At 63.5% G+C, this 55318-nt stretch carries 51 protein-coding genes, 1 tRNA gene, 1 pseudogene and 3 riboswitches (1 of these 56 cut by a window edge); of the genes and pseudogenes, 13 read left to right on the forward strand and 40 right to left on the reverse strand.

Annotated elements, in window-relative coordinates; genetic code table 11:
• The 10 genes and pseudogenes from BLS08_RS14820 to BLS08_RS14865 all read right to left on the reverse strand — a co-directional run.
• A pseudogene (locus BLS08_RS14820) lies at positions 1-238 on the reverse strand (IS4 family transposase); the annotation flags it as partial.
• Positions 239-773: 535 nt separating this feature from the next.
• A tRNA-Gly gene (locus BLS08_RS14825) sits at positions 774-847 on the reverse strand.
• An 85-nt stretch (positions 848-932) separates the two neighbouring features.
• Positions 933-1820, reverse strand: coding sequence for an alpha/beta fold hydrolase (locus tag BLS08_RS14830; RefSeq protein WP_017677876.1), 888 nt, complete (start codon positions 1818-1820; stop codon positions 933-935).
• Positions 1821-2213: 393 nt separating this feature from the next.
• Complete coding sequence (locus BLS08_RS14835) at positions 2214-2906, reverse strand: pseudouridine synthase (protein WP_017677875.1); 693 nt, start codon at positions 2904-2906, stop codon at positions 2214-2216.
• A gap of 3 nt (positions 2907-2909) precedes the next feature.
• The gene (locus BLS08_RS14840) at positions 2910-3113 is read right to left on the reverse strand and encodes a cysteine-rich CWC family protein (protein ID WP_017677874.1); all 204 of its coding nucleotides are present in this window, start codon (positions 3111-3113) and stop codon (positions 2910-2912) included.
• Positions 3113-4579, reverse strand: a complete 1467-nt coding sequence (locus BLS08_RS14845; RefSeq protein ID WP_017677873.1) for a sensor domain-containing diguanylate cyclase — start codon at positions 4577-4579, stop codon at positions 3113-3115. The genes BLS08_RS14840 and BLS08_RS14845 overlap by 1 nt, the downstream gene beginning before the upstream one ends.
• Before the next feature lie 531 nt (positions 4580-5110).
• Positions 5111-8821, reverse strand: coding sequence for an urea carboxylase (uca, locus tag BLS08_RS14850; protein ID WP_090336878.1), 3711 nt, complete (start codon positions 8819-8821; stop codon positions 5111-5113).
• A 164-nt stretch (positions 8822-8985) separates the two neighbouring features.
• Positions 8986-9621 carry an urea amidolyase associated protein UAAP2 gene (locus tag BLS08_RS14855; protein ID WP_021488404.1) on the reverse strand — a complete coding sequence of 212 codons (636 nt, stop codon included), beginning with the start codon at positions 9619-9621 and terminating at the stop codon, positions 8986-8988.
• 11 nt (positions 9622-9632) lie between these two features.
• Positions 9633-10361, reverse strand: a complete 729-nt coding sequence (locus BLS08_RS14860) for an urea amidolyase associated protein UAAP1 (protein ID WP_090336880.1) — start codon at positions 10359-10361, stop codon at positions 9633-9635.
• A gap of 81 nt (positions 10362-10442) precedes the next feature.
• Entirely contained in the window at positions 10443-11510 is a 1068-nt protein-coding gene (locus BLS08_RS14865) for a putative urea ABC transporter substrate-binding protein (RefSeq protein WP_064494282.1), read from the reverse strand.
• 68 nt (positions 11511-11578) lie between these two features.
• A riboswitch (guanidine-I (ykkC/yxkD leader) is annotated at positions 11579-11676 on the reverse strand.
• Positions 11677-12009: 333 nt separating this feature from the next.
• Here BLS08_RS14865 and BLS08_RS14870 point away from each other — a divergent pair.
• Both BLS08_RS14870 and BLS08_RS14875 read left to right on the forward strand, forming a co-directional pair.
• Positions 12010-13035 carry an isopenicillin N synthase family dioxygenase gene (locus tag BLS08_RS14870; RefSeq protein WP_090336882.1) on the forward strand — a complete coding sequence of 342 codons (1026 nt, stop codon included), beginning with the start codon at positions 12010-12012 and terminating at the stop codon, positions 13033-13035.
• On the forward strand, positions 13032-13964 hold the full coding sequence (locus tag BLS08_RS14875) for a hypothetical protein (protein WP_090336884.1): 933 nt from the start codon (positions 13032-13034) through the stop codon (positions 13962-13964). Before BLS08_RS14870 ends, BLS08_RS14875 begins: the two co-directional genes overlap by 4 nt.
• A gap of 301 nt (positions 13965-14265) precedes the next feature.
• On the opposite strand, the gene BLS08_RS14880 is transcribed toward BLS08_RS14875, so the two are convergent.
• The 3 genes from BLS08_RS14880 to BLS08_RS14890 all read right to left on the reverse strand — a co-directional run bounded on the left by BLS08_RS14880 (position 14266) and on the right by BLS08_RS14890 (position 17457).
• Positions 14266-15081: an ABC transporter ATP-binding protein gene (locus tag BLS08_RS14880; protein ID WP_051037325.1), complete on the reverse strand. Its 816-nt coding sequence runs from the start codon at positions 15079-15081 to the stop codon at positions 14266-14268.
• A 41-nt stretch (positions 15082-15122) separates the two neighbouring features.
• Positions 15123-15938, reverse strand: coding sequence for an ABC transporter permease (locus tag BLS08_RS14885; RefSeq protein WP_017677865.1), 816 nt, complete (start codon positions 15936-15938; stop codon positions 15123-15125).
• Between the two features lie 185 nt (positions 15939-16123).
• Positions 16124-16224: riboswitch (guanidine-I (ykkC/yxkD leader) on the reverse strand.
• Positions 16225-16395: 171 nt separating this feature from the next.
• Complete coding sequence (locus BLS08_RS14890) at positions 16396-17457, reverse strand: putative urea ABC transporter substrate-binding protein (RefSeq protein ID WP_017677864.1); 1062 nt, start codon at positions 17455-17457, stop codon at positions 16396-16398.
• A gap of 52 nt (positions 17458-17509) precedes the next feature.
• Positions 17510-17627, reverse strand: a riboswitch (guanidine-I (ykkC/yxkD leader).
• Positions 17628-17860: 233 nt separating this feature from the next.
• On the opposite strand from BLS08_RS14890, the gene BLS08_RS14895 reads away from it, so the two are divergent.
• Positions 17861-18283 (forward strand): hypothetical protein, encoded by a 423-nt coding sequence (locus BLS08_RS14895; RefSeq protein ID WP_017677863.1) that lies wholly within the window; start codon positions 17861-17863, stop codon positions 18281-18283.
• 7 nt (positions 18284-18290) lie between these two features.
• On the opposite strand, the gene BLS08_RS14900 is transcribed toward BLS08_RS14895, so the two are convergent.
• On the reverse strand, positions 18291-19211 hold the full coding sequence (locus BLS08_RS14900) for a LysR family transcriptional regulator (protein WP_017677862.1): 921 nt from the start codon (positions 19209-19211) through the stop codon (positions 18291-18293).
• A gap of 97 nt (positions 19212-19308) precedes the next feature.
• Between BLS08_RS14900 and BLS08_RS14905 the strand changes: the two genes are divergently transcribed.
• Complete coding sequence (locus BLS08_RS14905; protein ID WP_017677861.1) at positions 19309-21096, forward strand: alkyl/aryl-sulfatase; 1788 nt, start codon at positions 19309-19311, stop codon at positions 21094-21096.
• 266 nt (positions 21097-21362) lie between these two features.
• Positions 21363-21608, forward strand: a complete 246-nt coding sequence (locus tag BLS08_RS14910) for a DUF1145 domain-containing protein (protein ID WP_017677860.1) — start codon at positions 21363-21365, stop codon at positions 21606-21608.
• A 99-nt stretch (positions 21609-21707) separates the two neighbouring features.
• Here the strand turns inward: BLS08_RS14910 and mmsB are convergent, their stop codons facing one another.
• From mmsB to BLS08_RS14940, 6 genes are all read right to left on the reverse strand, one after another.
• Positions 21708-22592, reverse strand: a complete 885-nt coding sequence (mmsB, locus tag BLS08_RS14915; RefSeq protein ID WP_017677859.1) for a 3-hydroxyisobutyrate dehydrogenase — start codon at positions 22590-22592, stop codon at positions 21708-21710.
• Between the two features lie 123 nt (positions 22593-22715).
• Positions 22716-23819 carry an enoyl-CoA hydratase/isomerase family protein gene (locus BLS08_RS14920; protein ID WP_017677858.1) on the reverse strand — a complete coding sequence of 368 codons (1104 nt, stop codon included), beginning with the start codon at positions 23817-23819 and terminating at the stop codon, positions 22716-22718.
• A 159-nt stretch (positions 23820-23978) separates the two neighbouring features.
• Positions 23979-24797: an enoyl-CoA hydratase gene (locus BLS08_RS14925; RefSeq protein WP_017677857.1), complete on the reverse strand. Its 819-nt coding sequence runs from the start codon at positions 24795-24797 to the stop codon at positions 23979-23981.
• A 60-nt stretch (positions 24798-24857) separates the two neighbouring features.
• Entirely contained in the window at positions 24858-26021 is a 1164-nt protein-coding gene (locus tag BLS08_RS14930) for an acyl-CoA dehydrogenase family protein (RefSeq protein ID WP_017677856.1), read from the reverse strand.
• Positions 26022-26027: 6 nt separating this feature from the next.
• On the reverse strand, positions 26028-27275 hold the full coding sequence (locus tag BLS08_RS14935; protein WP_017677855.1) for an ABC transporter substrate-binding protein: 1248 nt from the start codon (positions 27273-27275) through the stop codon (positions 26028-26030).
• A gap of 97 nt (positions 27276-27372) precedes the next feature.
• A complete protein-coding gene (locus BLS08_RS14940; RefSeq protein WP_017677854.1) occupies positions 27373-28869 on the reverse strand; it encodes a CoA-acylating methylmalonate-semialdehyde dehydrogenase in 1497 nt (498 codons plus the stop codon).
• Positions 28870-28998: 129 nt separating this feature from the next.
• Here BLS08_RS14940 and BLS08_RS14945 point away from each other — a divergent pair, with 129 nt between their 5' ends.
• The gene (locus BLS08_RS14945) at positions 28999-29874 is read left to right on the forward strand and encodes an AraC family transcriptional regulator (protein ID WP_017677853.1); all 876 of its coding nucleotides are present in this window, start codon (positions 28999-29001) and stop codon (positions 29872-29874) included.
• A gap of 214 nt (positions 29875-30088) precedes the next feature.
• Here BLS08_RS14945 and BLS08_RS14950 read toward each other — a convergent pair whose 3' ends face one another.
• Together BLS08_RS14950 and BLS08_RS14955 are read right to left on the reverse strand one after the other, a co-directional pair.
• On the reverse strand, positions 30089-30502 hold the full coding sequence (locus BLS08_RS14950) for a PaaI family thioesterase (RefSeq protein ID WP_017677852.1): 414 nt from the start codon (positions 30500-30502) through the stop codon (positions 30089-30091).
• A gap of 98 nt (positions 30503-30600) precedes the next feature.
• The gene (locus BLS08_RS14955) at positions 30601-31413 is read right to left on the reverse strand and encodes an HDOD domain-containing protein (protein WP_026088658.1); all 813 of its coding nucleotides are present in this window, start codon (positions 31411-31413) and stop codon (positions 30601-30603) included.
• A gap of 138 nt (positions 31414-31551) precedes the next feature.
• On the opposite strand from BLS08_RS14955, the gene ung reads away from it, so the two are divergent.
• Positions 31552-32241: a uracil-DNA glycosylase gene (ung, locus tag BLS08_RS14960; RefSeq protein ID WP_017677850.1), complete on the forward strand. Its 690-nt coding sequence runs from the start codon at positions 31552-31554 to the stop codon at positions 32239-32241.
• A gap of 94 nt (positions 32242-32335) precedes the next feature.
• On the opposite strand, the gene BLS08_RS14965 is transcribed toward ung, so the two are convergent.
• The 6 genes from BLS08_RS14965 to BLS08_RS14990 all read right to left on the reverse strand — a co-directional run bounded on the left by BLS08_RS14965 (position 32336) and on the right by BLS08_RS14990 (position 38326).
• Positions 32336-33196 carry a DUF6279 family lipoprotein gene (locus tag BLS08_RS14965; protein ID WP_017677849.1) on the reverse strand — a complete coding sequence of 287 codons (861 nt, stop codon included), beginning with the start codon at positions 33194-33196 and terminating at the stop codon, positions 32336-32338.
• Between the two features lie 243 nt (positions 33197-33439).
• Entirely contained in the window at positions 33440-34141 is a 702-nt protein-coding gene (locus BLS08_RS14970; protein WP_017677848.1) for an ABC transporter ATP-binding protein, read from the reverse strand.
• A 3-nt stretch (positions 34142-34144) separates the two neighbouring features.
• Positions 34145-34912 (reverse strand): high-affinity branched-chain amino acid ABC transporter ATP-binding protein LivG, encoded by a 768-nt coding sequence (livG, locus tag BLS08_RS14975; protein ID WP_017677847.1) that lies wholly within the window; start codon positions 34910-34912, stop codon positions 34145-34147.
• On the reverse strand, positions 34909-36168 hold the full coding sequence (locus BLS08_RS14980; protein ID WP_017677846.1) for a high-affinity branched-chain amino acid ABC transporter permease LivM: 1260 nt from the start codon (positions 36166-36168) through the stop codon (positions 34909-34911). The genes livG and BLS08_RS14980 overlap by 4 nt, the downstream gene beginning before the upstream one ends.
• A complete protein-coding gene (gene livH / locus BLS08_RS14985) occupies positions 36165-37088 on the reverse strand; it encodes a high-affinity branched-chain amino acid ABC transporter permease LivH (protein ID WP_004423699.1) in 924 nt (307 codons plus the stop codon). The genes BLS08_RS14980 and livH overlap by 4 nt, the downstream gene beginning before the upstream one ends.
• A gap of 116 nt (positions 37089-37204) precedes the next feature.
• Positions 37205-38326, reverse strand: a complete 1122-nt coding sequence (locus BLS08_RS14990) for a branched-chain amino acid ABC transporter substrate-binding protein (RefSeq protein WP_017677845.1) — start codon at positions 38324-38326, stop codon at positions 37205-37207.
• A gap of 295 nt (positions 38327-38621) precedes the next feature.
• Here BLS08_RS14990 and BLS08_RS14995 point away from each other — a divergent pair, with 295 nt between their 5' ends.
• Together BLS08_RS14995 and BLS08_RS15000 are read left to right on the forward strand one after the other, a co-directional pair.
• On the forward strand, positions 38622-38939 hold the full coding sequence (locus BLS08_RS14995) for a DUF2288 domain-containing protein (protein WP_017677844.1): 318 nt from the start codon (positions 38622-38624) through the stop codon (positions 38937-38939).
• 95 nt (positions 38940-39034) lie between these two features.
• Positions 39035-39406, forward strand: a complete 372-nt coding sequence (locus BLS08_RS15000; protein WP_017677843.1) for a DUF5064 family protein — start codon at positions 39035-39037, stop codon at positions 39404-39406.
• A gap of 68 nt (positions 39407-39474) precedes the next feature.
• Here BLS08_RS15000 and BLS08_RS15005 read toward each other — a convergent pair whose 3' ends face one another.
• The 3 genes from BLS08_RS15005 to pyrC form a co-directional block, all read right to left on the reverse strand.
• Positions 39475-39693: a bacterioferritin-associated ferredoxin gene (locus BLS08_RS15005; RefSeq protein WP_004423711.1), complete on the reverse strand. Its 219-nt coding sequence runs from the start codon at positions 39691-39693 to the stop codon at positions 39475-39477.
• A gap of 1091 nt (positions 39694-40784) precedes the next feature.
• Positions 40785-41459, reverse strand: a complete 675-nt coding sequence (gene rnt / locus BLS08_RS15010; RefSeq protein WP_004423716.1) for a ribonuclease T — start codon at positions 41457-41459, stop codon at positions 40785-40787.
• Positions 41456-42502 (reverse strand): dihydroorotase, encoded by a 1047-nt coding sequence (gene pyrC / locus BLS08_RS15015; RefSeq protein WP_017677842.1) that lies wholly within the window; start codon positions 42500-42502, stop codon positions 41456-41458. Before pyrC ends, rnt begins: the two co-directional genes overlap by 4 nt.
• A gap of 153 nt (positions 42503-42655) precedes the next feature.
• Between pyrC and BLS08_RS15020 the strand changes: the two genes are divergently transcribed.
• From BLS08_RS15020 to BLS08_RS15040, 4 genes are all read left to right on the forward strand, one after another.
• A complete protein-coding gene (locus BLS08_RS15020) occupies positions 42656-43603 on the forward strand; it encodes a flagellar protein MotY (protein WP_017677841.1) in 948 nt (315 codons plus the stop codon).
• Between the two features lie 116 nt (positions 43604-43719).
• Positions 43720-44937 (forward strand): argininosuccinate synthase, encoded by a 1218-nt coding sequence (locus BLS08_RS15025; RefSeq protein WP_017677840.1) that lies wholly within the window; start codon positions 43720-43722, stop codon positions 44935-44937.
• A gap of 214 nt (positions 44938-45151) precedes the next feature.
• Positions 45152-45544 (forward strand): lactoylglutathione lyase, encoded by a 393-nt coding sequence (gene gloA / locus BLS08_RS15035; RefSeq protein WP_017677839.1) that lies wholly within the window; start codon positions 45152-45154, stop codon positions 45542-45544.
• 71 nt (positions 45545-45615) lie between these two features.
• A complete protein-coding gene (locus BLS08_RS15040) occupies positions 45616-46683 on the forward strand; it encodes a GGDEF domain-containing protein (RefSeq protein WP_236699117.1) in 1068 nt (355 codons plus the stop codon).
• 45 nt (positions 46684-46728) lie between these two features.
• Here the strand turns inward: BLS08_RS15040 and BLS08_RS15045 are convergent, their stop codons facing one another.
• From BLS08_RS15045 to metG, 9 genes are all read right to left on the reverse strand, one after another.
• Positions 46729-46908: a PA3496 family putative envelope integrity protein gene (locus tag BLS08_RS15045; RefSeq protein WP_017677837.1), complete on the reverse strand. Its 180-nt coding sequence runs from the start codon at positions 46906-46908 to the stop codon at positions 46729-46731.
• 111 nt (positions 46909-47019) lie between these two features.
• Positions 47020-47658 (reverse strand): endonuclease III, encoded by a 639-nt coding sequence (gene nth / locus BLS08_RS15050; protein WP_013714588.1) that lies wholly within the window; start codon positions 47656-47658, stop codon positions 47020-47022.
• 99 nt (positions 47659-47757) lie between these two features.
• Complete coding sequence (locus BLS08_RS15055; RefSeq protein ID WP_017677836.1) at positions 47758-48465, reverse strand: electron transport complex subunit E; 708 nt, start codon at positions 48463-48465, stop codon at positions 47758-47760.
• A complete protein-coding gene (gene rsxG, locus BLS08_RS15060; RefSeq protein ID WP_026088657.1) occupies positions 48462-49097 on the reverse strand; it encodes an electron transport complex subunit RsxG in 636 nt (211 codons plus the stop codon). Before rsxG ends, BLS08_RS15055 begins: the two co-directional genes overlap by 4 nt.
• 2 nt (positions 49098-49099) lie before the next feature.
• Positions 49100-50131, reverse strand: coding sequence for an RnfABCDGE type electron transport complex subunit D (locus BLS08_RS15065; protein ID WP_021488427.1), 1032 nt, complete (start codon positions 50129-50131; stop codon positions 49100-49102).
• A 79-nt stretch (positions 50132-50210) separates the two neighbouring features.
• A complete protein-coding gene (gene rsxC / locus BLS08_RS15070; protein WP_021488428.1) occupies positions 50211-52655 on the reverse strand; it encodes an electron transport complex subunit RsxC in 2445 nt (814 codons plus the stop codon).
• Complete coding sequence (gene rsxB, locus BLS08_RS15075) at positions 52652-53227, reverse strand: electron transport complex subunit RsxB (protein ID WP_012017990.1); 576 nt, start codon at positions 53225-53227, stop codon at positions 52652-52654. The genes rsxC and rsxB overlap by 4 nt, the downstream gene beginning before the upstream one ends.
• Positions 53224-53808 carry an electron transport complex subunit RsxA gene (gene rsxA / locus BLS08_RS15080; protein WP_021488430.1) on the reverse strand — a complete coding sequence of 195 codons (585 nt, stop codon included), beginning with the start codon at positions 53806-53808 and terminating at the stop codon, positions 53224-53226. Before rsxA ends, rsxB begins: the two co-directional genes overlap by 4 nt.
• 119 nt (positions 53809-53927) lie before the next feature.
• Positions 53928-55318: the 3' portion of a methionine--tRNA ligase gene (gene metG, locus BLS08_RS15085; RefSeq protein ID WP_055987474.1), read on the reverse strand. Its footprint extends 646 nt past the window's final position; 1391 of the gene's 2037 nt are visible here — the last part of the coding sequence; the start codon falls outside the window, past its right edge; the stop codon is at positions 53928-53930.

A 55318-nucleotide genomic window follows, 5' to 3' on the forward strand; every position in this document is an offset into this window, starting at 1 on the left:
GCGCTTTGCAGAAGGCCTGCGCAGTGACCATTTGCGTCTCAGTCGACGCCTGATTGAGTACGCGATAGAACTGATCGAGTTCGGTTTGCAGGGCCGTGCGCGGCTGATTGAGCAGGAACAGGACGAGGTTCTTGAAGGTGAGCTGGCGTCGGCGGGTAAAGTCTTGAGGATTCTGGCGGTGGGCGGCGATGAAGGCGGGACAATCGAGCGGACTGGTTATTTTTTGTACAATTTTCAAACCAGGGCTTGGCTGGCGGTGTCAAGCGATGCGGTATAGGTAGTCAAAAGGGCTTCTCCCATGCACTGATTTGAGCGCTAATTATATGATATTTATGGATAATTTCCAAAGTTGATGACATTGGAACTATACCGGCTCCTCCAATCTATATAGGAAAGCCCTTATTCAGAAAGCCTTCTGCTGATTCAGAGCAAATCGGAGTGGTCGAAGAGAATTATTATTACGAGGTAGATAGCATCGTTTCTGGCTTCGATTCTTCTGTTAGGTATCTTTATGTGCATTTGTATCCCCAAGAAAAAGGTAAGTTTTCCCTTGAAGGACACATATGGGGCTACTTACTTATAGAGGAGCGCTGAAAAACCAACCAACTTTGCGCCTTAGTGGAAAAGGGGACAGATTTATTTTCCCGCCTAGCGTCTTTTCTATTTGATCGCAAAGCGCCATCTTTCCCGGCTCAAACCCTTGCGGTCAAGCCCTTCAAACGCCAGAAACGAAAAAGCCCCGTCAGTGATGACGGGGCTTTTGCTTGGCTGTCTGGAGCGGGTGATGGGAATCGAACCCACGGCTCTAGCTTGGGAAGCTAGGGTATTACCATTATACGACACCCGCAGCGGGTGCCTTTATACCGGAACTCGACCTGAGAATAAAGCGCGGAGCAGGGCAGTAGACGCATCCGCTCCGCGCTCGGTGCCCCTCATACCGCCATTGCCTGGAGGTCGCGCAGGTCGCCTTTGACTGGCAGTTGCAGGCGTTTGCTGGGGGCGTTGAAAAAGTCCAGCAGCACGCGTTGGCTCTGCAGCCAGGCGGCCTTGTGTTCCATGTCGAGGAAGTGGCCGGCATCGTCGATCACGGCGAACTGGGCGTGGTCGATGTGCTGGGCGAACAGGCAGGCGTCCTCCACCGAGGTGTATTCGTCACGGTCGCCGTTGACGAATAGTAGCGGGATGTCGATGGCCTGCAGGCATTCCTTGCCGCAGTTCGCTTCCATGCTCAGCACCTGCTTGATGTGCGCGTACATCTGCCGGTATTCGTGCTCATCCAGGGTGCTGATGTGCTTGTGGTTGAAGCGCTTGAACAGCGACGGCAGGTGCTTGCCGATGGTGCTGTTGACCAGCAGGGCGACGTTGTCGCGATCCACCGCGTTCAAGAAGCGCAGGCCCTTGTGCAGGTAGTCGAGCATCGGCACGTTGAGGATCGGCGAGAAGGAGCAGATGGCGGCCTTCTCCAGCGTCGCCGGGCGTTGGGCCAGGGCTAGCATGGAGGCGACACCGCCCCAGGAGAAGGACATCAGGTAGTTGGCGCCGTAGAGGTCGATCAGGTGCAGCAGGATCGCCGCTTCGTCTTCCTTGCTGATGGGCGTGAAGTCGCTGTTGTAGGGCTTCGACTGGCCGGCATAGGGCAGGTCGAAGGCCACTACGTTGAACTGCGGCTGCAGGTACTTGATCGTTTGCGCGAACGAGGCGGTGGTCGCCAGAGAGCCGTTGACCAGGATGATGGTCTTGCTTGCTGCCGGATTGCCGTAGAACTCCGTGTGTACGTTGTGCTTCCTGTTGATCTCGACGACTGCGGTTTCTGGCCTCATGTCGTTTCCTCCTGGCGCAAGTGAGCAAGGCGAGCGGGCGACCGTTCGCGCTGGAATGAGCAGTTAGAAAAGCGCCTGAGCGTGACAGCATGATGTCAGGCTGGAGATTTTTATAAGTATAGGAATTTCAATCAGTTAGGATCGAAACAGGCGAGCGCTCCAGGCTTTTTCAGGGCCTTGGAGAGGGCGGTGTTACCAGGCAGGAATCCAGTCGGCGCAGAGCGCCATCAACCGAAAAAATACTTTACTGTCTTTCTGTGACCGGCTGGTCACCTGAAGACTTATGGTTCGATTCAAGCAGTTACCTTGCAGCCACGCAAGGGTGAGTCACATCTTTGTAGCCGATTGGTGATGCCGTTGGTCGGGTAGTCAGATTCAGGCGTAGGGCGACGATCAAACGCTGGCGATTTCCGCATCCGTCAGTGCGCGGTATTGGCCGGGGGCGAGCTGTGGGTCGAGGACGATTTCGCCCATGCTTTCGCGGTGCAGGGCGACGACGCGATTGCGGAAGTAACCGAACATACGCTTGACCTGGTGGTAACGGCCTTCGAACAGGGTCAGCCGTGCTTGGTGGCTGCTCAGTACGTCGAGCTGGGCGGGCAGGGTGGTGAGGTCTTCGAAGGCGAAGTACAAACCTTGGGCGAAGACCTCGGCGTATTCGGCGGTGATCGGCTGTTCGGTGGTGACGTGGTAGACCTTGGGCTTGCGCTGCTGCGGCTGGGTGATGCGCCGCGACCAGCGCCCGTCGTTGGTGATCAGCAGCAGGCCGCTGGTGTTCAGGTCGAGGCGACCGGCCAGGTGCAGGTCGTGCTTGTCCGGCTCGGCGAGCAGGTCGAGGACGGTACGGTGTTCGTCGTGCTCGGTGGCGCTGACCACACCGACCGGTTTGTGCAGCATCCAGTAGCGCGCGCTACGCCCGGCTTGCAGCAGTTCGTCATCCAGCTCGACGCGCTGGAAGTCGCGCACCTCATGTCGCGGGTCGTGTACCACGGCGCCGTCCACACGCAGGCGGCCGGCGCTGATCAGCAGGCGGCTGTCCTGGCGGCTGAAGCGCGGGAAGTTGCTGAGGAAGCGATCCAGGCGCATGGCTCAATCGCGCTCGCGGGGTTCAGTGGCCTTCAGTGCACCAGCGCAGGCGGGGCACAGGCAGGCCTGGTTGCATTGCTCGGGCGTCAGGCGCTGCAGCGCGGCAGGGTCGATTTGCGCGTCGAAGCACCAGCAGGGCTCGTCACGCCCGGCGGCGACGCTGCACTGGTTGCTCTTGCCGCATAGCGGGCAGTGTTGAGTGTCCATCAGAGATCGAGGCAGACGCGGTCGCGCCCAGCTTGCTTGGCACGGTACAGCGCGCGGTCGGTGCGACCGAGCAGGGTGTGCAGGCTCTCGCCGGCATGCCACTGGCTGAGGCCAAGGCTGACGGTGACCTGCAGGCTCTGGCCTTCGACTTCATGGCGCTGTTCGGCGCATTGCTGGCGCAGTTTCTCGGCCAGGTCATGGGCAGCCTGGCGGTCGGTGTTCTTCAGCAGCAGGATGAACTCCTCGCCACCCCAGCGGCAGAGAATGTCGGACTGGCGCAGCGTGCCGCGTAGTTGCTGGGCGAAATCGTGCAACACCTGGTCGCCGGCAAGGTGGCCGTGCTGGTCGTTGATCAGCTTGAAGTTGTCGAGGTCCAGCAGTACGGCGCACAGCGGGCTGCTGTCGCGCTGCGCTTCCTGCAGCGCCTGTTCGGCGAGAATGTCGAAGCCACGGCGGTTGGGCAGGTCGGTGAGGCTGTCTGTGGTGGCCAGGGCGGCGATGCGACGCTGGTAGCGACGAATCGCCAGGCTCACCAGGGTCAGCACGATGACGGTGACCAGCAGGCACAACAGCAGGTTGATGTAGAGCCCCTGGCGGATGCCGGCCAGGGCCTTGTCCTGCTTGTCGACGAACAGATACCACTCCAGCTCGGGGATGTAGCGCACGTTGAGGAAGTGCTCGCGGCCCTGCTCCTGGTACTCGAACTGACCGCTTTGCGGCGTGGGCAGTTTTTCCATTAGGCCGTCGAGGCCGGGCACGTCGGCCAGTGAATCGCCGACCTGGGCGCCCATTGGTCCGCCTTGGGCGCCAGTGAGGGTGATGCGCCCGGTGGTGTCGACGAAGTAGACGCTGCGCTCATAGCGCGCCTGATATTCGTCGATCAGCTTGACCACGGCATCGACGGCCAGGCCGACGCCGGTGGCGCCAATGAAGCTGCCGTCGTAGTCGAGCACCTTGTAGTTGATGAAGATGGTCAGACGGTCGGCGTTGGCCATGTCGACGTCGACGTTGATCTCGTAGGGCTCCTTGAGGCCGCGTACGCGGTAGTACCAGACGTCACGCGGCTCTTCCGGCTTGACCTGCTTGAGCACGCCCTTGGCCTGGTAGTAGGTGCTGGTCCTGTCGGAGACGAAGAAGCTGGTAAAGGCGCCGTAGTGCTCCTGCACTTCACGCAGGTAGCGAGTCATCTGTCCGGTGTCCTGTTCGCCGGCCAGCACCCAGTCACGCAGGAAGGTGTCACGGGCCATCATCGAGGAGATGAGGATAGGGCGCACCAGGTCCTTCTGGATTTCCGAATAGACGGTGTCGGAGGTCAGTGGCAGTTCGGTGTTGATGATGCTGTCGCGAATCGAGTCGCGCGAGGCGTAATAGCTCAGCAGCGAGGTGGTGAGAAAGCCGCTACCGAGCAGGAACAGGAGCAGTAACACCAACGAGGTTTGCGTGTGCCGTTTGGGGCGCAGGGACATGGGTGAATCCGGGAGCGGGCTAATGGCGTGATGCTAGCTTGCCGGAAGGGGATAGCGCCAGTTGTGATCATGATCGGTGCTGTATGTGGGGCGGATGAAAGTTGGGGTTATGCCAATCCGGCAAGGCGAGCAAGGCAGCCTTGCGTAGGAGGCCCACCCTGGGGCGAAGCTTTGCGAGGCGTCGTTAGCCAGGTTCGCGGCGGGGCGCCGCTCCTACAGGTTGGGTGTATCGACATTTGACCGGGTGGCTGGTTTTCCCGGATTGCATCCGGGCTACGGACTGTAGGAGCGGATTTATCCGCGATTGGTTTGCGGGTATTGCGGTGGGTCATGAGGCGGTCGCGGCTAAAGCCCCTCCCACAGGGAATCGGTGGATTTGGGGAGTGTTGTGAAAATGCGGCCAACGCTTCTCCGGCAGGGAATCGGCGTTTGTGTGGATCGCGGCTGAAGCTGCTCCTTCGCGGTCGTGGCTGGGACGCCTCCTACAAGGGCTGGTAAGGCCCTGTGGGAGGCGCTTCAGCGGCTAGCTTTTCAGGCCTCTTCCAACACCACCACACGCTGCCCGGCGCGCACGGGCGAGCCCGGCTGTACGCGTACTTCGCGCACGGTGCCGGCCATCGGTGCGGTGAGCGGGATTTCCATCTTCATCGACTCGAGGATCACCAGTACGTCGCCAGCCTGCACCTGCGCGCCGGCTTCCACCTGCACCTGCCAGAGGTTGCCGGCGATATGGCTTTCGATGCCGTGTTGGCCGGCTGCCAGCGGGGCGTCATCGCCGAGTTCGGCGGCCACTTCCTCGACTTCGAAATGCGCCTGGCCGCTGTCGATCCAGCGCTGGCGTTCGGCGTCGAAGGCCGCTCGCTGCTGCTGGCGGAAGGCGGCGATGCCATCGGCTTCGTCGTCGAGAAACTGCTGGTAGTCGGCCAGAGCCAGTTCGCTGTGTTCGATGTGCAGCGGGTAGCGACCGAGCGGGAAGTCGCGGCGGATACGCAGCAGTTCGTCAGCCGATACCGGGTAGAAGCGGATCTGGTCGAAGAAACGCAGCAGCCAGGGCTTGCCGTCGAAGGCTTCGACCGCGCGGTAGCGGTTCCACATCTGCAGGGTGCGGCCGACGAACTGGTAGCCGCCGGGGCCTTCCATGCCGTACACGCACATGTAGGCGCCGCCGATGCCGACCGAGTTTTCCGCCGTCCAGGTGCGCGCCGGGTTGTACTTGGTGGTGACCAGGCGATGGCGCGGGTCGAGCGGGGTGGCCACCGGTGCGCCGAGGTAGACGTCACCCAGGCCCATGACCAGGTAGCTGGCGTCGAATACCGTGCGGTACACCTCGTCGAGGTTCGGCAGGTCGTTGATGCGGCGGATGAACTCCAGGTTGCTCGGGCACCAGGGGGCGTCCTTGCGTACGGTGGTCATGTACTTGTCGATGGCCAGCTGGCAGGCCGGGTCGTCCCAGGACAGCGGCAGATGGACGATACGCGACGGCACCTTGAGGTCGCGCGCGGCGCATACCGCGTCCCACTCGCCGGCAACGATATCGAGCAGCGTCTGCAACGGCAGGGTTTCCGGTTGGTAGTGCACCTGTAGCGAGCGGATGCCTGGCGTCAGGTCGATTACGCCGTCGAGCTGCTTGGCCTCCAGCGCCTGCATCAACGCATGGCCACGGAAACGCAGCACCAGGTCGAGTTCCGGCTGGCCGATTTCCAGCAGCAGGTGGGTGTCACCGGAAAGGCGCGCGACCAGGCGGGTGTCGGCGTGGCCCAGGTCGAGGAGGATTGGACTTTGTAGCCCGGATGCAATCCGGGACTCAGGTGCTGCGATTTCCCCGGATTGCATCCGGGCTACGGTCGCGTCTGTAGGAGCGGATTTATCCGTGATTTCGGTGCCGCCTGCATCGCGGCTGAAGCGGAGCGCCGCCCGGCCGCTCCCACAAAGGCTGGTGCATTCGCTGGCACTGGCTTTGGCCAACGCCCTTGCCATGGCGATATCCACCGGCACGAAGCGCACCTTGTCGCCGGCCTTGAGCTGGCCGAGCTGCCACAGGTCGGCCTCGATGATGGTCACCAGGCAGACGAAGCCGCCCAGGCTGGGGCCATCCGGGCCGAGGATCACCGGCATGTCGCCGGTAAAGTCCACTGCGCCGATGGCGTAGGGGTTGTCGTGGATGTTGGACGGGTGCAGGCCGGCTTCGCCACCGCTGTCGCGCACCCATTCCGGTTTCGGGCCGATCAGGCGTACGCCGGTGCGACTGGAGTTGAAGTGCACTTCCCAGTCGGTGGCGAGGAAGCTGTCGACATAGCCGGGCGTGAAGTATTCCGGCGCGCCGTGCGGGCCGTAGATCACGCGCAGTTCGCGCACGACTGGCAGGGCCGGGCAGAGTTCGACAGGCAACTGCGCGCCGCTACTGGTATCGCTCAACGGCAGCAGGTGCAGCACGTCGCCGGCGCGCAGCGCACGGCCGCCGTGGCCGCCGAACTGGCCGAGGGTGAAGGTGCTCTTGCTGCCCAGGTAGTCCGGCACCTGAATGCCGCCGCGAATGCTCAGGTAGCTACGTGCGCCGGACCCGGCAATGGTGCCGAGGGCCAGGGTGCTGCCGGCTTGGATCAGCAGGGCGGTGTTCATCGGCTGTTCCACGCCATCGACGGCCAGCGGGATCTCGGCGCCGGTGATGGCGACCACCGCGTCGGTATTGAAGCGCAGCAGCGGGCCGCTCATGGTGATTTCCAGCGCAGCGGCGCCTTCGTCGTTGCCGAGCAGACAGTTGCCCAGGCGCAGGGCGCGGCTGTCCATCGGCCCGGACGGCGGCACACCAACGGCCCAGTAGCCGAGGCGGCCGGGGCAGTCCTGCACGCTGGTCTGGGTGCCGGCGCTCAGTACCTCGAAGGTGCTGGCCTGATAGACGAGGTTTTCCAGGCAGCGCGTCCAGGGATGGCCGCTGGCGAAAGGCGCATCGCTGAGGATCTGGCGCAGGTAGTCGCGGTTGCATTCCACGCCGTACAGCACGGAATCGCCAAGGGCTTTGTCCAGAGCGGCGCTGGCTTGTTCGCGGGTTGGCTGCCAGGTGATCAGCTTGGCGATCATCGGGTCGAAGTAGGGCGGAATCTCGCAGCCGGCTTCGACCCAGGTGTCGACACGCAGGGCCTTGCCGTCGGCTTCGGGAAATTGCACGGCGGTCAGTAGGCCGGGGCTGGGCTGGAAATCCCGGCCTGGGTCTTCGGCGTACAGGCGCGCCTGGATGGCATGGCCGGACGGTTTGAGTGCTTTGGCCAGTTCGCTGAGTGGCGCCAGGTCGCCGGCCGCCAGCTCGATCATCCAACGCACCAGGTCGACGCCCCACACCTGTTCGGTGACGCCGTGTTCGACCTGCAGGCGGGTGTTCACTTCGAGGAAGTAGAAGCGCTCGGCCTCGCTGTCGTAGACGAATTCGACGGTGCCGGCGCTGCGATAATTCACCGCCTTGGCCAGCTTGATCGCCGCCGCGCACAGCTCATTCGCCATGCCGGCTGGCAGGTTCGGTGCCGGGGTTTCTTCCAGCACCTTCTGGTTGCGCCGTTGTACCGAGCAGTCGCGCACGCCGAGGGCGAGCACTTCACCCTGGCCGTCGCCGAACACCTGTACTTCCAGGTGGCGGGCGCGCTGGATGTACTTCTCGATAAATACGCCGCTGTCGCTGAAGTTGTTCTGCCCCAGACGTTTGACCGCCTCGAAGGCCTCGCTCAGCTCCGCCGCCGAACGGCACACACGCATGCCGATACCGCCACCGCCGGCGGTGCTTTTCAGCATCACCGGGTAGCCGACCTGCTCGCCGGCTACCAGAGCAGCGTCGAGGTTTTCCAGCAGCTCGGTACCTTCGAGCATCGGCACGCCGTGCTGTTTGGCCAGGGCACGAGCGGTGTGCTTGAGGCCGAACACGCGCAGTTGTTCGGGCGTCGGGCCGACGAAGGCAATGCCGGCGGCTTCGCAGGCTTCGGCGAAGGCGGCGTTTTCGGAGAGAAAGCCGTAGCCGGGGTGGATGGCTTTAGCGCCGCTACTTTTGGCGGCAGCGAGAATCTTGTCGACCGCCAGGTAGGTCTGCGCGGCCGGGCCGTCGCCGAGGGAGAAGGCCTCGTCGGCCTGCTGGATATGCAGGCTGGCGGCGTCGGCTTCGGAGTACACGGCCACGCCGCCGACGTTCAGTTCACGCAGGGTGCGCAGGATGCGGCAGGCGATGGCGCCACGGTTGGCGATCAGCAGTTTCTCAAACATCAGGGTGACCCTCTAAGGTCATGGCGGGCCGTCCCGCCGTCATTCGTCATGTGCCACGGTCGTCCGTGGTGAAAATCCGGGTGATGCGTGTTGCGCGTGCTGGGGACAAATTTTGTAGGGCGGGTGAAACCCGCCGGGCCTTGGCGGGTTTCACCCGCCCTACGTCAGTTCCACACCAGCACTTCGGCGGGGGTTGGGTTCCAGCCGTTGCACGGGTTGTTCAACTGCGGGCAGTTGGAGATCAGCACGATCACATCGGTCTCTGCTTTTAGCTCCACGTACTTGCCGGGTGCGGAGATGCCGTCCTCGAAGGTCAGGCCGCCCTCCGGCGTTACCGGAACGTTCATGAAAAAGTTGATGTTGGCGCCGATGTCGCGCTTGCTCAGGCGGCCGTCGTGCAGGCTGGCGCGCAGGAAGTTGTCGCGGCAGCTGTGCATATAGCGCTTGTCCAGCGCGTAGCGCACGGTGTTGCTCTCTTGAGCGCAGGCGCCGCCGAGGGTGTCGTGGCGACCACAGGTGTCGGCGACGATGGTCAGCAGCGGCTTGCCGAGGTTGGAGTAGAGCACCGTGCCGGTGGTCAGGTAGACGTTGTTCTGCTTGCGCAGGGTGCGCTGCGGGTCGAAGCGTTCGCGTGGGTTGCGTGCGGCGAAGAACAGGGTGTCGATCGCCTGATTGCCTTCGAGGTCGTGCAGGCGCAGGGTCTGCCCGGCCTTGACCTCGAACAGGTAAGGTTCGCCCGCCGGGATGGTGTGGCGGAACACGGCGGTTTCGGGATGCAGGTTGCTGGCGGTAAGGGTCATTTCGGCAGCCCTCAGATGTACTGGCGTTCGGTGTTGTGGAAGCCGCGGCCGTTCTCCGGGCGCGAGGTGCGGCAGAGCACGGTGATGCCGTCGCTGTCGACCTTGCTCCAGGTCAATTGCACTGGTTTGGGCGCGTACTGTGGGTTGGGATCCATCGGGTGTTGCAGGGCGGTGAGCACCACCAGGGTGTCCATCGGCGCGTACAGCTCGATGTAGTCGCCGGCCTTGCTGTTGTTGGGCTGGAAGTGGAAGGTGCCCTCGGCGTCGACATCCACGCGGCTGAACAGGTTGAGGTTCATCAGCAGGTCGAGCAGGTTCAGATCCCACTTGCCCATTTCCACCAGCAGGTTGTCCATGCCGTTGCGGAAGAAGCCGTTGCGCAGTTCCTGATAGCGGCCCTGGCCGTACTTCTCCAACACTTCGTCGGCGTTCAACACGCCGCCGAAGCTGTCGTGCCAACCGCAGGTATCGGCGGTGATGGCGGCCAGCACCTTGCCCATGTCCGAGTACAGGCAGTGGCCGGCGGTGAGCTTGGCGGTGTGCTGGCACTTGAGGGTGTCGGGAAGGTTCAGGCGCTCGCTTTTTTCGGCCGCGTTGAACAGCAGCACGCTGACGTTGGCGCCGCCTTCCATATCGGCGATGCGCAGCAGCTGGCCACGCTTGAGGATGAAAGAGGTATGGCCGCCGCCGGGTACGATTTCTTCGTACAGGCTCGGGCGCAGGGTAAGGGCAGTGTTCATGGGTACCTCGGGGTCAAAGCCGGATCGTCAGGCGCCGGCAGTGGCGCCTGATCATCATTGCGATGGTGTGGGGTGCGGCGGTCAGAGCTTGCCGTCGACGGCCATCTGTACGTAGCTCGGGTCGAAACGCAGCTTGATGTTGGCACTGTCGCCGGTAGTCACGTCGCCCGCGAAGGTCATGCCGATGGCGTCAGCGCTGCGCGCGCCTTCACCAAGGATGCCGTGCTCGAAGCTGAAGTTGGCGACCTTGGTCATGGTCTCCGGCAGGGCCGGGCTGGTGACGAAGTCCAGGGTTTCCTGCGGCGTGTAGAACAGCTTGGTGGTCGCCAGTTGCGCCTGGTAGCCGGCCAGGTCGGTGCCGGAGGCCTTGGCCATTTCGGTCAGGGCTTCGGTGGCTTCGGGCGTGCCGGATTGCATCAGTTCGAGAATCTCGAACCAGGCGCCGACCAGGGCTTTGCCGAAGTCTGGGTTGTCCTTCAGGGTCTGGGTATTGACCACCATCATGTCGAGGATTTCACCGGGGATCTTCGAGGAGTCGAACACCTGGGTGCTGCCGGGCTGGGCGATGATTTCGGCGAGCATCGGGTTCCAGGTGGCGGCGGCCTGCACGCTGGGGGTGGTATAGGCGGCGATGATGTCGGCGTCGGAGGTGTTCACCACCGTCACGTCACGCTCGCTCATGCCTGCCGACTCCAGCGCGCGGGCGAGGAAGTAGTGGGAGACCGACAGCTCCACCAGGTTGACCTGCATGCCTTTGATGTCGGCCAGGGTCTTGCCCTCGCCCTTGATCAGCAGGCCGTCGTTGCCGTTGGAGTAATCACCGACGATCAGCGCGGTGCTGTCCACACCACCGGCGGCGGGGATGGTCAGGGCATCCATGTTGGTCATGGTGCAGCCGTCGAACTGACCGACGCTGTACTGGTTGATGGATTCGACGTAGTCGTTGAGCTGCACGACATCGATGTCGATGCCGTATTTCTTCGCCCATTTGTCGATGATGCCGGAGGTACTGGCGTGGCCCCAGGGCATCCAGCCGGCGTAGAGCGTCCAGCAGACGCTGAAGCTGTCTTTCTTCTCGGCATGAGCGCTGAAGCTGAGCACCGCGGCCAGACCGGCAGCGGCGAAGGAGAGCAGACGGTACTTGCGCATTTGGAACCTCCAGTGTTGGTGAGTACGGGCAGGAGTCGCGGCACGTTTCGAATCGTTCGAAAGGCGCGTTCTCCCGGGCTTTTATCCCGCCGTGTAACCTCACTGGAGGTCGATGACTCTCGGACCAGCACTTGCCAGGCAAGTCGGAACCCTAGTCATCCATTTCGCAAATTGTGGTGCCGCGATTCCGGGAAACCCCGGTTAGAACCTGCACACCCAAGCTTTAGCGAATAGCGTGCCAGCTCGCCGATGCCCGTGGCTGGGCACTCTGGCAAGGCTGCTTGCGGTTTGCGTGCTGCCTGATGGGGCTTGAGTGGCGTTCATTGCACCGTTCGGGGGCAATTCGGCTCGTGGCATCGCGCCCTGGCGGCGTCAGGGCGGTGGCATGGAAATCGCTATCGACCCTGTTGCAGGGGCGGCCTTGCTGCCGCTCTCGGGACGACCCGACCCGCTGCTCGTCTGGACGACCAGGTAACTCACTTGTTCAAGGGAGATTGCCATGGCGCATACCCATTTCACCTCCATTCCCCTGATCGACGTCTCGGGCTTGTATAGCGAGCATTTTGCCGAGCGCCAGCGCGTAGCCGATGAGCTGGGCCGTGCCGCGCGCGAGGTCGGCTTCCTGCAGATTACCGGGCACGGCATTTCGCGTGAGCTGCGCGACGGTTTGGTCGACCAAGCGCGCCGCTTCTTCGCCCGCCCGCTGGAGGAGAAGATGCGTTTTTACATCGGTCAGTCGAGCAACCACAGCGGTTACGTGCCGGAGGGCGAGGAGCAGTTTGTCGGCGGCAGCAAGGATCTGAAAGAGGCCTACGACGTCAATTACGACTACACCGAGGCGGCCCAGGTCTATCCGCTGCTCGGCCCGACCCAGTGGCCGGACTCGGCGGACTTCAAGCGCGAGGTCAGCGCTTACTACCGCGCGGCGCTGGCGCTGGGCGACACGCTGTTTCGTGGCTTCGCCCTGGCGCTGGGGCTGGCCGAGGACACCTTCGCTGGCATCACCCGGCAGCCCACCAGCCAGTTGCGCATGATCCATTACCCGCTCGATCCCGATCCGGTGGCTGACCGCCCTGGTATCGGCGCGCACACCGACTACGAGTGCTTCACCATCCTCTTGCCTACCGCTGAAGGCTTGCAGGTGCTCAACGGCGATGGCCAGTGGATCGACGTGCCGCTGGTGGAGGACGCCTTCGTGATCAATATCGGCGACATGCTCGAGGTGCTCAGCAATGGCCATTTCGTCGCCACCTCGCACCGCGTGCGCAAGGTCAGCGAGGAGCGCTTCGCCTTCCCGCTGTTCTGCGCCTGCGACTACCCGACGCGCATCGCGCCGATTGCCGGTCTGCCGGCGCGTGGCGAGCGTGTGTACACGCCTGTGAGCTGTGGCGACCACCTGTTCGCGCAGACGGCGCAGACCTTCCGCTATCTGCGCGAGCGCCTGGAGGATGGTTCGCTGCAACTGCCGGATGGTGCGGCGGGTTTGTCCAGCTTTGGTCAAGGCCGCCGGGAGGTGACGGTATGAACCTGCTGGAGCTGGCTGCACGTTACCCACAACGCGCCGAAGGTGGTGTGCCGGACTGGATGCTCGGGCACTTTCGCCGGCGCACCATCAGTTTCGCCGATGGCCGCAGTGACGAGCGGACCCAGGTGCATTGGCTGCAAAGCCGCACCTTCACCATCGACCTGCGCCTGCCGGATGCGCCCGCGCTGCCTGTACGGGCCTGGCAGGACTACGACGCCGCCGAGTTGCGCCAGCTTGCCAATCACGAGGGTTGGGTGGCCGATAGCGTCTGGGAGAACGGTTATCTGAGCTGGCACGGCGGCGTGTCCCTGCAACTGCACAACCGCTGGCCGGAGCCGGCGCAGTTGCAGCGCATCGGCAACTGCATGATCGAGTTCGGCACCAGTGGCGCCTATGTCGAGGACTGGCGTTTGCAGGCCAGCAGCGGGCCATTGATCGGCCTGCGTTTGCTGGAGGAATGCGACGCTGAAACCGGCGAGGTGCTGCAGCGCGGTGGTGGCCTGATTCTCTGCGGCGACCGGCTTGGCTGGGTGCAGGGGCGGGCGGTCGAGCTGGGTGAGTCAGCGCTGCAACTGCGCGAGCGCGCGGAGCGGGCGCATGGTGATGGTGAAGCGTTGGCGCTGTTGTTCGACTGCGAAACCTCGCTGGCCTATGCCGATGGGCAGGGACGTTATCAGGTGGCGCTGTCCACATTGCCGGCACGGGTGGGGCAGAGCGTCTCGCTGGAGGGCTTTGAGTTGCCTGGAGCGGGGCGCGTCTGTCAGCACCTGCAACGCCCGGACGGGCGTGCGGTGGTACGCACCTTCATCATCGATACGCTGGAGCCGGATTGGCGGGCGGAACTCGCCACGCCGACTACCGGCGAGGCGCAGCGCTGGTTTGCCGCGGAGAGCGAAACGCTGTCGCGCTATCTCGAGGTGTTGAGCTAGCTATCGGTGCTTGCGTGATGCTCCGCTGAAAAGCTCGCCGCTGAAGCGCCTCCCACAGGGATTCGGAACCACTCGATTTGTGGGAGGGGCTTCAGCCGCGACGCTTTGGTTGGATCGAAACGACGGCTCCGTAGCTCGGCTGCAATCCGGGAAAACGGCCCCGATGATCCCCGGATTTCAGCCAAGCTACAGCTGCGCCTCTGTGACCGGAGGCGCAGTCGGTGCGCATGGCGCACCCTACGGGTTACCACGCCACTTGCGCTGCGTAGGGTGCGCCGTGCGCACCGAAATTGCCGCTTAATCAGCGGGTGGCAATACGCTCGGCCAGTTCGCTGGGCAATTGTGTCTGCGCCCGGCGCGCGGCGTTCAGCGGGATGTCGTAGGTGATCCGCGCGCCATAGGCGTTGGGCGCCTGCGGGTCGTGGCGCACCTTGTCGAACACCAGCAGGCGGGTGCCGAGGCTGAAGCCTTCGGACAGGTCGTGGGTGACCATGAACACGGTCAGGCGGGTCTCCTGCCACAGCTCCAGCAGCAGCGCGTGCATGTCCTTGCGGATACCGGGGTCGAGTGCGCCGAACGGCTCGTCGAGCAGCAGCATGCGCGGTTGCATCACCAGCGCCTGGGCGATGGCCAGGCGTTGCTGCATGCCACCGGAAAGCGCGCTGGGGTATTTGTTCAGGGCATGGCCGAGGCCGACCTTGGTGAGGATTTCGGCGGCGCGTTCGCGAGCTTCGCGCTTGGCCGCGCCGAACAGTCGGCCCAGCAGCTTCGACTTCGGCAGCTCCAGGCCCAGAGCGACGTTGTCCAGCACGCTCAGGTGGGGGAATACCGAGTAGCGCTGGAACACCACGCCACGGCTCGGATCGGGCTCGTTGGGCAGCGCCTGGCCGCCCAGCAGCAGTTCGCCACGGCTCGGACGTTCCTGGCCGAGCAGCATGCGCAGAAAGGTGGATTTGCCACAGCCGGAGGCGCCGACCAGGGTGCAGAACTCACCCTCGTCGACCTTGATGTTGAGGCGTTCGAGCACCACCAGGTCGCCGTATTCCTGCCACAGGTTGCGCGCTTCGATAAAGGCGGTTTTCCCTGTGCTTGCAGGGGCCGTACGGGAGTCGCTCATGGCAGGTTCACTTAGCGGGACGATATGTTGACTGAACAGGGTCATGCCTTGCCTCCTTCATGCCAGGGGAAGCACAGGCGCAGCACCTGGCGCAGGCCCAGATCCATCAGCCAGGCCAGCAGGGTGATCCACACGACGTAGGGCAGGATCACGTCCATGGCCATGTAGCGACGCACCAGGAAAATGCGGTAACCGAGGCCGTCGGTCGAGGCGATGGCCTCGGCGGCGATCAGAAACAGCCAGGCCGAGCCGAGCATCAGACGCAGCGAGATCAGCAGGCGTGGCATCAGTTGCGGCAGCACCAGGCGCAGGATCAGCGTCCAGGAGTTGGCACCGAGGGTCTGCGCCTTGATCAGCAGCTCGCCGGGAATCTCGCGTGCACGCTGTTCGATGTCACGAGCGATGCAGGGGGTGATGCCGATGACGATCAGCATCACCTTGGACAGCTCGCCGAGGCCGAAGACGATGAACAGAATCGGCAGGATCGCCAGCGGCGGAATCATCGATAGCACCGTGAGCAGCGGCGACAGCGGCGCGCCGAACAGCGGCACGCTACCGGCGGCGATGCCCAGCACCAGGCCCAGCAGCGCGGCGATGCCAAGGCCCAGACCCAGGCGTTGCAGGCTGGAGGCGGTGTCCTGCCAGAACAGGTACTGGCCGCTGCGTTTGTCTTCGGTGAAGGCCAGGCGGTCGATGGCATCGACCATCTGGCTGGCGCTGGGCAGCAGCTTGTCGTTGGGGTTCTCAGCCAGGCGGCTGGTCGAGGCGCTGAAATAGACGAACAGCAGCAGGGCGAAGGGCAGCAGGATCAGCAGCAGGCGGCTGCTGCGATCCGGGTGGCGGTTGATCAGGCGCATGGATAGTCCTCGTCGGGCCTGGAACGAAATGCGTGCGCAGCTAGCAAGCGCAAGAGCGCGCTGGTTTCGGGCCTTTGGGGGGGACGGCTGGTTGCCGCTGATGCGAGTGGGGCGTACCCATGATGAACCTCCAGTTTGACAGGGGCGGGCAGGAGTTCGCGGCGGTTCCCCACGGATGGGGCGCGTTCTCCCGGGCTTTTGTCCCGCCGTGTAACCTCGCTGGAGGTCGCTAGCTCTCGGACCAGTCGCTCGCCTGTGGCGAGCCGGAACCCTAGCCGGCTATTGGCAAATTGTGGTGCCGCGATCCCGGCGAGCCGGGTTGTTCCTGCACGCAGGGTCCGTAGCGAACATCGTGCCAGCTAGCCGAGGCGCCTAGCTGGCGGGTTTCGTCGTCGCTCATCGTTGTGAGTGCGCGTTATTGGTGCGGATCGTGGTGCGTCTGCTGTGCGATGGGGCGTTACAGCGCCCCATCGGCGGCCAGTTCCATATAGCGATGGTTGAAGCGCAGCAGAATGCGCTGCGGGTTGCCCAGCGTCTTCTCGCCACTGAATTCGATACCCAGATTGGTCAGACCCATGCCGCTCTTGCCCAGCAGGCCGTGAGCATCGGCAAAGTGCGCGACCCGTTGCATGAGGTCCGGCAGCTTGCCGGTGCGCGCGAAGTTCAGCGCGCTGCGCGGCGAATAGAACGAGCGCAGGGTGCCCAACTGGGCGTCGAAGTCTTCCGCGGTGGTGTCGGCGGCGGCTGCCATTCTGGCCCGGGCTTCACGACCGGCCGGGGTGGGCAGGCCGAGCAGGCGCTGGGTCTCGAACCAGGCGCCGGTCAGCGCGCGACCGAATTCCGGGTGCTGGGTAAGGGTCTGGCTGCTGACCACGGTGAGGTCGAGGATTTCACCGGGAATCAGATTGGAACTGAACACCTGGCTGACCTCGGCCTTGCGCCGAATCTCGGAGAGGATCGGGTTCCAGGTGATCACCGCGTCGCCCTTGCCGGCGAGGAAGGCATCAGCGATTTCGGTATCGGAGACGTTGATGATGGTCACGTCACTTTCATCGAGCAGGGCCCACTCCAGTGCGCGGCTGAGCAGGTAGTGCGAGACCGAGTTCTCCACCAGCAGCACGCTCTTGCCTTTCAGGTCCTGGATTCTCTTGCCGCTGCCACGCAGCAGTAGGGCGTCGGCGCCATTGGAGAAGTCGCCGATGATCAGCGCGGTGCTGTCCTTGCCGGCAGCAGCGGGAATGGTCAGGGCGTCCATGTTGGTCATGCTGCAGGCGTCGAACTGGCCGGCGCTGTAGCGCTCGATGGAAGCGACATAATCCGGCACTTCCTGCACCTGAATGTCAATGCCGTACTTGTCCGCCCACTTCTTCACGATGCCCTGTTCGGCGGCGTAGCCCCAGGGCATCCAGCCGGCGAATATCGACCAGCACAGCTTGAAGGTTTTAGGCGCGGCCTGGGCTGTCGGAGCGCCAAGCAGGCAGGCACAGAGCAGGACGGTGAGCAGTGAGCGAATGGACATGGAAACCTCGGGTCATGGACGAAAGCGGGAAAGCCGGCAGCCTGGCTGCGCGTTCTCCCGGGCTTTTGTCCCGCCGTGTAACCCCGCGGCATCCCGCCGCTGTATGAGGTCGCCCACTCTCGGACCAGCCACTCGCCTTCTGACGAGCCGGAACCCTAGTCGGCCATTACGATTCGCTACCACTGACGATCCTGTGCATGGATCGGCTTTCCGCGACGCTGGGCAAGCGAATGCCATGCCAGCGACAGGGCAATTGTCCTGTGCTCTTGTGGTTTTGCGCCGTCGGTCACAGCCGACGAAGTGAATCGCACCTGTTGCGGACGGCGCTGTCTGATGCCTCAGGGATCACCATCCCGGAGGCCGACATCGGTCGGCGTCGTCCCAGCGGTCACAGGAGGCCGCCATGCCCTACAAGATGCTGTTTTCCGCCTTGCTCTTGATGCTTTCCGGTTGCGCCGTTTATGGCGATGGCTACGACCGTGGTTATCACCACGGCCATGGCTACCGTTACTACGACGGTCACCGGCGCGATTACTACCCGCCGCCACGCTACTACTACGAGGAGCGTCGGCATAACTACTATCCGGCTCCTCCGCGCTACGTACCGGCGCCGCCGCCGCGTCATCATTACGGCCACGATCACCGGTATCGCGACGGCTACAAGCACCAGCAGCCGCGACATGACTATCGCCGCGACCAGCGTCGTCAGGAACATCGCAGCGGGCAGATTCAGCGCGGCTGGGAGGCAGGCCGCAACACGCAGCATCGTTTCTCCAACGGGCGCAGCAATAACGAACATCGCCGTAGCGGCGAGCGCCGCTGGTAAGCCTCTCTCAATCCGCCGCGTGCTTGGCGCGCGGCGTCTGTTCATCCACCTGGCGAATCGCTGTAACCATGGCCTGCGCCGCTGGCGACAGGCTGTGGCCGGCACGGCTGACCAGGCCATAGGCCGAATGCTGATGCAGACCCTGAGGCAACAGCGGCAGCAGGGCTAGCTGACCGCTATCGACTTCGTCGGCGATCACGTCCCAGGGCGCCATGCTCAACACATCGCTGTCGGCCACCAGGCGCTTGAGTACCAGGAAATTGTCGCATTGCACGCTCAACGGCTGCGCTCGCCCGCTGGCCTGCCCCAGGCTGCGTTCGACCACCTGTGGCAGCTGTGTGCCGGCGAGAGGGAAGTCGAGCAGGTCGCGCAGTTGCAGGTTGCGCCGCTGCAGCAGCGGATGAGCCGGGCGGCAGAACAGTACGCCCTGATGCACGCGCAGCGGTTCGATGTGCAACTGAGCGTCGTCCTGCAACTCGCGGATATCGGCGATGAACAGCTCGACGGCCGAGTCCAGCAGGCTGTCGCGCAGCTCCAGCCAGTTGGCGATGTCCAGTTTCACCTGCACCCGCGGGTAGCGTTGCAGCAACTGCCCCAGCGCCTGCGGTATCAGGCGCGCGGCCGGGTAGGGGCCGGCGCCGAGGCGAAGTTCGCCGGCCTCCAGGTTGCCTAGCTGATTGACCGCGTTGCTCAGCGCCAGGCTGCCGGCCAGCAGGCGGCGCGCATGTTCCAGTACCAGGTGGCCATGGGCGGTGAGGCTGACGCCGCGGCTGTGGCGATCCACCAGGGTGCAGTCCAACTGGCTCTCCAGCGCCTGGATGCTGCGGCTCAGCGCCGGTTGGCTGAGGTGCACGGCCGCTGCCGCGCGGGCGAAATGTTGGTGTTCGGCGAGGGCGACGAAGTGGCGGAGTTGGCGTAGATCGTTCATGCGCTTCCTGCATTAAATGGTCTATTCGAATGCATTGGAATTATCGGATGGTCTTTGCCAACCTGCCAGCATTCCAACAACAAGACCTTCCAATGCCATGAGCCCATTCTCTCGCTTCAGCGGTCTGCTGCTGGCTGCCGCCCTGCCATTGAGCGCCTATGCCGAGCTGCCGGCCGAGCGTATCGAACCCAGCATCAACGCCGAACTGGCTGCCCACACCAAGGTGTTCGCCCAGCAGGTCTATCGTGTCGCCGACAACGTCTATTCGGCAGTCGGCTGGCAACTGGGCAACGTGGTGATGATCGAGGCGCCGCAGGGGCTGATCATCGTCGACACCGGCGAGTCGGTCAGCGAGTCGCGCAAGATCATGGCCGAGTTTCGCAAGCTCAGCGACAAGCCGGTCAGAGCAGTGGTCTACACCCACTTCCACCCGGATCACATCAACGGCGTGCAGGCGTTCGTCAGCCGCGAGCAGGTGGAGCGCGGCGAGGTACAGATCTACGCCCACGAGACCCTGCTGCAGAACGTGGTGGCGCAGGGCGCGCTGGTCGGGCCGATTCTCGGCGTACGTTCGGCATACAGCTTCGGTTCCTTCCTGCCGGCCAGCGATCAGGAGGGCATGAACGGTGGTATCGGTCCGTTGGCCAAGCCGGAGCCGTCGTCCTTCATCGCGCCGACCGTGACCTTCGGCGAGCGCCTGGATACCACTATCGCCGGCCTCGACGTGCAGTTTTTACATGTGCCGAGCGAGGCGCCGGACGAGATCACCCTGTACCTGCCGGCCAACCGCGTGCTGATCAGCGCCGAGGTCGATCAGGGCCCGACGCTGCCGAACATCCACACGCTGCGCGGCACCAAGTTCCGTGACCCGGTGCAATGGGTCGAGAGCCTGGACAAGCTACGTGCCTACCAGGCCGAGTACATGGTGCCGCTGCATGGTCGGCCGGTAAGCGGCCAGGACAAGGTCGAGGAAGTGCTGCGCATGACCCGCGATGGCATCGCCTATATCCACGACCAGACCGTGCGCTGGATGAACAAGGGCCTGACGCCCGACGAACTGGTAGAGAAGGTCAAACTGCCGCCGCACCTGGCCGGCTACACCCCTTATCTGCGCGAGTACTACGGCACGGTGAAACACAGCGTGCGGCAGATCTACAACGGCTATCTGGGCTGGTTCCAGGGCGACCCGGTGGCTCTCGACCCGACCCCGCCCAAGCAGCAGGCCGAGCGCCTGATCGCCCTGGCCGGTGGTCGTGAAAAACTGCTGCTGGAAGCTGGCAATGCCTACCTCAAGGGCGACTACCAATGGGCGGCGGAGCTGGCCGGCTACGTCATTCGCGTCGACCACGAAGACAAGTTGGCGCGCGAGATCAAGGCGCGCAGCTTTCGTAAGCTGGGCTACGCCAGCATGAACATCAACTGGCGCAACTGGTACCTGATGAGCGCCATGGAGCTGGAGGGCAAGCTTGACGGCGATGTCATCCGCCAGCGCTCGGTGGAGATGCGCAAGGTGTTCCTCTCGCCGGACATGGTGCGCAGCTTCACCCCGCAGAGTTTCCTGCAGAACTGGGTGACTCGTATCGACCCGGAGAAGGCCGGCGATGTCGAGCTGACCCTGGGCTTCAGCTTCCCCGACGTGGGCGAGCAGTGGGCGCTGGAGGTCCGGCGCGGTGTCGCGCAACTGCACAAGGGTATTCCCGAGGGCACTGCTCTGCGCCTGAGCATGGACAAACGCTTCATGGAAACCCTGCTGACCGGCGAGGGTGGCCTGGTCAAGGGTGCGCTGCTCGGCGATGTGAAGGTCGACGGCAACCTGCTGGAGATTCGTCGCTTCCTCGCCTGCTTCGACTTCAGCGACGAGGCGTTTGGGCTGACGCTGCGTTAGCCCTCGGTTCGAAGCGGCAAGATCGGCGTTGTGTTTGCCATTCGCCGCGGGGCGCGGCTCCTACAGAGCAGGGGGGCACGACCTCGCAATCCGCGCTGTAGGAGCGTCGCCCCGGCGCGAAACGATTGCGGCTGTACGGCAAGATTGACGTCGTGCTTGCCATTCGCCGTGAGTCGAGGTTCCTACGGGGCGTTCCCATCGAAAGAAGGGCGGTCTCCTGCCAACCGCCCGGTCACACTTCAGGTTCATCCATTCGGAGGCTGACGATGAACCTGCTGTCTTTCGCCAAAGGCGCCCTGGCCATGTTTTGGCTGGTGGCGCTGCTCAATCTGTTCTACCCCTTCGCCACCCCGCTTGGCGGTTGGGTCAACTGGGCTGCGCTGCTGCTATTGCTGGCGCACGTCGGTGAGCTGTTGCTGTTTCGCGCGCGTCTGCAGGGGTTGCCCGCGCAATGGTGGCAACGCCTGCAGGTACTGCTGTTCGGCATGCTCCATCTACAACACTTGCGTTGAACTGTGAGGCCGAGCAGCTGGGGTGTCGCAATTCCTGTAGGAGCCGGCTTGCCGGCGATCCGTTCGAGACACCGCCAGCAAGCTGGCTCCTACAGGACTCTATTCCACGAATAATTGCTGCACCACCGAGAAGTCCTGCTTGCCCTTGCCCTGTTTGAGCAGCAGGCGGTAGAGCTGTAGTGCCAGGGCACCCATCGGTGTGCTGTTGCCGCTGTGGCTGGCGGTTTCCTGGGCCAGGCCGAGGTCCTTGGCCATCAGCTCGGCCATGAAGCCGCCGCTGTAGCCCTTGGACGCTGGGGCGTTTTCCATCACCCCGGGCCAGGGGTTGTATTTCTCCAGCGTCCAGTTACCGCCGGAGCTCTGCCGCATGATCTCCGCCAGTACGGCCGGCTCCAGGCCGTTGGCCACGCCCATGGCCATGGCTTCGGCAGTAGCGATCATCTGTACCGCGAGCACTTGGTTGTTGCATACCTTGGCCACCTGGCCGGCGCCCTCCGGGCCGGCGTGGAAGATGTTCTTGCCCATGGCGGCGAGCATCGGTCTGGCCTTCTCCAGCGTTTGGGCTTCACCGCCCACCATGAAGGTCAGGGTGCCGGCTGCCGCGCCGCCGGTACCGCCGGATACCGGTGCATCGAGCAGAGCGATACCGCGCTCGCGGGCGGCGGCGTGCACCTTGCGCGCGGACTCCGGGGCGATGGTCGAGCACTCGATAACCAACGTGCCGGCGGGCAGCCGCGCAAGCAGGCCGTCGTCGCCCAGGTACAAGCCTTCAACATGACGGCTGGCCGGCAGCATGCTGATCACCACCTTTGCCTGATCGATGGCGTCGGCGGCGCTATCGGCTGCCACGGCACCTTCGCCGGCCAGCGTGTCGACGGCGCTGCGCACCAGGTCGAAGACTTTCAGCGGATAACCCGCCCGGAGCAGGTTGCGGGCCATGGGCAGGCCCATGTGGCCGAGGCCGATAAAGGCGGTTTGGGTCATGGCAGCTTTCCTTTCTATTGGGCGCTTCGCGCATCGATTGTCATTGTTCGAGGACTGCTTGTGAGCTCTCCCGGAGCGCATCCGGGCTACATGTAGGGTGCGCCGTGCGCACCGATCCGTACGCTAAAGGTCCGCCAACGGATGTTCGCCTTCCCAGGCCGGTGCGAAGTGAGCTTCGACCACGGCGGCGGGGATTGCGGCCACGTCCGGCCAGTGCCAATGCGGCGTTTGATCCTTGTCGATCAGGCGGGCGCGCACGCCTTCGGGGAATTCCGGGTGGCGGCAGCAGTTCAGGCTCATGGCGTATTCCATGCGGAATACCTCGGCCAGCGACAGGTGGCGGGCGCGGCGGATCTGCTCCCAGACCAGGTGCGCTGTCAGCGGGCAGCCATGGGCCAGGGTCTTGGCGGCGCGGGCGAGCAGGGCGTCGTCATCCGCCTGCAGGGCGCTGATGGCATGAACGGCGGCGGGCAGGTCGGCGACGTCGAGCAACTCGTCGATACGCTCGCGGCGCGGCAACCATTGGGCCGCCGGCAGCTCGCTGCGCGCTTCGTTCTCCAGCGCGCGCAGCAGGCTGTGCAGCTGCGCCGTGGGTTGTTCGCGCCAGTTCAGTTGCACCAGGCCTTCGAGCAGGGCGTCCTGCTGGTCGTCGCGCAGGCAGCGGTCGGCCAGGTTCAGGTCCAGCGCATCGCGGGCATTGATGCTGGCGGCGGTGAGGCCAAGGAACAGGCCCAGGCGCCCCGGCAGGCGAGCGAGGAACCAGCTGCCGCCGACATCCGGGTACAGGCCGATATTGATTTCCGGCATGCCCAGGCGGCTGCTCGGGGTGACGATACGGATACCGGCGCCCTGCATCAGGCCCATGCCGCCGCCCAGCACATGGCCGTGCGCCCAGCAGATGAAGGGCTTGGGGTAGGTGTGGATGCGATGATCGAGGCGATATTCGTCGGCGAAGAATCGTCGTGCCAGGGCCGGTATTTCGCCTGGCTGTTCGCGACACTGATTGACCAGTTGCACGACATCGCCGCCGGCGCAGAAGGCCTTGGGGCCGTTGCCGCGCAGCATCACGCAGGCGATGGTCGGGTCTTCTGCCCAGGCCTTCAGGCGTTCGTCGAGTGCTTCGATCATCGGCAGGGAGAGGGCGTTGAGGCTCTTCTCCGCGTCCAGGCTGGCGATGCCGATGCGGTAGCCATGCAGGCTGGGGCGTTCTTCGAATTGCAGGTTCATAGGGGCTTCCTGCGTAGGGTGGATGACGGTTTATCCATCCACCTTACGGGTTTGTGGTGGACGTAAAAGGCGACGTCCACCCTACGGGACGGTAGGAGCGAGCTCTGCTCGCGAAAAGATGGCATCGCCTGATTCGCGAGCGGAGCTAGCTCCCAGGATTTATTTGTTGCGCCACTGCGGGTCGCGTTTTTCCAGAAAGGCGTTGACGCCCTCGCGGGTGTCGTCGGCATCGAACAGATCGACGAAGCGCTCGCGTTCCTCCGGCAGCCAGGTATTGGCACCACGCTCACGGGCACCCTGGATCAGTGGTTTGATGGTACGTACCGCTACCGGGCTTTGCCGCGCCACCTTGGATGCCAGCAGCAGTGCGGTGCCACGGGCTTCGCCGGTGTCCACCACCTGCTCGATCAGACCGATGCGCAGGGCGGTTTCGGCGTCGATGCGTTCACCGCAGAGGATCATGCGCTTGGCCCAGCCTTCGCCGACCAGCCAGGGCAGGGCCTGGGTGCCGCCGGCGCAGGGCAACAGACCCACGGAGGCTTCCGGCAGGGCCATTTGTGCCTGGCGTTCGGCGATGCGGATATCGCAGGCCAGCGCGCACTCCAGGCCGCCGCCCATGGCGTAGCCGTTGATCGCGGCGATGGACACGCCGCGGAAATCGCGCAGGGTTTCGAAGGCCTCGCCAAAGCGTCGGGCCATCTCGCGGGCACGGGCCTTGTCGCCATCGGCGAACATGTTCAGGTCGGCACCGGCGGAAAAGAACTTCGGCCCCTGGCCGGTTACCACCAGGGCGTACACCTCGTCGTCACGGTTGAGGTGCTCGACCACCTGCTTGAGACCGATCAGCGAGTCGCGGTCCCAGGTGTTGGCCGGTGGATGATTGATGGTGATCAGCGCGGTATGGCCGTGCTTCTCGACGGTGAGCTTGTGGGTCAGGTCGAAGATGCCGGATTTATAGGTTTCGATTGCAGTGCTCATAGCATTCCTCGTCAATGTTCGCCCCTCCCATTGATAGGAGAGGGGGAGAGGGGAAAACGGTTACAACAGGCGATCGAGCATGCCGCCCTGCAGGAGCAGGCGGCGGGCGACGATCACCCGCATGATCTCGTTGGTGCCTTCCAGTATCTGGTGCACGCGGGCGTCGCGTACCCAGCGTTCCAGCGGATAGTCATTCAGATAGCCGTAGCCACCATGCAGTTGCAGCGCCTCGTTGCACACGTCGAAGCACTGGTCGGTGGCGAAGCGCTTGGCCATGGCGCAGTAGAGGCTGGCCTCGCCGTGGCCGTGGTCGAGCTTGTGCGCAGCCAGGCGTACCATCTGCCGGCTGGCGGTGAGGGCGGTGAGCATGTCGGCCAGCTTGAATTGCAGGGCCTGGAACTCGCTGAGCGCCTTGCCGAACTGTTTGCGTTCTTCTACGTAGCGCAGGCTCTGCTGCAGCGCTGCCTGGGCCGCGCCGAGCGAGCAGCTGGCGATATTCAGGCGGCCACCATCGAGGCCCTTCATGGCGTAGACGAAGCCTTCGCCTTCCGGGCCAATGCGTTGGCTGGCAGGGATGCGCACACCTTCGAACGTGATGGTGCGGGTCGGCTGCGCCTTCCAACCCATCTTGTCCTCGTTGCGTCCGTAACGTACGCCGGGCGCATCGGCAGGTACCAGGAAGCAGGAAATACCCTTGGCACCATCCTCGCCGGTGCGCGCCATGACGATCAGTACCTGCGTGCTTCCCGCACCGGAGATAAAGCACTTGCTGCCGTCGATCACGTAGTCGTTGCCGTCGCGCCGGGCACGGGTGCGCAAGTGGGCGGCATCGGAACCGGCGTCCGGTTCGGTGAGGCAGTAGGAGGCCAGCGACTGGCCGTTGATCAGCCCCGGCAACCAGGCATCCTTCAGCGCCTGGTCGGCGAAGCTGGCGAGCATCCAGGTGGCCATGTTGTGGATGGTCAGGTAGGCGGTGGTGGCCACGCAGCCGGCCGCCAGTTGTTCGAAAATCAGTGAGCTGGACAGCCTGGACAAGCCCAGGCCGCTATCCTCTTCGCGCAGATACAGGGCCAGGTAGCCCTGTTCGGCAGCGCGGCGAATCACCTCGACGGGGAAGTGCTGCTCGCGATCCCACTCGGCGGCGTGGGGCGTCAGCTCCCGCGCGGCGAAGGCGCGGGCGCTGTCGGTCAGGAGACGTTGTTCATCACTGAGTTCGAAGTCCATGGCATCTCATTGCAAGGTCAGGGGTTGGCCGCCAGCGCGGCGCTCGGCCTGCCACTCGGCGAGGCTGGGCAGCGCGCTGCTGGCATCGAGGCGGTCGACGATTTCGAAGTAGTCCTGCTTGAGCGGGTCCTTGAGTACCTCGTCGCGCGGCTTGACCTTTACCGCGTAGACCGTCTGCAGGTTCTGGTGGTCGAAGGCACGCCATTGCTGTTCGTCTTTGAGCAAGGTGTAGCGGTGGCCTTCCAGTGCCTTGATCAGCGCTTCGCTGTCGAGGCTCTTGGCTCGCGTAGCGGCGTCGGCCCACTGTTGAACGATGCTGTAGGCCGAGGCGGCGGAGCTGGATGGGTACATCTCGTAGCGGGTCTTGAAGGCTTCGACGAAGGCTTGGCCACGCGCGGATTTTTCCAGCGCCGGCACGCGCCAGGTCCAGGGCTCGGTGCCGATCACGCCTGCCATCAGGTTGGGACCGGCCTGTTCGACCATGCTCTGGGTCAGGTTCGGCGCGACGATCTGCATGCGTTCTGTCAGGCCAAGATCCTTGGCGACGCGCATGGCACGCACCAGATCCTCGCCGAACAGCACCAGGGCGAGGATCTCGGCATTGCTGGCGGCGGCCTGGGTCAGCGCGTCCTGGTAGTCGGCCAGGCGCGCACCCGGGAAGGGGATGCGTACGCTGGCGTGCTGGGCGGCATTGTCGGTGGCAGTGGCCTGGCGCAGCGACGCCTCGCTGGTGTGGCCCCAGGTGTAGTCGGCGGTGACATAGAAGTAGCGCTTGTTCGGCAGGGTCTTGCTCAGGTATTGGCCGAGTACCTTGGCGCTCATCCAGGCGTTGTTGCACTCGCGAAACATGTAGCGATGGCCATCCTTGCCGGTGGTGTCGTTGGAGTAGGTGAGGGTGCCGAAGTACAGCAGACCATGTTGTCTGGCACGCTTGCCGGCGGCGATGGCGACCGCGCTGGAGGAACCGCCGAAGAGCATCGCCGCGCCCTCGGCGGCCAGCTTGTCGACGTTCTTCTCGGCCTTGGCCGGACGCGAGGCAGTGTCCTTGCTGGACAGGCGCAAGGGCCGTCCCAGCACACCGCCAGCGGCGTTGATTTCATCGATGGCCAGCAGGGCTCCACGCATCTGCGCCAATCCCTCCTCCTTGTATGGTCCGGTGCGCGGATAGTTGAGGCCGAGGGTGATCGGCTCGGCAGCCTGCGCACAGGCGGTAAGTGCGGCCCACAGGGCCAGCGTGGCGGACAGTTGGCGCATTGCAGTTCTCCTTGTTTTTGTTCTGCAGAGACCTGTTTTACGCCGCTCGTCCAGTTCGAGTGATCGTCTATTAGTCTAAGAAACGCTCACCCAGTTCTCATTTCAACTGAATAGTCATGTTCGGGCCATCGCCGAGCGGCGTGTCGTCGAACCAGCGGCTGGTTACCGTTTTGGTCTCGGTATAGAAACGCACCGCCTGCTTGCCGTAGGCGTGCAGGTCGCCGTAGAACGAGCCCTTCCAGCCGGTGAAGGAAAAGAACGGCAGCGGCACCGGAATCGGTACGTTGATGCCCACCTGGCCGACTTCAATCGCATGCTGGAAATGCCGCGCAGCGCCGCCGGAGCGGGTGAACAGGCTGGTGCCGTTGCCGTAAGGGCTGGCGTTGACCAGTGCGATGGCCTCTTCCAGGGTGTCGACCTGCATGCACACCAGCACCGGGCCGAAGATCTCCTCGCGGTACAGGCCCATCTTCGTCGTCACGCCACGGAACAGCGTCGGCCCGACCCAGTTGCCATTCGGATACCCCTCCACCGTGCACTGCGAACCGTCGAGCAGGCACTCGGCGCCTTCTGCCTTGCCCTGTTCGATCAGGCGCAGCACGCGCTGGCGTGCCTGCGGGCTGATCAGCGGGCCGTAGGCGGCGCCGCTGTCCTGCCAGTGGCCAGGACGCAGTGCGGCCATCTGCGTTGCCAGCTCATCGATCCACTGTTTCGATTCGCCGACGAACACTGCCACGCTGATCGCCATGCAGCGCTGCCCGGCCGCGCCACAGCTGGCGCCGAGCAGGTTGCTGAGCACCTGATCCTTCGGTGCGTCAGGCATGATCACCATATGGTTCTTGGCCCCGGCGAAGGCCTGCACGCGTTTCAAATGCTGGGTGCCGGTGCGATAGACGTGCTGGCCCACCGTCACCGAACCGACGAAGGACACCGCGCGCACCGCCGGGTGCACCAGCAGCGCATCGACCTGCTCGCGGCCGCCATGCAGCACCTGCAGTACGCCGGCTGGTGCGCCGGCCTCGAGGAACAGTTCAGCCAGACGATTGGGCGTCATCGGGTCCTGTTCCGAGGGTTTGAGAATGAAGGTATTGCCACAGGCGATGGCCAGCGGAAACATCCACAACGGAATCATCGCCGGGAAGTTGAACGGGGTGATGCCGACGCACACGCCCAGTGGCTGGATCCAGCTGGCGGTGTCGATCTCGCGGGCGACGTTTTCCACCGTCTCGCCCATCATCAGGCTGGCGATATTGGCGGCGTGTTCGGCCACTTCGATGCCGCGCCAGACGTCGCCCTTGGCATCGGCGAAGGTCTTGCCGGTTTCCGCCGCGAGAATCTCCGCCAGCTCGTCGTGGTGTTCCTTGAGCAGGTGCTGGTAGCGCAGCATCAGGCGGGCGCGCTCCGATACCGGCACCTCGCGCCAGGCGAGGAAGGCTTTCTGCGCACTGGCCACTGCGGCCTCGATTTCCTCGGCAGTGGCTTTGGGGGCTAGGGCGATCACTTCCTGGGTGGCCGGGTCGGTGACTTCGATCAGCTCACGAGCCTGGCTGGTTTGCCATTGGCCGTCGATCAGTTGCGGTAGCGTGCGGGGCATGGTCGCCTCCTGTTGTTCTTGTATGGGCTCTTTATAGCCATTCGATGTCCGCTTGTGGATTGACGATCTTGGTCTTGGGATGGACGATCTTGTCATTCGATCAGAATGCAAAGGAGTGATGCAGTGGGGATGCGGGTGGAAACCTCCAATTGGCCGTTGCCCGTCGGTGGGCAGCGCTTCATCACCCCGCCGCGCCTGCGCCGTTTGCTGGCACGCCATCCTTTGAGCACCGGGTGCTATCCCTTGGCCATCGGCTTCTACCCGGAAGCGGCCGGGCACCAGATGCGACGCCTGCAACCTGACGATCATCTGCTGATCTATTGCCGCTCAGGAAGTGGTTGGCTGGAAGTAGCGAATGGACGATTCGAGGTTGCCGCTGGCGATCTGCTGCTGCTGCCCAAGGATGCGCCGCATGCCTATGGCGCTGACCTGCATAACCCTTGGACGATCTACTGGGTGCACTTCGACGGCAGCCTCAGCGAGGACTTCCTGCGTCTGCTGGGCGCGCAGACGCTGCGGCGTATCGGCGTGCAGCCCAGGTTGATCGGCGATTTCGAGGCGTTGCTGGGTTTACAGCGCCAGGGCCTCAACATCTTGCCCTTCATCCATGCCGCGCACCGTTTGCAGGCGATGATCAGCTCATTGGCGGTGCTGCCGGCGCGGGTCAACCTCAAGTCCGGCCGCGTACTGGATATCGAGGCGGTGCAGGCGGTGATGCGCGCACACCTGCACGGCAGCCTCAACCTCGATGAGCTGGCCGCACAGTTCAAGCTGTCGCGCTTTCACTTCGCCAAGACCTACCGCGCGCTGACCGGCCATGCGCCGATCCAGGATTTCATCCAGTTGAAGATGGCCCTGGCCTGCCGCCTGCTCGACCGCGGGGATGCCGAAGTGCGTCAGGTCGCCGAGCAGCTTGGCTACGACGACCCCTATTACTTCTCACGGCTGTTTCGCAAGGTGGTGGGCATGGCGCCCAGTCATTACCGGGCGCTGCATCAGGGCTAGCAGGCTGTTGAAAAACTACCTGCGTTGCCATTGTTGCGTTAAAAACAGCCTCGTGCGCGAGTCCGAGCTAGGCGCCCCCATCAAAATGCTCATTTACAACACGTAAAGTCGGACGCGACGCCGGTCGTTTTTCGGCTGTTTTTGCGGGGCCGCCATCGGTATTGCACTGGCTGCCTCGCCTACGTTTTTCAACGGCCTGCTAGTGGCGCGCCCGTTACACCCGCGCGATGGTCGCCAGGCCGGTGGCCACCAGCTTTTCCTGGCCATCCTTCAGGGCAAATACATCGGCTCGGCAGACTGCCTGGCGCTGCCCGGCCTTGAGCACTTCGGCTCGGCACAGCAGGCGTTCGCCAAGCGCCGGTGCGAGCAGGTTGAGCTTGTATTCGCTGGTGACCACGTCACCGACCATCGATGCTGCTGCCCAGGCGCAGCCGCTGTCGACCATGAAGCCGACCACCGCGCCATGCATGTAGCCATGGTGCTGGCACAGGTCGGGACGGCTGCGCACCTGCAGGCTGACCCGGCCCGGCGCGAAGTCGAGCAGTTCGGCGCCGAGCAGCTGGGCAAAGGTGGAGTGGGCGAGCGCCTGTTCCAGGCGTTCACGGCTGATACCGTTCGAGTCGCTCATATGACCTCCTGCATGGTGCGGTGCAGAAGAGTCTCAACCTGCTCCAGAGGGCGGACAAGCTGCATCCATGTGCCTGATGAGGCTGCATAGCAGGTGCTTCAGGCGAGCAGACGCTTCCACAATTGCAGTTCGCCCGCCAGCTCCTGCCTCAGTTCGTCAAGCGGCTGCTCCAGGCCCAGTTTTGCCTGCGCCGGTAGCGGTCCCTGCAGCGTCTGGCTCGTCTGCAGGGCACTGGCGAGCAGGACCAGATCCGCCAGGTCGGCTGCGCCGTCATGCTCGCGCTGCCATTGACCAAAAAGGCGTGTGGATTCGATCACTGCCGAGGGCAGTTGCCAGCGCGTCAGGATCAGGGCGCCGAGATCACCGGACAGCTGATCGCATAGCTCGTGCAGCGTATCGCTCTCGCGCGGCACGTTCGGCCAGTGCTCCAGCTCGGAAAGTAGCGGCAGGCTGCCGATGTCCTGTAGCAAGCCGCCGAGCATGGCGTCGTCCAGTGACATGCCCGTGCGCTGAGCCAGTACCGCGCAGTGGGCGGCGCGTTCCCTGGCACTGCGCCAACGAGTGCGAAATGCCTGCTGCAGCGCAGGTTCGGAGCTGGTGAACAGGTTTTGCAGGCTGAAGCCCAGCACCAGGTCCGCCAGTTGGCGGGTACCAAGGCGGCCGAGCAGTTCGCGTAGCGAGCTACAGGAGCGCTCCCCGCGCAGCAGAGGTGTATTGGAGAACTGCATCAGGTACGCGGCCAGCGGCGGGTCGCCAGTGATCACGCGGGTCAGTTGTTCCAGCGAGGTGCGTGGGTCGTCCAACAGCTTTCTGATGCGGACGGCGGCTTCAGGCATTTGCGGAATCCTGGCTTCGCCCTTCAGGAAACGGTTGAGCAACGCCATGCGTAGGGTATCGGTAGAGGGAGACATCGGCTTGGCATCATCGATTGATACGGTTCCCGAAAGGCTAGCAAAGCATCCTTCGCCCTGCCGGCAAGCTCTTCCTTGACTTGCCTTGCTGCCTTCTCTAGCGTGCCTTCACTCGTTTTGTACCCGCAGGAAAACCGCATGACCGACGACCGCATCAAGCTCGAAGCCAGCTGGAAACACGCGCTGCGTGAGGAGTTTGACAAGCCTTACATGAGCGAGCTGCGTGCGTTTCTGCAGGCGGAGAAGGCGGCCGGCAAGGAAATCTATCCGCCGGGGCCGCTGATCTTCAATGCGCTAAACTCCACGCCGCTGGATCAGGTCAAGGTGGTGATCATCGGTCAGGACCCTTACCACGGTCCGGGCCAGGCGCATGGCCTGTGCTTCTCGGTGCAGCCGGGGGTGCAGACGCCGCCGTCGCTGGTGAACATCTACAAGGAGCTCAAGCGCGACCTGAACATCGACATTCCAGCCCATGGCTACCTGCAGAGTTGGGCCGACCAGGGCGTGCTGCTGCTCAACACCTCGCTGACCGTCGAGCGCGCCAATGCCGGCTCGCATGCCGGCAAGGGCTGGCAGTTCTTCACTGATCGGGTGATCGAGGTCGTCAGTGAACATCAGCCCAAGCTGGTGTTCCTGCTCTGGGGCGCCCATGCGCAGAGCAAGCAGCGCCTGATCGACCCGACCAAGCACCTGGTGCTGCGTTCGCCGCATCCGTCGCCGCTGTCGGCGCATCGTGGCTTCATCGGCAATGGTCATTTCAGTCGCTGCAACCAGTTCCTCAGCCAGAACGGCATGACGCCCATCGACTGGCGCTTGCCGGCGCTATAGCGAGATCGCGTCGTAGGGTGCGCCGTGCGCACCGGCTCATCTGGTGCGTACGGCCTGGGTAGCCCCACGACTGAGTCTATCGGCTGCCGTTGTTTCAACGACTGACTACTGACTCGCCCCCCTGGCACTGCTGCGCAGCCAGGTCGGCATGAAGGCTTTCCAGGTGCTTGTCGGCTCGCTCCATCTGGCGTGAGTCTGCCTGCTCGACCAGATCGACGATCATCTCGGCCATGGCCTGACGGTTGCTTTCATAGCTGGCCTGATAGGCGCTGGTATAGAAGCGCTCGCGTTGTTGCAGCAGGGCGGTCATGCGCGCAGTGAAGTCATCGCCACGGCGTACTTCCAATGCCTCACGCAGAGCCTGTTGCCAGACCATGCGGTTTTCCAGCCAGATCTTGTTCTGTTCGCCCAGGCCCTGCGCCCAGCTCTGCACCCGCTCGCGCTGCCCGGCGTTCAGCGTGCCAAACCAGGGCTGCAGGCGCTCTTCCATGCGCTCGGCGCGCCGACTGACCTGTTCCTGCACGGGCGGCTCGAGAAACTCTTCACGCAGCTTGGCGTTCTGCTCGTCCATTGCCGCCAATAGCTGATCGACCTGACGCGGGCTTAGACCGCGCAGCAGTTCGATGGCGCTGGGTGTGATCTCCACGGCGATGCGCTGCATGGCTTGCTCGAAGTCGGCCAACTGGCTGGCCATCAGCTCGCTGTCACGGCTGCTCAGCGCCTGCTGACTGCGTTGCAGCCAGTCGAGATAGCGCGGCAGCTCGACGCTGCAGTGCCAGGCCAGATGCTCCTGCAGTTGGGGTTTGAGCCAGGCGCTCTGCTCGCTGGTCAGCGCCACGTAGTCGCCCAGCTTCCACGGGATCAGCCAATCGAGGTTGCGATAGGCCAGGCCGACACGGCTGCAGGCGCTCAGCAGCAGGGTGATGGCCAGTAGCAGGAGTAGAGGCTTGCGCATGAGCGGGACTCGCGAGAGTAGAGCTGTTGAGACTAATACTCGTCGAGGCTGACGCAAGAGGGCGGAAATATTCGCTTAAGAGTTCGCCATCAGGCCATGATCGCCGGCAAGCCGGCTCCTACAGGAGGCGGTGGTCTTACTGTTTGTAGGAGCCCGCTTGCGGGCGATCCAATGTGGACCGTTGCACTCCCGCAGATAAAAAGAAACCGCCCCTTAGGGCGGTTCCGATGTCGCAGGGTGCGCTTAGCCTCCGAGGTAGGCGTCGCGTACCTTGGGGTCGTTGAGCAGCTCTTCACCGCTGCCGCGCATGACAATGTGGCCGTTCTCCAGCACGTAGCCGCGATCAGCCAGCTTCAGCGCCTGGTTGGCGTTCTGCTCGACCAGGAACACGGTCACGCCGTCTTTGCGCAGTTGCTCGATGATGTCGAAGATCTGCTGGATGATGATCGGCGCCAGACCCAGCGACGGCTCGTCGAGCAGCAGCAGGTTGGGCTTGCTCATCAAGGCACGACCGATGGCGAGCATCTGCTGCTCGCCGCCGCTCATGGTGCCGGCACGCTGGGCGAAGCGCTCCTTCAGGCGCGGGAACAGGTGCAGGACCTTGTCCAGTTGCTCCTGATTGTCCGCCTTGCCCCCGAAGAAGCCGCCCATGGCCAGGTTTTCCTCGACGGTCAGGCGGGCGAACACGCGACGGCCTTCCGGCACGATGGCGATGCTCTTGCGCATGATCTCCGGGGTATCCATGCCCACCAGCTCTTCACCCAAGTAGCGGATGCTGCCGCTGGTGGCGCGCGGGTTGCCGCACAGGGTCATGAGCAGGGTCGACTTGCCGGCACCGTTGGCGCCGATCAGGGTGACGATCTCGCCTTTCTGCACTTCGATGCTGACGTCGTGCAGGGCCTGGATCTTGCCGTAGAAGGTTGAGACGTTGTTGAAGCTCAGCATGGATTACGCCTCCCCCAGATAGGCTTTGATCACGTCCGGGTTGTTGCGGATGTCGTCCGGCGTGCCGTCGGCCAGGGGAGTGCCCTGGTTGATCACGTAGATGTGGTCGGAAATGCTCATCACCAGCTTCATGTCGTGCTCGATCAGCAGCACGGTGACATTGTGTTCGTCACGCAGCACGCTGATCAGGGCTTTCAGGTCTTCGGTTTCACGCGGGTTGAGACCGGCGGCCGGCTCGTCGAGCATAAGGATGCTCGGGCGCGTCATCATGCAGCGGGCGATTTCCAGGCGACGCTGCTGACCATAGGCCAGGGTACCGGCGCTACGGTTGGCGAAGTCCACCAGGTCGACCTGTTCCAGCCAGTGGGCGGCGTAGTCCATGGCCTCGCGCTCGCTGCGGCGGAACGCCGAGGTCTTGAACAGACCCGCCAGGTAGCTGGTGTTGAGATGGCGATGCTGGGCGATCAGCAGGTTTTCCACCGCCGTCATATCCTTGAACAGACGCACGTTCTGGAAGGTCCGTACCACGCCCTTGCGGGCGATCTTGTGGCCGGGCAGGCCTTCGATCGCCTCGCCGTTCAGGCGGATGCTGCCGGAGCTCGGCTGATAGAAACCGGTCAGGCAGTTGAAGACGGTGGTCTTGCCGGCGCCGTTCGGGCCGATCATCGAGACCACCTGCTTTTCCTTGACGTTCAGGCCCACCCCGTTGACGGCCAGCAGGCCGCCGAAACGCATGGACAGGCCGCTTACTTCGAGAATCGTGCGGCTCATCGCTTCAGCTCCAGGTGGGGACGTTGCATCGGCAGCAACCCTTGCGGGCGCCAGATCATCATGAAGATCATGACCAGGCCGAAGATCAGCATGCGGTACTCGCTCAGCTCACGCATCTCCTGCAGCATCACCATGACGATGGCGGCGAGGATAACGCCCAGCTGCGAGCCCATGCCGCCGAGTACGACGATGGCGAGGATCATCGCTGACTCGATGAAGGTGAACGACTCCGGCGTCACCAGACCCTGACGAGCAGCGAAGAAGCTGCCGGCGAAACCGGCCAGGCTGGCACCGATGGTGAAGGCCGAGAGCTTGATCACGGTCGGGTTCAGGCCCAGCGCACGGCAGGCGATCTCGTCTTCACGCAGCGCTTCCCAGGCACGGCCAATCGGCATGCGCAGTAGGCGGTTGACCAGGAACAGGGTCAGCAGCACCAGCAGTAAAGCGATCAGGTAGAGGAAGATCACCTTGTACTGCGAGTTGTAGGCGATTTCGAAGTAGCCGTGGAAGGTCGGCATGTCGGCCGGCACGCGGCGCTCGAAGGACAGACCGAACAGGGTCGGCTTGTTCTCGTTGGCGATACTCAGGCCGTTCGGGCCACCGGTCAGTTCGGTGAGGTTACGCAGCAGAATGCGGATGATCTCGCCGAAGCCCAGGGTCACGATGGCCAGGTAGTCACCGCGCAGGCGCAGCACCGGGAAACCCAGCAGGAAGCCGAACAGCGCCGCCATCATCCCGGCGATCGGCAGGCACATCCAGAAACTCAGGCCGAAGTAGTGCGAGAGGATCGCATAGCTGTAGGCGCCGACTGCGTAGAAGCCGACGTAACCCAGGTCGAGCAGACCGGCCAGACCCACGACGATGTTCAGGCCGAGGCCGAGCATCACGTAGATCAGGATCAGCGTGGCGATATCCACCGAACCGCGGCTGGCGAAGAACGGCCACACCAGCGCCACCATGACCATTGCCAGAATGATCCAGCGCTGGGTGGAGGGCAGGGTGAGGAAGTTGCCAATCTGACCGGAGCCACTGGGCAGCTTGGGCAGTTTGGCCCAGGTCGGAGTCAGCCGGTCACGCAGCAATTGCCAGAGGAAGACCAGCGTAGCAGCGCCGCCGATGCACCAGAGTTCGAAGGCGGTGGCGCCTTCCACGCGTAGGCTGATGCCGACGGTGGAGAGTTTCAGGCCCAGTACCGGGTAGGAGATGATCAGCACCAGCAGGGCGCTGAAAATCGCGGATTTGATGTTCCGGCTCATACCTTTTCCACCTCCGGGCGGCCAAGGATGCCGGTTGGACGGAACAGCAGCACCAGTACCAGCAGGCTGAACGCCACCACGTCCTTGTATTGATCACCGAAGATATCGGCGCCGAAGGCTTCGGCAACGCCCAGCAGCAGGCCGCCGAGTACCGCGCCAGGGATGCTGCCGATGCCGCCCAGTACCGCAGCGGTGAAGGCCTTGATGCCGGCGAGGAAGCCCAGGTGCGGGTTGATCACGCCGTAGTTCATGCCCAGCAGTACTGAGGCGATGGCGGCCAGCGCAGCACCGATGACGAAGGTCAGGGCGATGATGTTGTTGGTGTTGATACCGAGCAGGTTGGCCATCTTCAGGTCTTCGGCGCAGGCGCGGCAGGCACGGCCCAGGCGCGAACGGGAGATGAACAGGGTCAGACCGATCATGGTGACGAAGGTGACGATAAAGATCAGCACCTGCATGTAGGACACCACCACGCCGTTGGCGGCGCTTTCACCGAAGACGAAATTGCCGGGCAGCAGGCTGGGAATGGCCTTGTCCTTGGAGTCCTGTGAGAGCAACACCGCGTTCTGCAAGAAGATCGACATACCGATCGCGGAGATCAGCGGGATCAGACGGTTGCCGCCGCGCAGGGGGCGGTAGGCCACCCGTTCGATGCTGTAGCCGTAGGCGCTGGTGACGATCATGGTGGCCGCGAAGGCCGCGATCATCACGAAGGGCACGGCTTCCAGGCCGAACATGGCGAGGCCGGCGATAACGGTGAAGGCTACGTACGAGCCAATCATGTAAACCTCGCCATGGGCGAAGTTGATCATGCCGATGATGCCGTAGACCATGGTGTAGCCGATGGCGATCAGGGCATAGGTACTGCCAATGGTCAGGCCATTGATCAGCTGTTGTAGGTAGTGATAAAGATCAGGCATTGCCTAACTCCTGGGCGCTTGCGTAAAGCGGCGCTTGTGGCGCAGCGCGAGGCCGGAATTCTTCTAATAAACAAAGCCCACTGCTCGCGCAGTGGGCTTTGGCTCAGACAGGAAGCTTACTTAGCTTCGGACTTGGTGCCGTCCTGGTGCCACTCGTACACCACGAAGCTGAAGTCCTTCAGGTCACCCTTCTCGTCGAAGCCCAGGGCGCCGGTGGGGGTGTCGAAGCTGTTGGCGCGCAGGGCAGCCGCTACCTTGGCGGTATCGGTATCGCCGGCTTTCTCGATGCCTTCGGCGATGACCTGAACGGCAGCGTAGGCCGGGAACACGAACGGACCGCTCGGGTCTTCGTTCTTGGCCTTGAAGGCCTCGACCAGCGCCTGGTTCTTCGGATCCTGGTCGAAGGACTTCGGCAGGGTCACCAGCAGGCCTTCGGAAGCCGGGCCGGCGATGGCCGAGATTTCCTTGTTACCCACGCCTTCCGGGCCCATGAACTTGACGTTCAGGCCGCGCTCTTTGGTCTGGCGCAGCAGCAGGCCCAGCTCCGGGTGGTAGCCGCCGTAGTAGACGAAGTCGACGCCAGCTTGGTTGAGCTTGGCGATCAGCGCGGAGAAGTCCTTGTCGCCGGCGTTGATGCCTTCGAACAGGGAAACCTTAACGCCTTTGCCTTCCAGGGTCTGCTTGACCGCGGTGGCGATGCCTTCGCCGTACTGCTGCTTGTCATGAATGACGGCGACGTTCTTCGGCTTGACGTGGTCAGCGATAAAGTTACCGGCGGTCGGGCCTTGCAGGCTGTCCAGACCGATGGTGCGGAAGACCAGCTCATAGCCACGAGCAGTGATGTCCGGGCTGGTGGAAGCCGCGGTGATCATCAGGATGCCTTCGTCTTCGTAGATGTCGGAAGCCGGCTGAGTGGAGCTGGAGCACAGGTGGCCAACCACGAACTTGACGCCGTCGTTGACGATCTTGTTGGCAACGGCAACGGCTTGTTTCGGATCGCACGCGTCGTCGTAGACCACGCCTTCGAGCTGGGCGCCGTTGACGCCGCCGGCCTTGTTGATCTGTTCGATGGCCATCTTGGCGCCGATGAATTGCATCTCGCCGTACTGAGCAACGGCACCGGTCACCGGACCGGCCAGACCGATCTTGATGTTGTCGGCCGCCATCGAATAGCTGGCCGCCCCCGCCAGTGCCATTGCCGCGAACAGCTTGGAAATCTGCTTAGTAGCCTTGTTCATGAGTGCTCCACTCTTGTGTTTTTCGTTGTTGTAGTTCTTGCGGCCGAAGCTGCAGAACCGGGTCTGTTACCCCGGTAATGCCTCCGGCAACTGTACCGGAACAGTGTAGAGCGCGGATTTGCGCCTTGAAAAGCCGGCAGCTGGAGGCGAAACGTGGGGTTGTCGCTAAATTGCAAGGAATGTATAGAAAAACGGCGTGGCCTGGGTCGGCTGGCGAGCGTCGCGCGGTTGCCAGGGCAGTTGCCGACGCTATCATTGCGCGCCTGCATTCAAAGCCATCGACACGGGACACACCATGACGGATCAATCTAGCACCCTCTATGCCAAGCTGCTCGGTGAGACAGCGCCGATTCGTTGGCAGGAACTGCAGCCGTTCTTCGCTCGCGGTGCGCTACTCTGGGTCGAGGGTAGTCAGGATCTGGTGGCGGTCGCGCAGGCTGTGGCCGAGAACGATCAGGCTCGAGTCGCGCAATGGATGATCCAAGGCCTGCTGTGCAAGCTCGAAGATTCACGTGCCGAAGATCTGCTCTCGCGTGACCCGCAGTTGTGGGCAGTCGTGGTCGCCCCCTGGGTGCTGGTACAGGAAAGGGCAGGGGATTCGACCCTGCACTGAAATGGCGCGCTGCAGGGCTGTGAGCAGCGAGCTAGACTCTTCGCACGCTCCCGTGAGGGAGGTTCTCGCAGCGCCACGGTAAAGGAGTGAGCCCCATGTTCGAACCTGGTCACCTGCATCGCAGCAATCCGCCTGGCCTGGGCGGGCAACCCGGTTACAGCATCGATTTCTACTATGAGGTGCGCGAGGATTCGCAAGAAGGGCCCATGCTGCATGGGCGTCTGGTGGGCGAGATCGACGGCAAGGCCTTCGAGGAAGCCTTTGAGATGCATCGTGATACTGCGTTCAATTTCGCCAGCGTGATCTCCCGCCTGGTGGCCAAGCATGGCCTGCCGCCCAACCATAGCCCGATCATGCGGGCGCATGCCGAATACGATGCGATCTTCGAGGACATTCGCGCCAGGCTGCACGCCAAGCCGGGTGAAGCGGTGGACCTCGATCACCTGGAGCGCGACGGTCTGACGTGACCCCCTGGCTGTTCGAGGACGAAAAAAAACCGGATTCCAGGATCCGGTTTTTCATTCTCGGTCGTGCGTCAGGCCGCGACGAAACCTGCAGGGTAGGCCAGCGAGGCTTGGCTGCTCTGCACTTCGGCGATGGTTTCGCGGACGACCTGCTTGGCCAGGCAAGCGCACTTGCCGCACTGGCTGGCGATGCCGAGCGTGCCGCGCACTTCACGGTAGCTGCAGCAGCCCTCGTAGACCGCATCGCGGATTTGAGTATCGGTGACACCTTCACAGAGGCAGACGTACATAAGCAAGGCTCGTCTTGGTGGTTCTGTTCGATGGATCGGATACTAATGTTAATGAGAATGCTTGTCAAAGATCGATTGCGAATGCTCGCAGTGTCTGACGAACGGTTCAGCTTTCGGCGGGGGCGGTTAGAAAAGGTCTTTGCGTTTTCGCGGGGAGGATACGTTTGACACCGGACTGGCAAGTTTGTGTGTTCTGCATGCAGCGCTATTTATCTCTGGGCCAAGATCATTAGCGTGTCGATCTTTCGTCTTGGTTTCGCCCCTCACGGGCGAGTCACTTTCTCTTGCTTGCCCAAGAGAAAGTAACCAAAGAGAAGGGCACCCCACCATCCGGGCTAGGCGCCCCGCCCTGCTGCGCCGGGGTTCCCTCGCTCCATCACCACTCCCGGGGCCCGCCACGAAGGGCCATTCCCTGGCCCATCGTGGCTCTTGCGACATCCATGTCGCTCAACCCCTTACGTGGCGATTCCACTCGGCCTCCTGAAGGGGATTTGAGCGTCGTCTGTGAGATCGCAGTTGAAGAGCAAAGGCAAAGGCCAGACACCGCCAATTTCAATTCCGCAAAGATTATGCAAGCTCGCGCCCCGGCCCCCGGAGCAGCATCGGGGCGTGGGGAGTTTCGCGCAGCAAAACCCGGAGGCAGGGTAATGCCGATCAGATCAGGTTGCCAAAGCAGCCCTTTGTAGGAGCCCCGCCTCGGGGCGAAGCTTTTCAATTGCGCATCGACTTAGTTCGCGGCGGGGCGCCACTCCTACCCATTCGCAGCATCGACGCTTAACTGACTGGAATTAAAATGCCGGGTGCCCTTCTTTGGCACACCTTTCTTGGGCAAGCAAAGAGACGCAGCGCAGCGGAGTAACAGCCGCAGGCTGGCCCGAAGGGCGAGCGCAGCGAATCAAGGTGTGGCGCCCGTAAGGGGCGCAACCCAAACGCTCAGTGGACTCGGTAATGGATAGTGCTAAGCCCGTGAGCAATACGCACACAAACTTGCCAGTCCGGTGCCAATCTGTACTTGTCCCAAAATTATGCGAAGAGCCTAAAAAACCGGCGGACGCCGGTTTTTTCATGGGGTTCGATCGCCGCGCAGAGGCTCACTGATCGAACTCGTCCCAACCACCCATTTCCTTCCAGCGATTGACGATGCCGCAGAACAGTTCGGCGGTCTTCTCGGTGTCGTAGCGTGCCGAGTGTGCTTCCTTGCCGTCGAACTCGATACCGGCAGTCTGGCAGGCCTTGGCCAGTACGGTCTGGCCGTAGGCGAGGCCGGCGAGGGTAGCGGTGTCGAAGCTGGAGAAAGGGTGGAAGGGGTTGCGCTTGATGCCGCAACGGGCCACCGCCGCATTGAGGAAGCCCAGGTCGAAACTACTGTTATGACCGACCAGGATCGCGCGCTTGCAGCCAGCTGATTTGATCGACTTGCGCAGGCCCTTGAAGATTTCGCCCAGGGCATGTTCTTCGCTCACTGCCATGCGCAGCGGGTGGTCGAGCTTGATGCCGGTGAATTCCAGCGCGGCTTGTTCGATGTTGGCGCCTGCGAAGGGTTCGATGCGGAAGAAGTGGGTGTGATCCGGATACAGAAAGCCGCTCTCGTCCATGGCGATGGTGGTCGCGGCGATTTCCAGCAGGGCATCGGTGGCGCAGTTGAAGCCGCCGGTCTCCACATCCACCACAACCGGCAGATAACCGCGAAAGCGCGCCGCCATGGGCGTGCGCGGGCCGGACGGCAGGCTGGGTTCGAGTTCGTCGTCGTAGTTGTCTTCGCTCACGCCTGAGCCTCCAGCAATTTCCAGCGCAGGGTTTCGCCGGCGCGCAGCGGCACCACGCTGTTGTCGCCCAGCGGCAGGGTGGCCGGTACGGTCCACTCCTCGCGCACCAGGGTGATGCTGTCGCTGTTACGTGGCATGCCGTAGAAGTCCGGGCCGTGGAAGCTGGCGAAGGCTTCCAGCTTGCCCAGGGCGCCGCGCTGCTCGAAAGCCTCGGCGTACAGTTCGATGGCCGCATAGGCGGTGTAGCAGCCGGCGCAGCCGCAGGCGGCTTCCTTGGCGTGCTTGACGTGCGGCGCCGAGTCGGTGCCGAGGAAGAATTTGGCGTTGCCGCTGGTGGCGGCGTCGAGCAGGGCTTCCTGGTGCACGTTGCGCTTGAGGATCGGCAGGCAATAGAAGTGCGGGCGAATGCCGCCAACCAGCATGTGATTGCGGTTGTACAGCAGGTGATGCGCGGTGATGGTGGCGCCGACGTTGGCCGAGGCGGCCTCGACGAACTGCACCGCGTCACGGGTGGTGATGTGCTCGAACACCACTTTCAGTGTGGGGAAGCGCTCGACCACGCGGGTGAGGTGCTCGTCGATGAAGGCTTTTTCGCGGTCGAACACGTCGATCTCGGCGCGGGTCACTTCGCCATGCACCAGCAGCAGCATGCCGACTTCGGCCATGGCTTCCAGCGCCGGGAAGATCTTGTCGATGCTGGTCACGCCCGAGTCGGAGTTGGTGGTAGCGCCGGCCGGGTAGAGCTTGGCGGCATGCACGAAGCCACTGGCCTTGGCTGCACGCACGTCCTCGGGGCTGGTGTTGTCGGTGAGATAGAGCACCATCAGCGGCTCGAAGCGGCTGCCGGCCGGGCGTGCAGCGAGAATGCGCTGGCGATAGGCGTCGGCTTCGGCGGCGTTGCGTACCGGCGGAACCAGGTTGGGCATGATGATGGCGCGGCCGAAAGTGCGCGCGGCATCGCCGACGGTGTGTGGCAGCACCGCGCCATCGCGCAGGTGAATGTGCCAGTCATCGGGACGCAGGAGAGTCAGGCGGTCGGACATGGAGGCTTCCAGGCGGGTAAAACGTGGCCGCATGTTAACTGAAAAGCGCCTGTTCGCGCTCGCGCCGACGCGACAATCGCACGTCGGGGGTCAAGTTTCCGTGCGCCTGACCGATACCCCTTGGGAATGCCGTGAACCGCCGTGGAGTCGACCGTGCGTGCGCCCAATTTCCTTCTGATCAGCCTGCTGGCTGGCATGCCCTTGTGCCTGCCAGCGCACGCCATCAGCTTCCAGACCCGGCTGGAGAAGGTGGAGTGGACCGTCGAGGGCGATCAGTTCGAGTGCCGCCTGAGTCAGCCGATCAGCAACTTTGGCAGCGGCGAGTTCGTGCGCCGCGCGGGAGAGCAGGTCACCTTCCGCCTCAAGGCCCGTGAGCGCTGGATGGGCGCGGGGTCGGCGACCCTCTTGGCGGCGGCCGCGCCTTGGCAGCCAGGGCGCGGCGACATCAATCTGGGTGTGGTCAGCGTCGGCAATGGCGAGGTGCCGTTCAACAGCTCGCAGGAGCAGGGTTCGCGGCTGCTCACCGGTCTGCTCGAAGGGCGCAGCCCGCTGGTGCGTCATCGCACCCTCAACGGTGGCGACAATCTGGAAGTACGTTTGCTGCCGGTGAAGTTTCACAAGGCTTATGACGATTACCAGGCCTGTATCGCCAAGTTGCTACCGGTCAATTTCGATCAGATTCGCCAGGCGCAGATCGGTTTTCCCGGTGGCGGCATCGATCTCGATCCGATGGCCAAGGCCAAGCTCGACATCATCCTCGACTTCGTCAAGGCCGACCCGAGTATCAACAGCTTCCAGATCGACGGTCACGCCGACAACAGCGGCAATCGTCTGACCAATCGCGACCTGTCACGCCGTCGTGCGCTGGCCGTGCAGGAATATCTGGTGGCCGGTGGCGTGCCGGTCGAGCAGATCACCATGCGCTTTCATGGCGAGCGTTACCCGCTGGTGCCAAACAACAACGAAGCCAATCGCGCCAAGAACCGTCGCGCGACCCTGCGCCTGGATCGCGTACCCGCGCCGGAAGTCCCGGTACAGAGCGAACCGCAGATCGCTCCACCGAGCACCCCGGTCGATCCGGTCGGAAGCACCCCTTCCTGAGCAAAAACGCTGATTCTCGCCGTCGCTTCGTCGTCACAAGCTGTCGCGCCCCTGTAAATTGGCCCGCAGGGCCAGTAGAATCACCGGTTTTACCGTACAACCCGTGGAGTGATGGCATGGCGGACGTCAAAAAGGTAGTTCTGGCCTATTCCGGTGGCCTGGACACCTCGGTGATCCTCAAGTGGCTGCAAGATACCTATAACTGTGAAGTGGTGACCTTCACCGCCGACCTCGGTCAGGGCGAAGAGGTCGAGCCGGCCCGCGCCAAGGCTCAGGCGATGGGCGTCAAGGAAATCTACATCGACGACCTGCGCGAAGAGTTCGTCCGCGATTTCGTCTACCCGATGTTCCGTGCCAATACCGTCTACGAAGGCGAGTACCTGCTGGGTACTTCCATCGCCCGCCCGCTGATCGCCAAGCGCCTGATCGAAATCGCCAACGAGACCGGCGCCGACGCCATCTCCCACGGTGCTACCGGCAAGGGCAACGACCAGGTGCGTTTCGAGCTGGGCGCCTATGCGCTGAAGCCGGGTGTGAAAGTCATCGCCCCGTGGCGCGAGTGGGACCTGCTGTCGCGCGAGAAGTTGATGGACTACGCCGAGAAGCACGCCATCCCGATCGAGCGCCACGGCAAGAAGAAGTCGCCGTACTCCATGGATGCCAACCTGCTGCACATCTCCTATGAAGGTGGCGTGCTGGAAGACACCTGGACCGAGCACGAAGAAGACATGTGGCGTTGGACCAAGTCGCCGGAAGCGGCGCCGGACACCCCGACCTACATCGAGCTGACCTACAAGGCCGGTGACATCGTTGCCATCGACGGCAAGGAACTGAGCCCGGCCACCGTGTTGGCTGAGCTGAACCGCATCGGCGGCGAAAACGGCATCGGCCGTCTGGACATCGTCGAGAACCGTTTCGTCGGCATGAAGTCCCGTGGCTGCTACGAGACCCCCGGCGGCACCATCATGCTCAAGGCCCACCGCGCCATCGAGTCGATCACCCTCGACCGCGAAGTGGCGCACCTGAAAGACGAGCTGATGCCGAAGTACGCCAGCCTGATCTACAACGGTTTCTGGTGGAGCCCGGAGCGTCTGATGCTGCAGCAGATGATCGACGCTTCCCAGGCCAACGTGAACGGTGTGGTACGCCTGAAGCTGTACAAGGGCAACGTCATCGTCACCGGCCGCAAGTCCGACGACTCGCTGTTCGACGCGAATATCGCGACCTTCGAGGAAGATGGCGGCGCCTACAACCAGCAGGACGCGGCGGGCTTCATCAAGCTCAACGCTCTGCGTATGCGCATCGCTGCCGGCAAGGGCCGCAAGCTGGTCTAACAGGCTGTTGAAAAACTACCTGCGTTGGCAATACTGCGTTAAAAACGGCCTCAAAATGCTCATTTACAACTCGTAAACTGCGCTTTTTCGGCCGTTTTTGCTTTGTCTTGCCTGCCTCGCCTACGTTTTTCAACGGCCTGCTAAGCTGAAATTCTTGCCTCACAAGAACCCCGGCCAAGTGCCGGGGTTCTGCTTTCCAGAAGAGGAAAACCTGATGAGACTGCTGCATACCATGCTGCGTGTCGGCGACCTGGACCAATCCATCGCCTTCTACACCGAAGTGCTGGGCATGACCTTGCTACGGCGCAAGGACTACCCGGACGGACAGTTCACCCTGGCGTTCGTCGGTTATGGCGACGAAGCGCACAACAGTGTGATCGAGCTGACCCACAACTGGGGTGTGGACAGCTACGAACTGGGCACCGGCTACGGCCATATCGCTCTGGAAGTCGAGGACGTCTACAGGGCCTGCGAGGACATTCGCAGTCGCGGCGGCAAGATCACCCGCGAGCCGGGTCCGATGAAGCATGGCAGCAGCATCCTGGCCTTCGTCGAGGATCCGGACGGTTACAAGGTCGAGTTGCTGTCGCCCAAGCGAAGCGATTGACAGCTGGAAATCTTTGTAAGTAAATGCTTACAGAGATAGTGGCTATTCGCTGATCGGCGAGGTGCTCCATGATGGCTGATCCCAAGGCCTTGCGCCTTATTCGTGTGGTTCAGGAGCTGTCGATGGCGAAGGACGTGGACCGTGTGGCGGAGATTGTCCGCAGTGCGGCCCGCGAGCTGACCGGTGCCGACGGCGCCACCTTCGTCCTGCGCGATGGGCAGCAATGCTTCTATCGCGACGAGGACGCCATCTCGCCCCTGTGGAAGGGCCAGCGTTTCCCCCTGAGCACGTGCATCAGTGGGTGGGCTATGCTCAATCGTCGCGCCACGGTGATTGCCGATATCTACGCCGACTCGCGCATTCCCCATGAGCTGTATCGAGCTACCTTCGTCAAAAGTCTGGTCATGGTGCCTATCCGCACCCTGGAGCCGATCGGCGCCATCGGCACCTATTGGGCGGAGTCTTATCAGGCCTGCGACGAGCAGATTCAGCTGCTGCAGGCCTTGGCCGACTCCACCTCGGTGGCCTTGGAGAATGTCCAGGTCTATGCCGAGTTGGAGCAGCGCGTAGAAGAGCGCACGGCGCAACTGGCCGAGGCCAATCGGCGCTTGCAGGACGAGGTGCGCGAACGCCAGCTGGCCGAGCAGGCGGTGCGCCAGCTATCGCTGACCGATGAGCTGACCGGGTTGTACAACCGTCGTGGTTTTCACCTCCTGGCCGAACGCGAACTGCGTGCGGCGCAACGGCGCAAGGGCCGTTGCCTGTTGCTGTACGCCGATCTCGATGATCTCAAACCGGTCAATGATCGCTTCGGCCATGGTGCCGGGGATCGTTTGCTCAGGGCGGCGGCCGAAGTGCTCAAGACCCAGTTCCGTACCACCGACGTGATCGCTCGCCTGGGCGGCGATGAGTTCGTCGTGCTGGCCAGTGACTACAGCGACAGTGAAGAGGTGCTGCAGCGTCTGGAGCAGGCCTTGCATGGCGCAGAGGGCGGAGCCGGTCAGAGACTATCGATGAGCATGGGGATCAGCGAATCATCGCTGAATCCCGATGAGGGACTCGATAATCTGTTGGTGCAAGCCGATGCGGCGATGTACGCCAACAAGTGCGCGCGCCGCGCATTGCGCGCTGTCGGCTGATACAAAAAAGCCCCGCATGCAGGCGGGGCTTCTTGTTGCGGGCGATCAGATATCGAAATCGTATTCGGCCAGCTGTTTGTGCAGGCGACGCTCTTCGAGGAAGTTGTCGATGATGCGGCGCTTGGTCAGATTGGTCTTGGCGACTTCTACCGCAGGCTCGGCATCGTCCGATTCTTCCGCGACAAAGTCTTCGTCCAGCTCGAGATCTTCTTTGTCAGTGCTCATCTATTCCACTCCAGGCCAGTTACTGGGGCCGTTTGCGCACCTTATAGCGGCAAAAATAGAGCGGGTAAAAAAGATTTTTTCAATCAGGAGATCGCCAGATTCTATGGTCGATCAATCGTCGGAAGTCTTGGCCTTGTACTCGCACAGATCTTCGATGCGGCAGGCGCCACAACGCGGTTTGCGCGCGGTGCAGACATAGCGCCCGTGCAGGATCAGCCAGTGGTGGGCGTCGAGCAGATAATCCTTGGGCACGAACTTGAGCAGCTTCTTCTCCACCTCGACCACGTTCTTGCCCGGTGCGATGCCGGTGCGGTTGCTGACGCGAAAAATATGCGTGTCCACGGCCATGGCCAACTGGCGAAACGCCGTGTTGAGCACCACGTTGGCGGTCTTGCGGCCGACGCCGGGCAGGGCCTCGAGGTCCTCGCGGTTGTCCGGCACCACACTGCCGTGCTTCTCGATAAGGATGCGGCAGGCCTCGATGACGTTCTTCGCCTTGCTGTTGTACAGGCCGATGGTCTTGATGTACTCGGAGAGTCCTTCGACGCCCAGGGCGTAGATCGCTTCCGGCGTATTGGCCACCGGAAACAGCTTGGCCGTGGCCTTGTTGACGCTGACGTCGGTGGCCTGGGCCGATAGCGTCACCGCCACCAGCAGCTCGAAGGGCGTGCTGTAGGCCAGCTCGGTCTTCGGCTCGGGATTGTCCTCGTGCAGGCGGCGGAATATTTCCAGGCGTTTGGCGGCGTTCATGGCTCAGGACTTCAGGCGTAGCCCGGATGCAATCCGGGGCGGGTTGGTTCGGCATACCCGGATTGCATCCGGGCTACGGTTGGTCGCTCGCTTGTGGCGTCATTCGATCACGCCGGTGACCCGCACGCGACGGCTCTGTGCTGGCGCCTCGGGGGCGACGGCCTTGGCGCGTTCGGCTGCGATCTGATCGATGCGGTTCTTGCCGGCGATCAACAGGCCCAGCACGATGAAGGCGCCCGGCGGCAGGATGGCCAGCAGGAAGCCCCGGTAGTCCTGCACCAGAGTGAGCTTCCACTCGGCGGCAATCGGACCGAACAGCAGGTGCATGTTGGCCAGCAGCGCACCGGTGCCGAGCAGCTCGCGGACGGCGCCGATCAGCACCAGCACCACGCCGAAGCCCAGGCCCATCATCAGGCCGTCGTAGGCGGCGCGGGCCGGGTCGTGCTTGGCGGCGAAACCGTCGGCGCGGCCGAGGATCACGCAGTTGGTGGTAATCAGCGGGATGAATATGCCGAGGATCTGGTACAGCTCGTAGGTATAGGCCTGCATCAGCAGCTCGATGCAGGTGGTCAGCGCGGCGATGATCATGACGAAGGCCGGCAGACGCACGGCGGTGTTGACCACGCCGCGTACCAGCGATACGGCGGTGTTCGAGCACACCAGCACCACCGTGCTGGCCAGCGCCAGGCCAAGGGCGTTGACCGTGGAGTTGCTTACCCCGAGCAGCGGACACAGGCCGAGCAACTGCACCAGCGCCGGGTTGTTCTTCCACAGGCCGTTGAGGCTGATTTCGCGGTAACTGGTCATTGCTCGTCCTCCGCCAGGCCCAGCAATTGGGCGCGGTGCTTGTCGAAGTAGCGCAGGGCGCCGTGCACGGCCTTGACCACGGCGCGCGGGGTGATGGTGGCACCGGCGAACTGGTCGAACTCGCCGCGATCCTTCTTCACTGCCCAGCCGTCTTCGCCGGGATCGCTCAGGGATTTACCTTCGAAGCTGCGCACCCAGTCGCTCTTGGCCAGCTCGATCTTGTCGCCCAGCCCCGGTGTTTCCTTATGACCAAGCACACGCACGCCAGCCAGGCGGCCATCGGCGAAGATGCCCACCAGCAGGTGGATGGCGCCGCTGTAGCCATCCGGTGCGGTCACCGGCAGGATCAGTGCGCTGGGCTGGTCGCCCTTCAAGGCCAGGTAAGCCGATTGCGGGCTGCGGTGACCCAGCTCGGGCGCGTTTAGCTCGATGCGGTTGTCCAGCAGGTGGTTGTCGTAGCTGCCGGCCGGCAGGATCTCGGCCAGGGCGCGCACCTGTGCTTCGCGCTCGGCGGCAGCGATACGAGTGGCGGTGCCCTGTTGCAGCAGGGCCACGCTGCCGACGGTACCAATGGCGAACAGGCCCAGCACCAGGGCGTTCTTCAGCATCGAGCGGCTGATTTCCGGCAGCATGCTCATTCTCCCAGCTTGAAGCCGCTGTTGGGCTTGCGATGGCCGTAGCTGCGCGGCCGGGTGTAGTAGTCGATGGTCGGCGCCGCCAGGTTCATCAGCAGCACGGCGAAGGCCACCGCGTCCGGGTAGCCGCCCCAGGTGCGGATCACGTAGACCAGTACGCCGACGCCGATACCGAATACCAGACGCCCGCGATTGCTGGTGGCGCCGGAAACCGGGTCGGTGACGATGAAGAAGGCGCCGAGCATGGTGGCGCCGGTGAGCAGGTGGAACAGCGGCGAACCGTTGGAATCCGAGCCGCTGCCGTTCCAGAACAGCAGGCTCATGACGAACAGCGCGGCGAGCATGCCCAGCGGCGCGTGCCAGGTGATCAGGCGCTTGTGCAGCAGGTACAGGCCGCCAGCGAGGAAGGCCAGGTTGACTGCTTCGCTGCCGGCGCCGCCGAAATGGCCGAAGGCCGGGTTGGCGGCGCGCAGCTCGTCGATGGTCAGGCTCTTGTTGACCTTGAGTGCATCTAGGGCGGTGGCCTGGGCCCAGCCATCGGGCAGGCTGGCGATGCCGAGTATGTGTTTGAGGCCGTCCAGCGCAGCGACACCGTGCGGGGCCGGCCAGCTGGTCATTTCCACCGGGAAGGAGATCAGCACCACCACGTAGCCGACCATGGCCGGATTGAACGGGTTCTGCCCAAGGCCACCGTAGAGCTGCTTACCGAAGCCGATGGCGAAGCCGCAGGCTATCAGGGTCAGCCACCAGGGCGAGTAGGGCGGCAGGGCCAGGGCCAGCAGCACGGCGGTGACCAGGGCGCTGTAGTCCTTGAGGAAGAAGGCCAGCGGACGCTTGCGCGCGGCCAGCAGAGCGGCTTCGAAGCCCAGCGCGCAGAGGCTGGCCCAGAGCAGGTTGAACAGGGTGCCGGCGCCGAACAGCCAGGTCAGCGCGAGGATGCCCGGCACGGTGGCCAGCAGCACCTGCAGCATGACCTGCTGGGTACGGTTGCTGCCCGTGGCGTGGGGCGATGTGATGCGGGGCAGGGCCATCGGCGCTCCGGTGGTTCTGTTGCTGCGTTCGTATTGAGCGCAGTGGTGTTCATTCCCCGGATGCAATCCGGGACGATCATTACGGCTGGTATTCGGCCAGCTTGCGTTCTGCTTCGGCCAGGCGTGTGCGTGCCTGTTCCAGCGCCTCGCCAGCGGCGCTCTCGTCACGCTCCAGCTTGCGCAGGTCGGCGCGGGCGAAGGCCGCCTCGGTCTTCAGCGCCTTGAATTTTTCGTCCACGCCGGGGCGTTCGGTGCGTACTAGCTCCGGCGCCGGCTTGCCCGAGGCCGCCTCCGCGGCATGCAGGGCTTGTTCGGCGGCGGCCAGGGCATCACGCAGCGGCTGCAGTGCGGCTTCGTCAGCGCCGGCCTTCTCGGCCTTCTTCAGCTCGGCGCGTTTCATCGCCAGCTCGACCTTGGCCTTTTTCAGGACGTCGTCACCGGCCGGCTTGGCAGCGGGGGCGGGCGCCTGCTTTTCCAGGTCTGCCAGGGCCTTATCGGCTGCTTCCAGTTGCTGGCGAATGCGAGCGATTTCGGCCTGCTGGTCGTCGTCCGGGGGCTCGATCTTTTCCAGCTTGCGCAGCTGTGCCTTGAGCATGGCAGCGTCGATCTTGGCTTTCTTCAGCGCTTCGTCGCCGGCCGGTTTGGCGGCGGGTGCGGGCGCTTGGCTTTCCAGGCTGGCCAGGGTCTTTTCGGCTGCTTCCAGTTGCTGACGCAGGCGGGCGAGTTCGGCCTGCTGATCGTCGTCCGGGTTCTCGATCTTTTCCAGCTTGCGCAGCTGGGCCTTGAGCATGGCGGCTTCGATCTTGGCTTTCTTCAGCGCTTCGTCACCGGCCGGCTTGGGCGTCGGGGCAGGTGCAGCCGCCTGCGCGTCGGCCAGGGCCTTCTGTGCGGCTTCGGCAGCGGCACGCAGCTCGCTGACCTGAGTCTGCAGTTCGGGCGTGTCGTGGGCGGCCAGCTGTTTTTCCGCCTTCTTCAGCGCGACCTGGGCCATGCTGGCTTCGATCTTGAGTTTCTTAAGCGCCTCATCGGCCGGCGCCGCTGCCGCAGCAGGGGGCGCTTCGGCCTGCGCCGCCTTGGCGCGGGCGGCCTTCTCTGCGCGGGCCTTGCGCTCGGCCTCCTTCTGCTCCTCGGCGCGGCGCAGGCGTTCCTGGCGCTGTTCGAAGCGCTGCTTGGAGTGTTCGGCCTTGAGCTGCTTCTGTTCCAGATCGCGGATTTCCGCCTTGGCCGCGCGGTAGTACTGCACCAGCGGAATACTCGATGGGCAGACGTAGGCGCAGGCGCCGCATTCGATGCAGTCGAACAGGTTGTGCGCCTTGAGCTGTTCGTGCTCCTGGCCCAAGGCGAAGAAGTGCAGTTGTTGCGGCAGCAGGCTGGCCGGGCAGGCCTCGGCGCATTCGCCGCAGCGGATGCAGGGCATGGCCGGCGGTGGTGGCGGCAGTTCGACGGCGGTGCTGGCCAGCAGGCAGTTGCTGGTCTTGATCAGCGGCACCTCGAGGCTGGGCAGGGTAAAGCCCATCATCGGTCCGCCCATGATCAGGCGATTGAGTTTGCTGGTGTCCAGCCCGGCGAACTGCAGCAGCTCGCCCACTGGCGTGCCGAACAGCGACTCGACGTTGCCCGGGCGCGCCAGGGCCTCGCCGGTGAGGGTGGTGATGCGCGAGATCAGCGGCTTGCCGTGCACTACGGCCTCGTGCACGGCCACGCAGGTGCCGACGTTCTGGCAGAGGATGCCGATATCGGCCGGCAGGCCGCCCGATGGCACCTCGACACCGGTGAGGATCTGGATCAGCTGCTTCTCGCCGCCGGAGGGGTACTTGGTGGGGAACACCCGCACCTGGTAGCTGCGCTCGCTGCAGGCGCCGCGCACCGCGGCGATGGCCTCGGGCTTGTTGTCCTCGATGCCGATCAGCACCTGCTCGGGCTGGATCAGCTGCACCAGGATATCGATGCCGGAAACCAGCTCAGCTGCGCGTTCGCGCATCAGCAGGTCGTCGGCGGTGATATAGGGCTCGCACTCGGTGCCGTTGATGATCAGCGTGTGGATCTTCTGCGTCGGCCGCGCGGTGAGCTTCACCGCGGTGGGGAAGCCCGCGCCGCCCAGGCCACTGATGCCGGCGTCGCGGATCAGCGCCAGCAGTTCGGCGGAGTCCATATGCCGGTAGTCGGGATGCGGGGTCAGGTCGATCCACTCGTCCAGGCCGTCGCTGTCGATGACGATGGCCGGCGCCAGCATGCCGGAGACATGCGGGTAGGGCTGCGGGCCGATAAAGCTGACCGTGCCGGAGGTCGGCGCATGCAGCGGCGCGCTGACGAAACCGGTGGCCTCGGCGATCTTCTGTCCCTTGCGCACCCGCTGGCCGACCACCACGCAAGGCTCGGCGACGGCGCCGATATGCTGGCCCAGCGGCAAGGTCAGGCGGGCCGGCAGCGGCGCCTGCTGGATCGGGGTGCGGTTTGACAGCTCCTTGCGCTCGGCCGGATGGATGCCGCCGGGGATATCCCAGATACGCTCTTGTGCGCTCATGCCGCCTGCTCCCGGTCGCTGGCGATCAACTGGCCGGGGGCCAGCGGCTTGTCCCACTTCCAGCTCTGTACGGTGCTACCGACTTCGATCATGTCGATGCAGTCCACCGGGCAGGGCTCGACGCACAGGTCGCAGCCGGTGCATTCGCTGACGATCACCGTGTGCATCTGCCGCGCGGCGCCGACGATGGCGTCCACCGGGCAGGCCTGGATGCACTTGGTGCAGCCAATGCACTCGGCTTCGCGGATAAACGCGACCATCTGCGGCTTCTCGCCTTCCACCGCATCCAGCGGCTCGGGCTCGACGTCCAGCAGGTCGGCCAAGGCCTGGATGGTCGCCTCGCCCCCGGGCGGGCACTTGTTGATCTTGTCGCCGCCGGCGATCGCCTCGGCGTAGGGCTTGCAGCCCGGGTAGCCGCACTGACCGCACTGGGTCTGTGGCAGCAGGGCGTTGATCTGTTCGGCGATGGGGTCGCCCTCGACCTTGAAGCGCACCGCGGCGAAACCGAGGATGGCGCCGGCGATCAGGCACAGGCCGAGCAGGGCGAGGACGGCGACGAGAACCAGGCTCATAGTTTGATCAGCCCGGCAAAGCCCATGAAGGCCAGCGACATCAGGCCGGCGGTGATCATGCCGATGGCCGCGCCCTGAAAGGACTTGGGCACGTCGGCGATGGCGATGCGTTCGCGCATGGCGGCGAACAGTACCAGCACCAGGGAGAAGCCCAGACCTGCGGCGAAGCCGTTGGCGGTGGCAGTGATGAAGGTGAACTCGGCCTTGTTGGCGTTGAGCAGGGCGACGCCGAGGACGATGCAGTTGGTGGTGATCAGCGGCAGGAAAATACCCAGCACGCGATACAGCAGTGGGCTGGTCTTGTTCACCACCATCTCGGTGAACTGCACGGTCACCGCGATCACCAGAATGAAACTGATGGTGCGCAGGAATTCCAGATCCAGCGGTTTGAGCACGTACTGCTGCACCAGGTAGCTGCACATGGCGGCCAGAGTCAGCACGAAGGTGGTGGCCAGGGACAGGCCGATGGCCGTCTCGATCTTCTTCGACACGCCCATGAACGGGCACAGGCCGAGAAACTGCACCAGCACGAAATTGTTGACCAGGATGGCGCTGACCATGATCAGGACGAGTTCGGTCATCGGGTTGCCGTCGAGTGCGCAAAGGCCATAGGAAAAGGGCGCCTATTATCGGGAAGCGCGTAGATGCAAACAAGCCGGCATTGGCCGGCTTGTTCGACGCCTATAAGCCTAGCTGGTGCTTACTTGACGCGCTGGCCTGGCTTGGCGCCGCTATCCGGGCTGAGCAGGTAGATTTCCTCACCACCGGGGCCGGCGGCCAGCACCATGCCTTCGCTGATGCCGAACTTCATCTTGCGCGGCGCCAGGTTGGCGACGTACAGGGTCAGGCGGCCTTCCAGCTTGCTCGGGTCGGGGTAAGCGGACTTGATGCCGGAGAATACGTTGCGCTTCTCGTCACCGATATCCAGCGACAGGCGCAGCAGCTTGTCGGCGCCTTCGACGAACTCGCACTTCTCGATCAGGGCGATACGCAGGTCGACGGCGGCGAAGGCGTCGAAGTTGATCTCAGCGGCCAGCGGGTCCTTGGCCAGTTCGCCATTGCCCTGTGGCTTGGACGCTTCGGCGGCCAGGTCTTCCTTGGAGGCTTCGACCATGGCGTCGATCTTCGCGGGCTCGATGCGGGTGAGCAGCGGGTTGAACGGGTTGAGCTGGTGGTTGGCCAGCGGCAGCGAGAGATCGGCCCAGGTTTGCGGCTTCACATTGAGGAAGGCTTCGGCATCGGCGGCCAGCTTCGGCAGCACGGGTTTCAACATGATCACCAGCTGGCGGAACAGGTTGATGCCCAGCGCGCAGATTTCCTGCACCTCGGCCTGCTTGCCTTCGACCTTGTTCAGGGCCCAGGGCGCCTTGTCGGCGATCCAGGCGTTGGCGCGGTCGGCCAGCGCCATGATCTCGCGCATGGCGCGGGAGAAGTCGCGCGCCTCGTAAGCCTCGGCGATGCTCGGCGCGGCAGCCTGGAAGGCGTCCCACAGCTCCGGCTCCGGGTTGGCGGCGACCAGCAGGCCATCGTTGCCCTTGTGGATGAAGCCGGCACAGCGGCTGGCGATGTTGACCACCTTGCCGACCAGGTCCGAGTTGACCTTCTGCACGAAGTCATCGAGGTTCAGGTCCAGATCATCCACGCCGCGGCCCAGCTTGGAGGCGTAGTAGTAGCGCAGGTATTCCGGGTTCAGGTGGTCCAGGTAGGTGCGCGCCTTGATGAAGGTGCCGCGCGATTTGGACATCTTCTGCCCGTTCACCGTCAGGTAGCCGTGCACATTGACCGCGGTGGGCTTGCGGTAGCCCGCGCCTTCGAGCATGGCCGGCCAGAACAGGGCGTGGAAGTTGACGATGTCCTTGCCGATGAAGTGATACAGCTCGGCGGTCGAGTCCTTGCCCCAGAACGCGTCGAAGTCCAGCTCCGGGCGTTTGCTGCACAGGTTCTTGAAGCTGGCCATGTAGCCGATCGGCGCGTCCAGCCAGACGTAGAAGTACTTGCCCGGCTCGCCGGGAATCTCGAAGCCGAAGTAGGGCGCATCACGGCTGATGTCCCACTCCTGCAGGCCGCCATCGAGCCATTCGGCGATCTTGT

The sequence above is a fragment of the Ectopseudomonas chengduensis genome, assembly GCF_900102635.1.
GTDB classification, from domain to species: Bacteria; Pseudomonadota; Gammaproteobacteria; order Pseudomonadales; family Pseudomonadaceae; genus Aquipseudomonas; species Aquipseudomonas chengduensis.

What these genes read in the sequence shown, in the direction of transcription:
- BLS08_RS14935 (WP_017677855.1), bottom strand. Translation starts at nt 27,275, where the DNA reads ATGCGCCAACTGTCCGCCACGCTGGCCCTGTGGGCCGCACTTACCGCC.
- BLS08_RS14950 (WP_017677852.1), bottom strand. Translation starts at nt 30,502, where the DNA reads ATGAGCGACTCGAACGGTATCAGCCGTGAACGCCTGGAACAGGCGCTC.
- nth (WP_013714588.1), bottom strand. Translation starts at nt 47,658, where the DNA reads ATGAACGCCGCCAAACGCCTGGAAATATTCCGCCGCCTGCACGAGGAC.
- BLS08_RS15040 (WP_236699117.1), top strand. Translation starts at nt 45,616, where the DNA reads ATGGCTGATCCCAAGGCCTTGCGCCTTATTCGTGTGGTTCAGGAGCTG.
- BLS08_RS15065 (WP_021488427.1), bottom strand. Translation starts at nt 50,131, where the DNA reads ATGGCCCTGCCCCGCATCACATCGCCCCACGCCACGGGCAGCAACCGT.
- mmsB (WP_017677859.1), bottom strand. Translation starts at nt 22,592, where the DNA reads ATGACCCAAACCGCCTTTATCGGCCTCGGCCACATGGGCCTGCCCATG.
- BLS08_RS14920 (WP_017677858.1), bottom strand. Translation starts at nt 23,819, where the DNA reads ATGAACCTGCAATTCGAAGAACGCCCCAGCCTGCATGGCTACCGCATC.
- BLS08_RS14830 (WP_017677876.1), bottom strand. Translation starts at nt 1,820, where the DNA reads ATGAGGCCAGAAACCGCAGTCGTCGAGATCAACAGGAAGCACAACGTA.
- BLS08_RS14925 (WP_017677857.1), bottom strand. Translation starts at nt 24,797, where the DNA reads ATGAGCACTGCAATCGAAACCTATAAATCCGGCATCTTCGACCTGACC.
- BLS08_RS14875 (WP_090336884.1), top strand. Translation starts at nt 13,032, where the DNA reads ATGAACCTGCTGGAGCTGGCTGCACGTTACCCACAACGCGCCGAAGGT.
- BLS08_RS14865 (WP_064494282.1), bottom strand. Translation starts at nt 11,510, where the DNA reads ATGCGCAAGTACCGTCTGCTCTCCTTCGCCGCTGCCGGTCTGGCCGCG.
- BLS08_RS14940 (WP_017677854.1), bottom strand. Translation starts at nt 28,869, where the DNA reads ATGCCCCGCACGCTACCGCAACTGATCGACGGCCAATGGCAAACCAGC.
- BLS08_RS14895 (WP_017677863.1), top strand. Translation starts at nt 17,861, where the DNA reads ATGCCCTACAAGATGCTGTTTTCCGCCTTGCTCTTGATGCTTTCCGGT.
- BLS08_RS14945 (WP_017677853.1), top strand. Translation starts at nt 28,999, where the DNA reads ATGCGGGTGGAAACCTCCAATTGGCCGTTGCCCGTCGGTGGGCAGCGC.
- rsxG (WP_026088657.1), bottom strand. Translation starts at nt 49,097, where the DNA reads ATGCTGCCGGAAATCAGCCGCTCGATGCTGAAGAACGCCCTGGTGCTG.
- BLS08_RS14890 (WP_017677864.1), bottom strand. Translation starts at nt 17,457, where the DNA reads ATGTCCATTCGCTCACTGCTCACCGTCCTGCTCTGTGCCTGCCTGCTT.
- livG (WP_017677847.1), bottom strand. Translation starts at nt 34,912, where the DNA reads ATGAGCCGCACGATTCTCGAAGTAAGCGGCCTGTCCATGCGTTTCGGC.
- BLS08_RS15005 (WP_004423711.1), bottom strand. Translation starts at nt 39,693, where the DNA reads ATGTACGTCTGCCTCTGTGAAGGTGTCACCGATACTCAAATCCGCGAT.
- BLS08_RS14995 (WP_017677844.1), top strand. Translation starts at nt 38,622, where the DNA reads ATGACGGATCAATCTAGCACCCTCTATGCCAAGCTGCTCGGTGAGACA.
- BLS08_RS14900 (WP_017677862.1), bottom strand. Translation starts at nt 19,211, where the DNA reads ATGAACGATCTACGCCAACTCCGCCACTTCGTCGCCCTCGCCGAACAC.
- gloA (WP_017677839.1), top strand. Translation starts at nt 45,152, where the DNA reads ATGAGACTGCTGCATACCATGCTGCGTGTCGGCGACCTGGACCAATCC.
- uca (WP_090336878.1), bottom strand. Translation starts at nt 8,821, where the DNA reads ATGTTTGAGAAACTGCTGATCGCCAACCGTGGCGCCATCGCCTGCCGC.
- rsxA (WP_021488430.1), bottom strand. Translation starts at nt 53,808, where the DNA reads ATGACCGAACTCGTCCTGATCATGGTCAGCGCCATCCTGGTCAACAAT.
- BLS08_RS14840 (WP_017677874.1), bottom strand. Translation starts at nt 3,113, where the DNA reads ATGGACACTCAACACTGCCCGCTATGCGGCAAGAGCAACCAGTGCAGC.
- BLS08_RS14955 (WP_026088658.1), bottom strand. Translation starts at nt 31,413, where the DNA reads ATGTCTCCCTCTACCGATACCCTACGCATGGCGTTGCTCAACCGTTTC.
- BLS08_RS14965 (WP_017677849.1), bottom strand. Translation starts at nt 33,196, where the DNA reads ATGCGCAAGCCTCTACTCCTGCTACTGGCCATCACCCTGCTGCTGAGC.
- pyrC (WP_017677842.1), bottom strand. Translation starts at nt 42,502, where the DNA reads ATGTCCGACCGCCTGACTCTCCTGCGTCCCGATGACTGGCACATTCAC.
- BLS08_RS14910 (WP_017677860.1), top strand. Translation starts at nt 21,363, where the DNA reads ATGAACCTGCTGTCTTTCGCCAAAGGCGCCCTGGCCATGTTTTGGCTG.
- rsxC (WP_021488428.1), bottom strand. Translation starts at nt 52,655, where the DNA reads ATGAGCGCACAAGAGCGTATCTGGGATATCCCCGGCGGCATCCATCCG.
- BLS08_RS14870 (WP_090336882.1), top strand. Translation starts at nt 12,010, where the DNA reads ATGGCGCATACCCATTTCACCTCCATTCCCCTGATCGACGTCTCGGGC.
- BLS08_RS14855 (WP_021488404.1), bottom strand. Translation starts at nt 9,621, where the DNA reads ATGACCCTTACCGCCAGCAACCTGCATCCCGAAACCGCCGTGTTCCGC.
- ung (WP_017677850.1), top strand. Translation starts at nt 31,552, where the DNA reads ATGACCGACGACCGCATCAAGCTCGAAGCCAGCTGGAAACACGCGCTG.
- BLS08_RS15000 (WP_017677843.1), top strand. Translation starts at nt 39,035, where the DNA reads ATGTTCGAACCTGGTCACCTGCATCGCAGCAATCCGCCTGGCCTGGGC.
- BLS08_RS14990 (WP_017677845.1), bottom strand. Translation starts at nt 38,326, where the DNA reads ATGAACAAGGCTACTAAGCAGATTTCCAAGCTGTTCGCGGCAATGGCA.
- BLS08_RS14930 (WP_017677856.1), bottom strand. Translation starts at nt 26,021, where the DNA reads ATGGACTTCGAACTCAGTGATGAACAACGTCTCCTGACCGACAGCGCC.
- livH (WP_004423699.1), bottom strand. Translation starts at nt 37,088, where the DNA reads ATGCCTGATCTTTATCACTACCTACAACAGCTGATCAATGGCCTGACC.
- BLS08_RS14980 (WP_017677846.1), bottom strand. Translation starts at nt 36,168, where the DNA reads ATGAGCCGGAACATCAAATCCGCGATTTTCAGCGCCCTGCTGGTGCTG.
- BLS08_RS15025 (WP_017677840.1), top strand. Translation starts at nt 43,720, where the DNA reads ATGGCGGACGTCAAAAAGGTAGTTCTGGCCTATTCCGGTGGCCTGGAC.
- rsxB (WP_012017990.1), bottom strand. Translation starts at nt 53,227, where the DNA reads ATGAGCCTGGTTCTCGTCGCCGTCCTCGCCCTGCTCGGCCTGTGCCTG.
- BLS08_RS14905 (WP_017677861.1), top strand. Translation starts at nt 19,309, where the DNA reads ATGAGCCCATTCTCTCGCTTCAGCGGTCTGCTGCTGGCTGCCGCCCTG.
- BLS08_RS14970 (WP_017677848.1), bottom strand. Translation starts at nt 34,141, where the DNA reads ATGCTGAGCTTCAACAACGTCTCAACCTTCTACGGCAAGATCCAGGCC.
- BLS08_RS15045 (WP_017677837.1), bottom strand. Translation starts at nt 46,908, where the DNA reads ATGAGCACTGACAAAGAAGATCTCGAGCTGGACGAAGACTTTGTCGCG.
- BLS08_RS14885 (WP_017677865.1), bottom strand. Translation starts at nt 15,938, where the DNA reads ATGCGCCTGATCAACCGCCACCCGGATCGCAGCAGCCGCCTGCTGCTG.
- BLS08_RS15055 (WP_017677836.1), bottom strand. Translation starts at nt 48,465, where the DNA reads ATGACCAGTTACCGCGAAATCAGCCTCAACGGCCTGTGGAAGAACAAC.
- BLS08_RS14880 (WP_051037325.1), bottom strand. Translation starts at nt 15,081, where the DNA reads ATGAGCGACTCCCGTACGGCCCCTGCAAGCACAGGGAAAACCGCCTTT.
- BLS08_RS14845 (WP_017677873.1), bottom strand. Translation starts at nt 4,579, where the DNA reads ATGTCCCTGCGCCCCAAACGGCACACGCAAACCTCGTTGGTGTTACTG.
- BLS08_RS14860 (WP_090336880.1), bottom strand. Translation starts at nt 10,361, where the DNA reads ATGAACACTGCCCTTACCCTGCGCCCGAGCCTGTACGAAGAAATCGTA.
- BLS08_RS14835 (WP_017677875.1), bottom strand. Translation starts at nt 2,906, where the DNA reads ATGCGCCTGGATCGCTTCCTCAGCAACTTCCCGCGCTTCAGCCGCCAG.